Genomic DNA, 53,468 nt, shown 5'->3' on the forward strand with positions numbered 1-53,468 from the left:
CGGGCGCCAGTGGCAGGTCCGTCATAGCGAGTGGTAACCGTCGTGTGCGCAAAAGGAGCACACTCGCAGACGCAACGTGGATGCGCTCGCTCAAACGAGCACGATATTCGTCCACCGTCGAGGGCTGCCCGTTGCCGACAGCGAGCGCGGCGGATCAGGTCCGGAGCTGCGCGTTCGGCATCGCGAAGCCGGCGACGAGATAGATGCCGACGGCCGCGACGAGCGCCGCCGGGATACCGACGAGCGTGTCCAACTCAACGAACCCCGTCGCGAACACCACGATGCCTGCGGCCGAGAGCGCGAACCCCGCGGCGACTCGGTGGAAACCGCGCAGCGGCGCGGCATCGTCGGCGGGCTCCAGTTCCTCGAGGTCGCCGCCCTCACCCGACTGCATAAACACCGGGGGGAAACAGAAGACGCCGAGTCCGACCAGCAAGCCGGCGATGGCGCCGATCGTGATGTTGTCGAACGTAATGTAACCCATTACCGTGAAGGCGATGATGTCCATCATCCCCGCCGCTGCGCCGATCCGCGTCGGCGTCAGCGGTCCGTCTCCAAACGGGTTCGACTCGGTTTCGCGTGCGGGTTCCATACCTGACATGTAACTCTGAATTAGTTTATACCTGACTATGACTTATCGTCGAGAATAGCCCTCCGATGCCGTTCCCGCCGCACGACTAGTCTGACGGAGCGAGCGACGGCATCGTGATCCGCGCGAAACGGCGGCTCTACGCGCTCGCCGGTATCGCCGCCGGGATCGCTGCGTACCTCGGCGTCGTGGTCTGGCTCTCACCGCTCGCGCCGTAGTCACGACTCCATCGCGGGGAAGTCGATGTACTCGGGCGCCACCGCGTCGGTCGTGTACGTTTCCCGGCCGCGTTTGGTGATGCGCTGATCGTCCGCGAGCATCGCCGTAGCGTCGACGACGAGCACGACAGGATCGTTCGCGTGGCGCTGCCCGACGCGGCGGGCCGCCTCGCGGCTTCCAGAGAGGTGGACCTGCTGGCGGGACATCGGTCGGAGTCCGTCCTCGCGGATCGACGCCAAGGTCGCTGGCGCCGTGCCGTGATACAGTTCGTCGGGGACCGGCTCGTCGGTCGGACCAAGATCAACGTCGACGGAGTGACCGTACGACGCCCGGACGAGCCCGTTCCCGGCTCCGTCGTCGGTCCCGCTGGCGTCCGTCCGTTCGAACCGTCCCTTCGGATCCGTCGCGATCACCGCCGCGACGTGGCACGGCTCCGCCCAGTCGTACTTCGCTTCGACCGCGCCGGCGAGGGCCTCGTAGTCGGTCCAGCCGTGTGCGTCGAGCTCGAGACCTACGTCCTCGGGGAAGTGTCGAAGCGCGCCGCTGACGAATTTCGAGAGCCGACGGCGTCGCTCGCCGGAGAGCAGCAGCGCTCCGCGGGCGTCGCAGACCGGACACCGCCCGTCGGTGCTCGAGTACGGTCCGTGTGCCGCGCAGGTTCGGATCGGCTCCGTCACGGGCGCCCGTACTCGCTCGAGCGAAACCAATCGCTCGATCTCCCAGGCGTCAGTCGCCCGTCCGGAACGACAGGTCCAGCGACGGCGCCGAGTGAGTCAGCGACCCCATCGAGATGACGTCGACGCCCGTGGCGGCGTAGTCGGCGACGGTCTCGAGGGTGATGCCGCCGCTGGCCTCGGCGAGCGCGGCGTAGTCGGCGAGCAGGTCGACGGCCTCCCGCGTCTCCGCGGGGCTCATGTTGTCCAGCAGGACGATATCGGCGCCCGCGTCGGCGGCCCGCGGCGCGTCCTCGACGGCCTCGACCTCGACGTCCAGTTTCGTGGCGAACGACGTCCGCGCCTGGAAGTGTTCGATCGCGCCCTCGAGTCCCATCTCGGCAACGTGGTTGTCCTTGACCATGACCATGTGCGAGAGGTCCAGTCGGTGAGTGTCGCCGCCGCCCGCGCCGACGGCGCGCTTCTCTACGCCGCGCAGGCCGGGCGTGGTCTTGCGGGTCGCGGCGACCCGGACGTCGTCGGATTCGGTGCGGGCGCGCTCGACGACCTCGTTCGTTCGCGTGGCGATCCCCGAGGCGTGGCCCGCGAGGTTGACGGCGACGCGCTCGCCCCGCAGGACTTCGCGTGCGCCTCCCTCGACGCGGAGCAGTTCGTCGCCCGAGTCGATGGCCGTGCCGTCCTCGAGCGCTTCGTTGACCGCGACGCCGAGGTACTCGAAGACGGCCGCCGCGGCCTCGAGGCCCGCCGCGACGCCCGATTCCTTGGCGACGAGGCGGCCGGTGGTCTCGCCGGGAACCTGATTAGTCACGTCGTGGTGGCCGACGTCCTCGCGGAGCCAGCGTTCGACCTGTGCGTTCGTAATCATCGGTGGTCAGTCGTCCGCCGGGGATTCGGGTTCTGCCGTCGCCTCGTCGCCGTCGCTCACGACGTAGTGACAGCCTACCGACTCGTCGTTCTCGCCGGCGGCGCGGGCGATCAACAGGGTGACGACGCAGGCGTTTCGGAGTTCGTAGAGATCCCGCGCCGTCCGCGTCCGGATGTACGCGTCGACCTCGCCCTTGAGCCGCCGGAGGACGGCGCTCGCGCGAGCGATCTCCTCGGGGTCGCGCTCGAGGCCGAGATACTCGTCCATCGTCCGCTTCAGCCGGACGGATTTCTCGGCGGCGAACCGCTCGGGCAGGTCGGGATCGCTGTTGCGGAGGTCGGGCGCCTCGACGACCTCGGGTTCGGCACCGGAATCCGCGGCGTCCTCGCCGGCCCGTAGCCCCCAGACCAAGCCCTCGAGCAGGCTCGTACTCGCCAGCCGGTTGGCGCCGTGGACGCCCGTGCGGACGCACTCGCCGACGGCGTAGAGCCGATCGAGCGACGTTCGCCCGTTCTCGTCGACTGCGATCCCGCCACACAGGAAGTGCTCGCAGGGCGCGACCGGAATCTCGTCGCCCTCGATCCCGCGGTCGCGACACTTCTCAGCGATGGCGGGGTACTCCTCGGCGAACTCGCCCTCAAGCGTACTCACGTCCAGCACGACCTCGCCGGTTTCCTCGCGCTCCGTCTCGACGGCGCGGGCGACGATGTCCCGCGGCGCGAGTTCGGCGTCGGGGTGGTAGTCGTCCATGAACCGCTCGCCGTGGCCGTTGCGGAGCACGGCGCCCTCGCCGCGCAGGGCTTCCGAGAGCAGGAACGGATCGTCGCGCTCCGCGGCGTCGCCGCTTCGCCTCGAGGCGCGTTGCGCCTCGCAGTCGTACGCAGTCGGGTGAAACTGCACGTACTCCATGTCTTCGACCTCGGCGCCCGCGAGCGCGGCCATGGCGATCCCGTCGCCGGTCGCGTCGTCGGGGTTAGTCGAGCGCGTGTAGAGCGCGCCGATCCCGCCGGTCGCGAGGACTGTCGTCCCGGCGAAGACGGGGTGGCCGTCGGGTTCCTCGTCGGTCAGGACGCCGTGCACTCGCCCCTCGTGCGTGATCAGGTCGAGCGCGGCGGTGTCTTGCCGGACCTCGATTCGGTCGTGGTCGTCGACGTAGTTGAGGAACGGCCGGAGGATGTGGGTGCCCGTCGCGGCGTCGACGTGGAGGATGCGATGGTTGGAGTGGGCGGCCTCCCGAGTGTAGTCGAACTCGCCCTCGCTCGTCTCGTCGAACTCGATCCCGAGGGTCTCGAGCAGCACGTCTTCGACGGCGTCGTCGGCGTGCTCGACTAACACGTCGATCGCGTCGGGATCCGCGGTCCCGTCACTGGCCTCGAGGATGTCGCGTTTCAGGCTCTCGGGGTCGCCTCGCGTCGTCGAGATGCCGCCCTGGGCCCAGTCGGTGCTGGCGCCGTCGGGTTTCTCGGCTTTCGTCAGTAAGAGAACCTCGGCGCCCTCCCGGGCGGCCGCGAGCGCGGCCGCACAGCCAGCGATCCCGCTGCCGACGACCAGAACGTCCGCAGTCTCCGGCGTTGCATCCTGCGTTGAATTCGGTGTATCGGTCATGGCTTCGAATTAGATCTCGAGCATGCGCTCGAGCGCGACGCCCGCGAGTTCCTTCTCCTCGGGCGCGACCTCGATGACGTTGCGTTCGCGGCCCTCGACGAGTTCCTCGAGCACCCAGGTGAGGTAGTTGGGGTCGATCTGGCGCATGGCGTTGCAGTCCATGCAGGCGTCGCCACAGAGCGGCAGAACGTTCACCTCGGGGTGCCAGCGCTGGAGGTGCTCGGTGAGGTGGATCTCGGTCCCGATGGCCCACGTCTCGTCGGGATCGGCGTTTTCGACGGTCTCGCAGATCGTCGCCGTCGAGCCCGCTTTGTCGGCGGCTTCGACGACCTCGCGTCGGCATTCGGGGTGAACGATAACCTTCGCCTCGGGGTGTTCCGCCCGAATCTCGGCGATGTGGTCCTCGCGGAACCGCTCGTGGACCTGGCAGTAGCCGTCCCAGAGGATGATGTCGCTCTCGGCGACCTCGTCGGCGTCTTTCCCCTCGGGATCCCACGGGTCCCACTCGGCGATCTCGTCTTCCATGTCCAGCCGGTGGGCCGTGTTCTCGCCGAGGTGTTTATCGGGGAGGAAGAGGACCTTGTCGCCCCTCTCGAAGGCGTACTCGAAGGCCTTGTGTGCGTTCGAGGAGGTACAGACGAGCCCGCCCTGGCTCGCACAGAAGGCCTTCAGGTCGGCGTAGGAGTTCATGTAGGTGATCGGGACGATGTCGGCGTCGGGCGCGGCCGCGGTGATCTCGGCCCACGCGCTGTCGACCTGCAGGGCTTCGGCCATCCCGGCCATCGGACACGAGGCCTCCATGCTCGGGAGGATCACCGTCTGCTCGTCGTCGGTGATGATGTCCGCGCTCTCGGCCATGAACGTCACGCCGCCGAAGATCACGTACTCGGCGTCCGCGTTCGCGGCCTCCTTCGAGAGTTGGTAGGAATCGCCGATGAAATCGGCGTGCTCGACGATCTCCCGGCGCTGATAGTTGTGCCCTAAGATCACGACGTCGTCGCCGAGCGCCTCGAGCGCCGCCTCGATACGCTCCGTACGCTCATCTTCTTCGAGATCGCGGTATCGGGGCGGTAGTTGTTCGAGGTTATCGTATTTGAACAGACTCAAATCGGTCTCCAGCTCCGCCGTTTCCATTTTGACCATTTCACGTCACCTGTGGGTACCTCCATGTCACACCGCTCTGTTGAAGAAGTTTTTCCTTCGATACCGCATACCGGCGGAATACCATCGAGGGATACGCGAGTCGAAAACGGATCATCGGTGGTTCGCGCCGACCTATCGGTCGTTTCCGCTGACAGTCTCTTCTCCTTGTAGTGATCCCTTTCCGCTCGCGTCCCTAGAGACCGTATGGCACTCGAGGAGGTCTTTTCACACTTCACCCGGCGGGACTGGGAGGAGGAATCGCCCGAGGGAACGGTTCGCCTCGCCGTCGTCGGCGTCGGGGGCTTCGCCCGGAAGCGCGCGCTCCCGGCGATCGCCGAAGGCCGGTACTGCGAGACGACGGCGCTGGTTTCCGGCTCGCCCGACCGCACGCGGACCGTCGCCGAGTCGTTCGACGTTCCCCACGTTCTCGGCTACGACGCGTTCCTGGCCGGCGACCACGCGGAGACCTACGACGCGGTCTACGTCGCGACGCCGAACGCCACCCACGGCGAGTACGCCGTCGCCGCCGCGGAGCGCGGGAAACACGTCGTCTGCGAGAAGCCCCTCGAGACGACCCGCGAGCGCGCCGCCGGGATCGTCGACGCCTGCGAGTCGGCCGGCGTGACGTTGATGACGGCCTATCGGCTGCAGACCGAGCCGACGATCCGGCGGGCGCGGGAACTCGTCCGCAGCGGCGTCATCGGCGATATCGTGCAGGTTCACGGCGGCTTCTCGCACCCGCTGCTCGAGGGCGCCGACCCCGACACGTGGCGTCTCGATCCCGACCTCGCGGGCGGCGGCGCGCTGGTCGATCTGGGCGTCTACCCGCTCAACACGATCCGGTTCGTCCTCGAGGACGACCCCGCGGACGTCTACGCCACGACCCACTCGAGCGGCCCGCCGTTCGACGCGGTCGACGAGCACGTCGCCTTCCAACTCGAGTTCGCCAGCGGCGCGACGGCCTCGTGTACGGCCAGCTTCGACGCCCACGCCAGCAGCCAGCTCGACCTGATCGGCACCGAGGGGAAGATCCACGTCGAGTCGCCGTTCGGCGGCGTCGTTCCCCAGGAGATGGTCGTCGAGAGCGGCGACGTCTGCATGGAGTACACGGGCCCGCGGGTCGACGAGGTCTGCGAGGAGTTCGACTACTTCGGCTACTGCGTGCTGACGGGGACGGCGCCCGAACCCGACGGACAGGACGGGCTCGCGGATCTCGAGGCAATCGAGGCCGCCTACGAGTCAGCCGAGACGGGGTGTCAGGTGGAACTCGAGTGATCGGCGTCGGGTAGCTCTCGAGTGACGGTTCGGCGGCTGGACCTCGAGATTCGATGTGGGCCGGCGTATCAGCGCGGACGGAAACGGGCCGATGAAACGTCGCGGCAACACACGGTCTCTGGTGCTCGCGCTGGCAACGGGGAGTACCACCCCCTCCCCAGCCGATTCGCTCGTTCGCATTGCTCACTCACTCATCCCTCGCGCGGCGTTATCGATCGTCCTCATGACGTTCGGCCGGCCTCGCTCCTCGCGGTCGCGCCTCGCCGGCAGCGCGCGCCACCGCGGTCGCAGTCACTCAGTGATTCCCACGGAGGTACGTTTGGGAACGACTGTATTTCGAGGAGAAAACGACCCTCAGCCCGTCAGGAGGACGCTTCTTCCCACGGCGTCGACTCGGCGTCGACCAGTTCGAACAGCTCGTCGAATTCGTCGGGGAACTGCGCCTCGAGGCGGGCGATCGGCGCCGCTCGAGCCGATCCGCTCAGAGCCGGTCGGGTGCGAGTTCGTCGATCGTCGTCTCGACGACGTCCCTCGAGGCCGGTTCCGGAACGACGACGATGGGGTGGTCGATCCCCGTCTCGGCGACGAGCGTCCGAAGCTGCTCGCGTGCGTCGTCCGGCGTGCCGGCGACGCCGAGATCCGCCAGCATCGCGTCGGTCACCGCGTCGGCGGCCTCGCCCTTCTCTCCGCTGCGCCACGCGTCAGCGATGCGGTCCGCGCGCTCGGGGTACGCCGTCGCGACGGCTCGGCGATACCCTTCGCCGCTGCCGACGTAGTAGGCGATGTGCCGGCGCAGCGTCTCCCGAGCCTCGTCGGGATCCTCGCTGACCGCCGACGGAACGTAGGGCGCGATCGCGATCTCGCTCGGATCGCGGTCGCGCTCGCGGGCCGCGTCCGCGACTTCCTCGAAGGCCTCCTCGAGGTGCGAAAACGGGATGTTGTGGGGGATCCAGCCGTCGCAGAGCCGGCCGACGACCCGCCGGTTCGCCGGCCCGAGACCGGCGTGGTAGATCGGCACCGAGGTCTCGAGCGACGGGAAGTCGGCGGCCGCGAGCACCTCGCCGTCGTAGTCGACGCGGCCGTCGCCGGCGGTGTACGCGCGGACGAGTTCGATCGTCTCGTGGGCCCGCCGGACGGGGCGATCGAACGCCATCCCGTGGAGGTCCTCGACGGCCTTCGGGGTGCTGGTCCCGACGCCGAGCGTGAAGCGGCCGTCCGAGGCCCGCTGCAGCGACGCGGCGGTCATCGCGAGCACGGCCGGTGACCGCGAGTAGACGTTCAGGATCGCGCTCCCGAGTTCGATCTCGTCCGTTCGACACGCCATTTCGGTTAGCTGGACGACGCCGCTCTCGCCCCAGAGTTCGCCGACCCAGACGGCGTCGTAGGCCAGTTGCTCCGCGCGGACCGCGATGTCCGCGAGATCGAGGTCACCGAACGACGTTACCATGAGTCCGACGTCCATGCTCCCGACAACGGGAGCCAACAAGAAAAAAATCGAGCTACCCGTCGAACGAGAACCCGAGGCCGTCATCGGACCCGGGGTCGCTGCCGTCGTCGTAGACGACGATCTCTCCGCCGGCGGTGACGACCACGTCGAACTCGTCGACGCCGAACTCGAGGCCGAACGACGCCGCGTCCCCCCGTGCGGCCGCGTGCTCGAGCAGCCGCTCGAGCGCCTCCGGATCGATCGTCTCCCACAGCGGGTCGATATCTCGCGGCGAGCGATCCGCGACGGTCGAGACTGCACGGACAACCGCACTCGAGAGCTGGCTGGAATCGGTCGGATCGAAATGGACGCGGTGAGCGGGCGAATCCTCGTGGTCGGACAGAAGGCCGTTCATTGCACGTTGTACGCCCGCCAGCGCGTTGAAGGGGCGGACGGTATATGCCTGGCTTTATAAGGGTCAGCGGATGACCGAGTTCTCGATCAGCGCCTTCAGCCCGCGGCGGAGGCGCCCGCTGACGGCCGACGAGGAGACGCCGAGCGCGGCCGCGAGATCCTCGACCGAGGACTCCCGCGGGTCCTCGAAGTAGCCGCGTTCGTAGGCGGTGACGAGCGTCTCCTGTTGAACGGGCGTCAGCCCGTAGCCCTGTCCCAGGTTCCGGTCGCCGTCCTCGGCGTGGTAGAGCCGGTCGACGGTGAAGGCGACGTCCTTGCTCCGACAGTGATCGCGAAATTCCTGTAACCGGTCAAGCTCGGGCACCTCGAGGGTCGCGATCCAGCCCCCGTGACCGCTCGAGGCATGGAGGACTCGCATTCCGAGTTCGGCAGCGCGGGGCAACACCAGCCGTTCCGCCGAGGTCAGCCGCATCCGGTAGACGCGGAACTCGCCCCCGTCGATGACGACCGTCGGCTCCGAGACCGTGGGATCGTCGGCGACGACGCGGTCGAACGCGTCGAAATCGCCGCCGTAGGTCTCGAAGAAGAGGTAGTACTCCCCCGGCCCGGCGATCGTCTGGTACTCGAGTTCGGTAGTCATCTCCGGAAGCGCCTGGATCGTCGGGGTAAGCACCAGCTCGGGGTGGACGAGCGTGATTTCGGCGATGACCCGCGCCTCGCTCATGCGCTACTATTTGTTACCAGTACTCATGAAGCTTGGAGTCCTGGAGTGTGGTCGATGCGGGCTCTCCCCGCCGCCGTTCGGGACCGCCGACGCGCCGTCAGCAGTCGAACCCGTCGAAGACGATGTCGCCGTCGACCATCGTCATCGCCACGTCGATCTCGTCGATCCAATCCGACTGCTCCCACGGTGACGCCTCGAGGACGACCAGATCGGCCCGCTTCCCGACCTCGACGGTCCCGAGACGGTCCTCGTCGAACCCCGCGTAGGCCGCGCCGCGCGTATAGGCCCGCAGCGCGTCGGTAACCGACAGTCGCTGTGCCTCGGTCGGCGCGTTGACGGCGTAGTGGATTCCGAGCAGCGGATTCAGCGGCATACAGTCTGAGCCGAAGGCGAGCGGGACGCCGGCCTCGAGCACCCGCCGGAATCGATTGGTCCGATCCCGCCGCTCGCGACCCAACCGCCTGTCGTAGAGGCCGCCCTCGTCCGCCCAGCGGTGGAAGTTCGGCTGCATCGACGCGACGATACCGGCCTCGGCCATGCGTTCTATCTGGTCGTCGGTCGCCAGTTCCGCGTGTTCGATCCGGTGGCGCCGTCCGCCGGGGTCGGCCGTCGACTCGAGGGCCGACAGCGTCTCCTCGATCGCCGCGTCGCCGATGGCGTGGACACAGACCTGATACCCGGCGCCGTCGGCGCGCTCGATCAGTCCGGCGAGATCCTCGGGGTCGACGACCCACTGGCCGCGGTCGTCGCCTTCTTCCGTCTCGCGTGCTGTGTCCGCACCGTCCGCTTCGTTCGCACTGACGTCCGCCTCGCCCGTACTGGCGTCGACGTACGGCTCCCGGAGCCGCGCCGTTCGACTCCCGAAGCTCCCGTCGGAGAAGGACTTGATCGCGCCCGTCCGGACGCGGTCGCCGCCCGCGTTCGTCGCCAGCCCGACCTCCTCGAGGGCCTCGAGATGGTCGCTCCAGTAGTCGATCCGAACGCGAAGGGGCAGGTCGCCGTCGGCGGCCATGTCGCGGTAGACCCGGGGCGCGACCGAGCCGCGGACCTTGTCGTGAACGCCGGTAACGCCTAACTCGACCGCGCGTTCGGTCGCCGCGGCGAGGACCTCGCGCATTTTCTCGCGGCCGGCGGTCAGTTTCCGGCGGACGGCCTCGGCGGCGTCTTCGACGGCGACGCCGGTCGGCTCGCCGCCCGACCGCCGCAGATCGGAGGCGGGGAGGTCGTCCGCGAGCCGCTCGAGGGCGATCGAGTTCAGCGAGGCGGTGTGCAGATCGACGCGCATCGCGACGACGGGGCGGTCCTCGCTGACGCGGTCGAGTTCCGCGCTCGTGAGCGGTCGCGTCCGCGACTCCGCCCACTCGCTCTCGTCGTAGCCGAAGCCGAGGACCCACTCGCGGTCCGGTTCAGTATCGGCGTGGGCCGACAGCGTCTCGAGGCAGTCTTCGAGACTCGTCGCGGCCGAGAGATCGGCGTGGACGAGGTGCTGTCCGAGCTGTTCCATGTGCGTGTGGGCGTCGACAAAGCCCGGCAGGACGGTCCGGCCCTCGCAGTCGATCACGTCGGTCTCGACGCCTGCGAGGAACGATACCTCGTCGCTGTCCCCGAGACGGACGATCTCGCCGTCGCGGACGGCGACCGCCTCGTGGACGACGTCGGGCTCGTCGAGGGTGTGGACCGCCGCGTTCACGAGCAGGCGGTCGGCGGCGTCGGTCATGCTCGAGAGCGTGTCGGCGAGGGCCAAAACGGTTCGGGAGAAAGTCCCTGCCGGGCTCGGCCAGAAAGGCCGACCGCGGCAGCCCCTTTCAGTCCCACCCGAAAGCCCCGACTCGCTGGGCGTGGGCGCCCAGCGAGTCGCCCCTTTCAGTCCCGCCCGGGATCGGTTGATCAACCGGCCGACACCCGTGGCAGCCCCATCCTTTTCGGACTTTTTCCGGATCGCCTGCCCAGGTGGCGAAGCCGGCCGGCCGATGTTCGCGATCGGGCCAATCATCGAAACTGCGGTAGCGGGTTCGATCTTCGGTGGTGGATTCAATCGGCCGCCTCGGGCCGACCGGAACACGGCCGGCTCGAGCGAAATCGTCGGTCCCGTACCGCTGAGCGTGCAATCGGGCACAAGCTTAACCTACCGGCTCGTGGACCGGCCGGTATGATCGATCGTGACGGCCGCATCGTCTTCGGCTCGCTCCTGGCGTTGGTCCTCGTGCTCACCGTGTCGATCGTCGTCGAGGAGCAGTTCGGCGTCGGCTTGCGGGAGTATCCGGTCCTGTCGTTTCTGGTCTTCGCCGGTCTCGCACTGGCCGCCCCCCAGCTGTATCTCGCCGCGACCGACGACGAGACCGCGGACGACGACCCGACGCGGAGCCGCGTCCAGTTCGCCGCCGTCGCGACGGCGGTCTTCGCGCTCGCCTTCGCCGACGACACGTCGGGAATCAGCTATCTCGTGATCGCGGGCATCGGCTCCTGTGCGGTCCTCGCGCTCGTCTGCTACGAGGCACTGCGCTGGCACCGCGGCTCGAGCGAGGGGAGCCTCTCGCAGGCGCGGTGATCGGCCTCGCGTGCGAAATCAGCAATCCTTAGGACCGACCGCCGTTTTGGGCAACGCATGACAGACCCCGAGGACCTCGTCGAGCGAGTACGCGAGGGCGAGTTGCGCCTGCACGAACTCGAGGACCACGCCGACCACGACACCGCGGCCGAAGCGCGCCGGCTGTTCCTCGAGCGCGAGACGGCAACGGAACTCGAGGCGATCGGCGACTACGCGTTCCCCGCCGAGGCCGCGGAGCCGAACATCGAGAACATGATCGGCGCCGCGCAGGTGCCGATGGGCGTCGTCGGTCCCGTCCCCGTAGATGGCGGCGCGGCCACCGGCGATCACTACCTGCCGCTGGCGACCACCGAGGGTGCCCTGCTGGCGTCGGTCAACCGCGGGCTGGGCGTGATTCGCTCCGCGGGCGGCGCGGACGCCCGTGTGACGAAAAACGGGATGACCCGCGCGCCGGTGTTTCGGGTGGCCGGCGTCGCCGAGGCCGCCGAGACCGTCGAGTGGGTCAACGAGAACACCGAGGCGCTGGCCGAGGCCGCCGAGTCCACGACGAGCCACGGCGAACTGATCGACGTCGAACCGTACGTCGTCGGCGACTCCGTCTACCTGCGCTTCGCCTACGACACCAAGGACGCGATGGGGATGAACATGGCCACCATCGCGACCGGCGAGGCCTGCGAGATCGTCGAACGCGAGACCCCGGCCGATCTCGTCGCGCTCTCGGGCAACCTCTGCTCGGACAAGAAGCCCGCCGCGATCAACGCCGTCGAGGGCCGCGGGCGCTCGGTGACGGCCGACGCCGTGATCCCCGGCGAACTCGTCGAGGACCGCCTGCACACCACGCCGGAGGCTATCGCCGAGGCGAACACGCGCAAGAACCTTACCGGCAGCGCCAAGGCCGGCAGCCTCGGGTTCAACGCCCACGCGGCCAACGTCGTCGCCGCGGCCTTCCTCGCGACCGGCCAGGACGAGGCCCAGGTCGTCGAGGCCGCGAACGCGATCACGACCATGGACGCCCGCGAGCGCGAGGACGGCACCACCGACCTCTACGCCAGCGTCTCGCTGGCCTCCCTCGAGGTCGGCACCGTCGGCGGCGGGACGAAGCTGCCGACCCAGTCCGAAGCGCTCGAGGTGCTGGGACTGCGCGGCGGCGGCGACCCGCCGGGCTCGAACGCCGACGCCTTGGCCGAGATCATCGCCGTCGGCGCGCTGGCCGGCGAACTCTCCCTGCTCGGGGCGCTCTCCTCGCGACACCTCGCGAGCGCCCACGAGGACCTCGGGCGCTGAGTTCCGACCCTCGACGCGTTTTTACTTCGGATAGAAGATTCGACCGCCGAGACGGTCCGACTACGCGTTCTCCGGGGCGGCCTCGCGCTCTTCCGTCGCTTCGTTCCGAGCGCGAATCGTCGTTCGCGCGGTGTAACTGCCGGCGCCGATGAGCAGCACGAGACCGACGAGCATCGGGAGCACGCTCGAGGCCAGCACGACCAGCCCCAGCCCGACGGCCGAAACCGCGTGCGAGACCGCGAAATCCCGCCGCCCGTACGCGCCGTGGAGGAGGGCGACGGCGGCGAACGTCGCGGCGAAGGCGCCCAGCCCCAGCGTCGTCGCGTCGACGCCGAACAGCGTCTCGTCGATGAACCGCCCGTACGCGACGAGCGCGAGCGCCGCTATCGATCCGGCGCCGATCGCCTGCTCCTGTACGTCTACCGTCTCGTCCATGTTCCCGGGTTGTCGGTCGCAGTGCAAAGCCCTGCCGTTCGCTGTCGGTCGGCTACAGCCGTCGGTACCGGCCGCGGCTCTCGCTGACCTCGCCGCGTCCGACGAGTTTCTCGAGCGCGTCCTGTGCGTACTCCGCCGAGACGCCGCGTTCGCCGGCGTAGTCGATGATTTCGTCTTCGGTCGGTCGCTCGAGGTCCTCGAGTGCCCGTTCGACGATCTCCTTCTTGCTGCCGCTGCGGGTCGGTCCGCGCGGGTCGCGCTCGCCGGCGGCCGAGACCTCCTCGACGTCGAGACCGGATTCCTCGAGGTACTCGTCGTCGTCGACGACGCCGTCGGCGACCTCGTCCTCGAGGGCGTTAAAGGAGTCCAGCTCGGCGAATGCCTCGCCCTCGCCCTGCCGGTTCGCGAGCATCGACGCGCGGACGTCGCGGGCGTGGCCGGCGTCGTCGGTTTCGACGAACTTCTTGCGCTTCTCGTAGGCCTTCCGCGCGCCACACCGTGGACACTGGGTCGTCTCGGAGCGACCCTCGATGATCCAGAGGTTCGAACACTCGCTACAGCCGACGACGGCGTACATGACTCGCAGTGGGGCCGCCGGTCAGTTCAAGGTTCGGCAAGCGCGGCGGAAGTGGAAGACGAGGCGGTCCGCGATCGTCTCGAGCCGACGGCTCGAACGACGGGCGAGCGCGCCTCGAGTCCGCGACTGTGGTCGACCGGTCGGCAGTCGGCGATAAGCGGCCGATCGCCGGGACCGGCGGATCTATGTGGATCGTCACCGGTGCTCTTCGTATGGAACGCGTTTCGATCGACGACTGCGAGCCGTCGGAAGCGGCCGACGGCGTCCACCTGGCGCTGCTGGCAGGCACCGACTCGATGAACGTCCAACACTTCGAGATCGAACCCGGCGCGACCGTCGACGAGCACAGCCACCCCCACGACCAGACGGGCTACATCGTGCAGGGCGAACTGACGTTTCTCACCGACGGCGAGGAGATCGTCTGTGGGTCCGGCGACTCCTACGCGATTCCGGGCGACCAGCCCCACGCGGCCGAGAACCGCGGCGACGAGACCGTCCGCGGCGTCGACATCTTCAGCCCGCCGCGGGAAAATCCGAGCTGGCAGGAGGACTGATTCGCTCGAGGGGGTACGCTTCGCGACCGCGAAGTCAGGCGATTACCACGGTGCTCGCCCGCCAGATCGCGTCGTCGAATCGCAACCGGAGGACGGCGCGCAGAGGTAGCCGACCCCCAGCGGTAGCTCCGCGAGCGGCGCGACGGTCTCCGCGAGCCGCCGCCGTCGGCTCTCGAGATCCTGTCCGAGCCCGATGCTACGATCAGATTGTTTCGCTGCCATTTGAGTGACGCACTCGAACCGAACGGCCATAGGAGTAACAGGCCGAGTCCGCTCACCGACTGTACTCTCTCCCCCGCCGATGATTCACTGCAGAATACCACGGAGTTATACAGTTGAAATCGCAAGGTGAGGCAATGGCAACCGAGTCGAAGTCATCGAACTCTCGGGGTATCGGACGCATCGGGGCATATCTCGGGCGATTGGGCCCGACGTGGCTCGCCGGCGCGATCGCGGCGGGACCGGCGACGATGGGCAGCCTGCTGGTCGCGGGGGCGAGTTTCGAGTACGCGCTGCTGTGGGTCGTCGTCCTCTCGGCGATCCTCGGCACCGTCGGCCAGTACCTCGCGATGCGGCTAGGGCTGCTCACCGAGGCGGGGATCGTCTCGGTCGCCGAGCGACACCTCGGCTCGTTCTGGGCGTGGGTGCTCGTGATCGACGCCGTGCTCGCCGCGGGGTTGGCCCAGATCGTGATCATGAAGACGCTCGCGTCGGTCAGCGCGACGATAGCCGCCGAGGCGGGCGTCGGCGTCGCCGCGCTGACCGATCCGCGCCTCTGGGGGATCGCGTGGGCCGTCCTCCTCGCGCTGGGGCTCGCGGGCGGCGGCTACCGCTTCGCAGAGGTCGGGGCCAAGGTGCTCGTCTCGATCGTCGTCGTCGCGTTCCTCGCGGCCGCATTCGTCGCGCCGATCGATCCCGCCGCGGCGGCGGGCGGCCTGGTCCCCGGGATTCCGGCCGGCGTCGACGGAGCCCTCGTCGCCGCGGGCATCCTCGGCGGCGCGGTCCACATCACGCTGCTGACGATGCAGAGCTACACGATGCGCGCCCGCGGCTGGACGGTCCGCGACGCGGACACCGCACTCGTCGACATCGCGAGTTCGATGCTCCTCGCGTTCGGCGCCTTCAGCCTCGCGGTCTTTCTCGTCGCGGCGAGCGTCCTTCCGTCGGCCGGCGTCGACCCCGCGACGATCGACGGCGTGGGCGCCGCGCAGACGCTGGGCCCGGTCGCCGGGGAGTACGCCACCTGGGTGTTCCTCGCCGGTCTCCTCGGGGCCGCGGTATCGACCCTCGGCGGGAACACGATCGTCCCGCCGTACCTACTCGCCGATAAACTCGGCTGGGAGCGCTCCACCGACGACGGCCGCTATCGGGCCGCGATCGCCGGCTTCGCGCTCGTCTCCGCCGTCGGCGCGTTCCTCGGCGGAACGTTCTTCCAGCTGCTCGTGCTCACGCTGGCGTTCGGGCTCGTCGGGACGCCCTTCGCCATCGCCGTGCTCCTCGTGCTCCTGAACGACCCCGACGTCGTCCCCGAAACGAACTCGCTGCCCGCCAACGTCGGCGGGATCGCCCTGTTCGCCGTCGCCGCCGTCCTCGCGGGCGAGTTCGTCCAGGGCGAACTCGAGACGATTACCGAACCGGCCTCGGCCTTCGTCGTCGTCTTCGCCGTCGCGATGGCGCTGGCGATCGTCGGCCTCGCCGGCAAATACGGTCGCGAGCGACTTGCGGCGTAGGACGGATTCCCGTTCGCGTTCCGCGGACCAATTTTCAAGCCGTTCGGGATCGACACTCAGCGCATGCCAGCGTTAGCAGACGACGTCATCGTCGTCACGGGCGCGAGCCGCGGCCTCGGCCGCGCGATGGTCGAACGCTTTTCCGACGAGGGCGCACGCGTCGTCCTCACCGCCCGCGACGAGGAACGGATGGACGAGATCGCTACCGACCTGCCCGGCGAGTCGCTCGTCGTCCCCGCGGACGTTCGGGACGCCGACGCCGTCGAGCGGGTCGTCGCCCGCACGATCGAGGAATTCGACCGCGTCGACACGCTGGTCAACAACGCCGGCGTCAGTTTGCTCGGGATGTACGACGGGCGAAACCGGCTCGAGGAGATCAGCGAAGAGGACTGGGACACCGTCCTCGAGGTCAACTTAAAGGGCGTCTTTCTCTTCACCCGCGCGGTCCTTCCGCACATGTACGAGCGGGAGAGCGGCAATATCGTCAACGTCTCCTCGGGACTCGGCCGCCATGCCATCGCCGGCGCGGGCCCCTACGTTAGTTCGAAGTGGGGCCTCGAGGGACTCACGCGGACGACGGCACTCGAGGCCGAGGATCGCGGCGTCAACGCCAACGCCGTCGATCCGGGCGGTCGGGTCGACACCGCTATCTGGGATCACCTGCCCGACGACGAGCGCGAGGAGATCCTCGATCCCGACGTGATGAACGACGCCGCCGTGCTCCTCGCGGCGCAGGGGCCCGACGGCGTCAGCGGCGAGTCGATGCCCGCCGAGGAGTGGGAGCAGCGGCTCGGCTAGCGCGTTCGAGTCTCACTTCCGTCGATTCTGTCGGCGGTCCCACAACTACTATATCGACGGTCGATTTCTTTCCGCGCGATGAGCCGGGAATTAGACGCGCTCGCTCGAGAGCTATCGATTCCGTACTACGAAGCCGCCCTCCCCGCACACGACAGTTTCCACGCCAACCGCGTCCGCGACATGGCGCTCCGATTGGCGAACGAGTGCGAGGAAACCGTCGACCGAGACGTGCTGTCGGCGGCCGCGTGGTTGCACGACATCGGACGCCCCGCGGAGCGAACGGGCGAGATCGACGATCACGACGAATGGGGTGCGGGCGAAGCGGCGAAGCTTCTCGCGGCCGAAGACGTGTCCGCCGGCCGAATCGCTGCGATCGAACACTGCATTCGGACACACAGTATTCGGTCCAGTTCTCCGGAGCCCGAGACGCTCGAGGCGACGTTGCTCTTCGACGCGGACAAGTTGGACGCGACCGGTGCGGTCGGAATCGTCCGGCTGGCCTGTATCGTCGGCGAGCGATCGGGCCGAACGGGCGAGAAACACGCGGTGATCGACGACCCATCGGTACAGCGGGCGGCGACGGCGGACGGCCCGGACGTCGCGCTCCTTCGCGAGTGGGCGAGAGAGCGCCTGGACGAGTTGTACACGGACCCTGCCCGTCGTCTCGGGGCGTCCCGATGGGAGTTCATGGAGTCGTTTTTCGCCCGCTTCGCCGACGAACTCGGGGTCGAGGGAGAGCGGTAACGGACTCGGGCGAGACGGTGGCTACTCCGACTCCCCGAGCAATTTCCGCATCTTGACGTGGGGAATCCCGGCCTCCTCGAACTCCTCGCCGTGGCGTTCGTAGCCCAGACTGCGGTAGAAGCCGGCCGCTCGCGTTTGCGAGTGCAGTTTCAGCGACTCGAGTCCCTCCTCCCGAGCCCGCACCTCGACGGCGTCCATCACCGCGCGGCCGACGCCGTCCTCCCGGTGGGACTCGAGCACGGCGACGCGCTCGACCTTGCCGACGCCGTCTTCGTACTCCCGCAGGCGGGCGGCGCCCACCGGCTCGTCGCCGTCGTAGGCGACGAAGTGGGTCGCGGTCTCGTCGTGTGCGTCATACTCGAGTTCCTCGTCGACGCCCTGTTCCTCGACGAAGACGGTCTGCCGGACCGCGAAGGCGTCCTCGCGCGCTCGCTCCGCGTCGGCGACGCGTACCTCGGTCATCGGCCGCGAGTACGCGCGGCCGCGACGAGAACGTTACGGCGGACGACTTCCGTTCCGGCCCGCGGCGCCGATTCAGTACCTGGTCTGGAACTGTCGCACCGCGTCGAAGAATTCCCGGCGCTTGCAATCGATATCCGGACCAACCCTCGATGGCGTCGTCCGCCGTCGAGGCGTCACTCCACCGATCGCTCGAGGACTGCCTCAATGTCGGCCGCGATCGCGCCGGACGCGTCCTCGGGGACGCGGTCGAGCCAGATGACGTCCGTCACGTCCTCGCCTGTGACCGTCGGCTCGTCGGCGATCGGCCGACCCGGAACCGACGCCGTCCGGACGAGCACGTCGTAGGTCGTCCGCTGTTGATCCGCGTCATCGTCCCGTTCGAACTCGACCCGCCGGACGCGCACCGGCTCGGCGATACCGGCGTCGACGCCGGTCAGCGACTCGAGAGAGCGGCGGGCGATGGTGTCCCAGTTGTCGTCCGGGCCGACCGGCGCACCGGGGAGCGTCCAGCCGCGGACGCCGTCGGCAACCAGCAGCACCTCGCCGGCATCGTTCGCGACGCCGAGGGTCAGGTGGTCTTCGAGGTCGCGGGCGGTCTCGAACTCGGTTCGGGTGAGCGTCTGCGTCTCGGTCTGCACGTCGACGTCGTCGCGCTCACAGAGGGATTCGGGCTCGAGGGTTGGACTCATGGGTAACACGCGTCGACACCGCCCCGAAAAGCTACTGATCCCGTTCGGAACGGTCGCTTCCGGTCCGCCCCGTTCCGATTGTCTCGTGTTCGTCCGAGCGACCCCCATTGACCGTTGTCAGCATAGTGAGTGGTAGGCCAGTGTGTCTTTACGGCAGCGCCGTTTCCGGACGTACGAAGCAATGAGCGCCGAGCCACACGCCGACGTCTCCGATCGCTCGACCGGCGAGTCGGAACGCGGATCGAGCGCGCCGTTTCGATTGGGGCCGCGCCAGTTCCGCTGGGCGTGGATCGTCGCGGGACTGTTCGTCCTCGCGTCGGCTGGCTGGCTGCGCTTTTCGATCGGCGGCACCCGGGGAACGCTCCTCTACTCGAACGTCGTCCTCACCGCCAGCGCGGCCGCGGCCGCCGTCGCACTGGGACTGCTGGCCCGCCGGAGCGAGCCGCCGGACGCGCTCGGCTGGGGGCTCGTCGCGGTCGGTACCGGCCTGTTCGCGGCCGGCGAGTTCGCGTGGATGTACTACGAACTATGGCTGGGCGGCGTTCCGTTCCCCGGTGTGCCGGACCTCTTCTATCTCAGCGACTACCTCTTCCTCGCGGCCGGATTGCTGGTGATCGCCGTGTCCCAGCACCGGCTGGGATCGCTCCTCCGGATCATCCTCGACGGGCTCCTCGTCGCGCTCGCCCTGCTCGCGATCAGTTGGCAGTTCGTGCTCGAGCCGATCCTGGCGAGCGGGGCCGCCGGCGGTGCGACGCTCTGGGTGTCCGCGGCGTACCCGTCGCTCGACATCGTCCTCGCCGCGGTCGCGTTCGTCGTCGCGGCCCACGCCCGCGGGCCGCGGCGCGTCCCGATCACGCTCCTCGCCGCGGGCAACGTCGTCTGGGCGTTCGGCGACAGCGCGTTCGCGTATCTGTCGATCACGGGCGGGTACGTCTACGGCGAGTTCGACGCGATCTGGCTCGCCGGCAATCTGATCGTCGCACTCGCCGCGCTCCATCCGTCGGCGGCGACGCCCCCGCTCGAGGGCGATCGACGACGGTACGCGTTCCGGGAGACGGTCGCCCCCTACGCGCCGTTCCTGCTCGCGATGGCCGTGACGGGCTACGCCGCCTCGACCGGCACTCTCGGTCCGGTCGAACTCGCGCTCGGCGCGCTCGTGTTGCTCGCGCTCGTCGCCCGGCAGACGTACGTCTTCTTCGACGCGGCGGCGCTCTCCCGGTGCCTCGAGCGCAACGAGGAGACGCTCTCCCGGCGCAACGAGGAGTTGCTGCTCCTGAACCGGATCGTTCGCCACGACATCCGCAACGACATGGCGGTCGTCCTCGGCTGGGGCGAGGAACTGAACGACCGCCTCGACGACGATGACGAGCGCGCGATGCTCGAGCGAATGCTGGATACGACGCAACATACGATCGAACTCACCGAGACGCTCCAGGCGTTCACCGAACTCTGGGATGACGACGGCGATCGGGCCACGAACCCGGTCTCGCTCGAGGCGATGCTCGCCGAGACGCTCGAGCGGCGGCGCGAGGCGTACGCCGACGTCGAGTTCGTCGTCGACGGATCGATTCCGGCGGTGACCGTCAGCGCCGGGCCGCTCCTGTCGACCGTGTTCAGAAACCTCCTGAACAACGCGGTCCAGCACAACGACGCGGCCGACCCACGCGTCGTCATCGCTGCCGACACCGGACCGGAGACGGCGACCGTCCGCATCGCCGATAACGGTCCGGGCGTTCCGGCCGACCGGCGCGACGCCGTCTTCGGCCGCGGCGAGATGGGCCTCGAGAGCGAGGGATCGGGCGTCGGACTCTACCTCGTCGACACGCTCGTCTCGCAGTACGGCGGCGACGTGTGGATCGAATCGAGCGAACTGGGTGGGGCCGCCGTCGTCGTCGAACTGCAGCGTTATCGGGAGTGATCCCGAGGGCGGGGAGACGACGGACTCGCTATCGGACTCGAGTCCGGTAGCGATCGACTCGTCGCTATCGAACGCCGTGATACAACGAAAGAAGCGGGCGAAACAGATTTCGAGAGCGTCTCAGAGCGTCAGAGCGCCGGATGTTCGGCGGGTTGGCCGTCTTACGACAGCCGTTCGATGTTCTCGCGGCTTCGCCGCGAGAGGACGAGAAGGTCTCTACGAGAGCTTCTCGATGGTGTCGACGATCTCGTCGGTGTACTCGCTGGTGCCGAGCTTCTCGGCGTCCTCGAGCTGGCGCTCTAAGTCGTAGGTGACCTTGCCCGAGGAGATGGTCTCCTCGACGGCGTCGCGGATCAGGTCGGCGGCGTCGTCCCAGCCGAGGTAGTCGAACATGAGACGGCCCGAGAGGATCATCGCGGTCGGGTTGGCCATGTCCTGGCCGGCGCGCTTGGGCGCGGAGCCGTGGACGGGTTCCGCGAGCATGCGGCCCTTGCCGAAGTTGCCACCCGGAGCGATCCCGAGGCCGCCGATCTGGGCGCCGGCGGCGTCGGAGAGGTAGTCGCCGTTGAGGTTGGGCATCGCGAGGATGTCGAACTCGTCGGTGCGCAGCTGCATCCACTGGAGCATTGCGTCGGCGAGGCGCTCCTCGACCATGACGGCGTCCTCCGGAATGTCGACCTCGTCCTGGGTCTCCCACAGCGAGTCGGGCGCGGCGAAGACTTCATCGTCGGGGTACTCCTCGTCGGCGACTTCCATGCCCCAGTCGCCGAACTGACCCTCGGTGAACTTCATGATGTTGCCCTTGTGGACGAGCGTGACCTTGTCGCGGTCGTGCTCTAAGGCGTAGTCGATGGCCTCGCGGACGAGTCGCTTCGAGCCCTTCTCGGTGATCGGCTTGAGGCCGATACCGATGGGGCCGTCGTGCATCGTCTCGTCGAAGCCCATCTCGTCCTCGACGAACTCGCGGACCTGCTCGACCTCGTCGGTGCCGGCCTCCCACTCGATGCCGGCGTAGACGTCCTCGGTGTTCTCCCGGAAGGTGACCATGTCCATCTCCTCGGGCGCCTTCATCGGCGACGGGACGCCGTCGAGGTAGTAGGTCGGGCGAACGTTGGCGTACAGATCCAGCGTCTGTCGCAGCGCGACGTTCAGCGAGCGGAAACCGGCGCCGACGGGGGTCGTCAGCGGGCCCTTGATCGCGACGCGGTGTTCCCGGATCGCGTCGACGGTCTCGTCGGGCAGGTTAACGTCCTCGCCGTACTCCTCCCGGGCGGACTCGCCGGCGTAGACGCGCATCCAGCTGATATCGCGGCCGGTCGCCTCGGCGGCGGCCTCGAGGACCTTCTGTGCGGCGGGGCCGACGTCTTTCCCGATTCCGTCGCCGTGGATGATCGGGATGATCGGGTTGTCGGGCACCTCGATCTCGTCCTCGGAACCCTCTTTCAGCGTGATCTTCTCCCCCGCGTCGGGGACCTCGATCTTGTCGTAGCTCATCTCGTCTGTACGGTTACTCGATGGGGGTAAAAGGCCTACCATTTCCATCGACGGCCGGCAAAAATTGAACGATTCCCGACAAGCCTGCACGAGATATCGGAGTCGAGAGGCTCTGAAACGCCGGTATGTTTCCGAATCTGGAAATTCGGCGTATATAAACATTCGTCTTATGACGGGTCTATGAGTGGACAAAACGCAACTTTGTCTCGACGGCAGGTGTGACGGGTATCGACGAATGTGGAACTCTCGAGACGTGGACACCGCGACGTAGCGCGCGTCACTCGCGGGCGGAAAATCGAGCCGTGAACGCCCTCGAGATCGACGGGTCCACCCGCCGGGTCGTTCGCCGCCGACTCGAGGGCGGTTCACGACGCTCGTCGACCGTCCGAGCCGACTCGCTCGGCAGTGGCGTCTCTCACGCCGGCGGCATCGACGCGAGCGATCGACAAAACGTCAGTGACTGTTTCTGACAACGCTCTAATGTTATCGATGATTTCCGCTCGAGACGATGGCCGAAACGGCTCGAGTCGACGACCGGCAATCGGTCGCCGGCCAGCGATCGGCGCCGGGAGTTCGACAATCGACGTCGAGTAGTTTTATCATCGTCGTTGCCGTGGTCGAACCTATGCTGGAAACACCACACTACGCGGCGCGACACTGCCCCCACTGTGCGACGACGCTGTCGAACGTGCAGGGCGTCGCCGCCTGTCCGGAGTGTCAGTGGATCGATAGCGACTGACGCTCAGCGACGGCGTCGGTCCGGCCGTCCCCGCCGCCCGGTCGCGTTCCCGAGCCCCGCCGCCGAGGCGGAACCTCTTTTTGTCGACCGGTACAACCCCGGTGCATGGCCGAATCCGAGGTGGACTTAGAGTCCGAGAAGTACGAGAAGCACCGCGAGGCGGGGGAAATCCTCGCGCAGGTGCGCGAAGAGGCAGCCGAGCGCGTCGAGGTCGGCACGAGCCACCTCAAGATCGCCGAGTTCGCCGAGGATCGCATTCGGGAACTCGGCGGCGAACCCGCCTTCCCGGTCAACATCTCGATCGACGAGGAGGCGGCCCACGCGACGCCCTCGATCGACGATGACACCACGTTCGGCGAGGAGATGGTTAACTTAGACATCGGCGTCCACGTCGACGGCTGGCTGGCCGACACCGCCATCACCGTCGACCTCTCGGGTAACCCGGAGCTCGCCGAGGCCTCCGAGCAGGCCCTCGAGGCCGCTCTGGACATCATCGAACCGGGCGTCGACACCGGCGATATCGGCGCCGAGATCGAGGACGTCATCGACGGCTACGGCTACAACCCCGTCGTCAACCTGACCGGGCACGGACTGGGCCACTGGGAGCAACACACCAGCCCGAACATACCCAACCGTGCGGTCTCGCAGGGGACGACCCTCGAGGTCGGCGACGTCGTCGCTATCGAACCGTTCGCGACCGACGGCGGCGGCAAGGTCAGCGAGGGCGCCAGCGAGGAAATTTTCGCCTTAGAGCGCGAGGGCTCGGTACGCAACCGGCAGGCCCGCGAAGCGCTGGAGCAGATCACCGAGGAGTTCCGCACGCTGCCCTTCGCGACGCGGTGGCTCGAGACCGACCGACCGGAGATGGCGCTGCGCCGTCTCAAGCGCAACGACATCGTCCACGGCTACCCCGTGTTGAAGGAGGACGACGGCTACCTCGTCAGCCAGAAGGAGCACACGATCATTATCACCGAGGACGGCTGCGAAGTCACGACGGCGTCGGACTGACCGTCACAGCCTCGACTCGAGCGGTTCGCTAACTCACTGACGAGCGGTCGCGTCGAAAAGAGGGATGTAGGGGGGTTCGCGGGAGACCGGCAACGAGGGCGGTTCGTAGCGCGGTCGTCAGTCGATCGTTCTCAGGCGTTGTTCATCCGCTGGCTCGAGCGGTTGCCACACCGCTGGCACTCGGCCACGCGGTAGGGTTCGCGCGAGAACTGCGCGTTCTCTTTCTTCAGGCTCTCGGTTCGGATCTGGACGGACACTTCGTGGAGTGTCTCGAGGTCGCAGTCGGGGCAGTGCTCGGTCATCCCGTTGAAGGAGTCGTCAGTCGTTGCCATTACCGGGACCTTTCCGTAGTACAAGCTTAAATCCCTGTTTCATTTCGAGAACTGAGTCGAAAAATCGCAAGACGGCGTTATGGTGCTGATAAAACGCTCCGAGAGCGTTCTATATCGTTTATCGACCTCTCTCGTACGGTCGTACTGTTCACCGATCCCTCTTGAAACCGACACGAAGTATTAGATTTGCAGATAATCCTGAATAATTGTCGGAGTGAAACTCTTTAGGCTCTCCCTCTCTTGTGTCAGGTATGGATCAGGTGTTTGCACCCTGGCGGATCGACTGGATCAAGCGCGACGAGGGAAACCCCGACGTCGAGGACTGCGTCTTCTGTGAACTGCCCGCCCTTGAAACTGACAGGGAGAACCTGATCGTCGCCCGGAGCGAGCACGCGTTCGTGATGTTCAATAATTACCCGTACAACCCGGGTCACGCGATGGTTATTCCTCACACTCATACCGGCGACTACACCGAACTCGACGGCGAGCAACTGCTCGACCACGCCCGCTTGAAACAGCGCACCTTCGATGCGCTCGAGGTCGGCCTCGAGCCGGATGGCTTCAACGCTGGCTTGAACTTAGGTGACGGGGCCGGCGGCTCCATCGACGACCACCTCCACACCCACGTCGTGCCCCGCTGGGAGGGCGACACCAACTTCATGCCCGTCATCAGCGACACCACGGTGATCGTCGAGGCGCTCGAGGAAACCTACGAGCGCGTTCGCGAGGCGTTCGCCGAGCAGGCGGGTGCCACCGCTCCCGACGAGGACAGCGCCGTCGTCTTCGAGTTCGAGTAGCGCCGTCCGGCTCGTTTTGCGACCCTCCGGTGCGACTGCCGGCCGAATCCTTGTGCGCGTCTCCGTCGAACGCCGAACGCGTGTACGTCCTGGCCCGACTCGAGGAACTGATCGCGGCGTATCTCTCCCTGCTGGACAACGTCGCGACCTTCCTGCTGACGTTCGCGCTGGTGTACGCGTTCGGTCGCGTCGTCGTCCGACCGCTCGTGAGCGCCGCGCTGGACTATCGAGACACGGAACGGACCCTCCAGCGGGGCCTCGAGCGCGTCGTGGCATTCGGCGTGATCACCGCGGCGATCGTGGTCGGTCTCTCGATCGCCGGTCTCAGCTTCGTCCTCGATCGCGCGGCGATCCTCGTCGCGGCGCTGACGGTCGCGCTCGGTTTCGCCGCGCAGAACGTCGTTGGCAACTTCGTCAGCGGCGCGTTCATCGTCACCGATCCGAGCTTCAACATCGGCGATTGGATCCGGTGGTCGGATCAGGAAGGGATCATCGAGGACATCAGCTTCCGGTCGACGCGGGTCCGAACGCTCGACAACGAGACCATCACGGTGCCGAATTCGGAACTGACCGCGAACGCGGTTACCAACGCCGTCCTCAACGACCGACTCCGGCTGACCTTCCCGATCGCGGTCAGTTACGACGACGATCTCGACGCCGTCACCCGGATTTTGACCGACGCGGCTGTCGACCACCCCGATATCCTCGCGGACCCGCAGCCAACCGCTCGAATTGCAGCCCTCGACGACGCGGTGCAGGTCGTCGCCTCGTTCTGGATCGCCGATCCCGACAGCAGTACCTACGCTCGCGTTCGCTCGGAGTACGCCCGCGAAATCGTCGATCGGCTCGAGCGCGAGGGGATCGATCTCGCCGCCGCGACCCCGCAGGCGCTCGAGCAGTCTGTCGCCGCGGGGCCGCGATCGGCGATTCACGCGAGGACGGACGATATCGGCAGCGGAACCGACGAGTAACGGCTCGCACGGCGGGCGGACCGGACACTTTTAGTGGTCGTTGTCGTGCGGTTCGGTAGCATGGAATACGAAGTGATCCACACCGACGACGTTCCGATGACGGATCTCTCCGAGAACGACGAGATCCCGCCTGACCTGCGGATCCGCGCGCTCGACGAGGTTCTGGGAACCGACCACGTCCACCTCAAACTCTGGTACTTCGACCCCGGCGAGGAAATTCGATACCACGCCCACGCCGAGCAGGAGGAGCTCTACTACGTCCTCGAGGGCGAGTTCTCGCTGAAACTCGGTCGCTCGGGCGAGGAGGAGTACGTCGAGGCCGGCCCGGGAACGTTCTGGATCGCCAAACCCGAAATCGGCCACGGCCACCGCAACGTCGGCGACGAGGAGGGCGTCGTGCTCGCTATCGGCGCCCCGGCCGTCGAGGATCCGGGGCTGGATCCCCACGGACTCGACGAGGGTGACGGATAACGGACCCTACGCCGCGCCAGTTCAGGCGTACGTCTGCTCGAGGTAGTCGACGATCCGCTCGGATTCGGCCATCGTGACGCCGTACTCGTCGTCGACGATGACCGGCACCTGCCGCTGGCCGGAGATCCGCTTGACCTCGTCGCGCTTGGAGTGCAGTCCCTCGACCCAGACGCTGTCGTAGTCGATATCGAGTTCGTCCAAGCGGTCGGCGACGAGTTCGCAGTACGGACAGCCCTCGAGTTGGTACAGCGTAACCATATCCGTGTATTCGGCGCGGATCGCCAAAAGGGTGGGTGGCGCTCGCTTGCGGTCGCCCCAGGGCCGCTCGTCGTCGCCGTTCTGCCGGGGCACGGGGACTTTTGTCGCTGCCCGAAGCAGTCCGGGTATGCCACCGACCGAGGGTGACGAACTCCCCGACTTCGAGGCACTGCTGTGCGACGGCGAGACGTTCCGTTCGACGGCGCTGTCCGCGGCGCTCGGCGAGCGCGGCGGCGTCGTGATCTGTACCGGGTTCGCGTTCAGCGCGATCGCGCAGAACTGGTGGAAACAGTTCGTCCGGGCCGGTTGGGGAGCGTTCGAGGACGTCGCGGTGCTGGGCGTGAGTCGAGACGGTCCGTACGCGCAAAACGAGTTCTTACGCTGGCTGGACGAGCCCGCGTTTCGCTTCTTCGCGGACGTCAACGGTGAGGTGAGCGAGTCGCTCGATCTGCTGGCCGACCGCGATCACATGGCGAACGTCTCGACCCCGTGGCGCTCGGCGTTCGTCGCTGACGCCGACCGCGAGGTACGGTATGCGTTCGTCGCCGACGACTGGATCTCGCCGCTGCCGCTCGAGGAGATCGAAGACGCAGTCGCGACTCTATGAGATCGGCGGTCGTCGGTTCCGGTCACCGAGTCAGCGCTTCGGGCTCGCAGTACAGCGTCGTCCCGTTTTTCGCACACTCGATGCGCAGTGGATCGCCGTACGTGACCGACACGTGCTCGAGCGCCCGAACGTAGTGGGCGGGAACGTCGCCCCCGGTCTGGCCCTCGAGCTCCGTGAGCAGCCCGGCGTCGCACAGCGCTTCGACCTTCCGGTAGGTCGTCGACAGCGGGAGGTCGAGCGCCTCGGAGACCTCCCGCACCGGCGCCGGCTCGTCGAGGTACCGGTAGATCGCCCGCGCGTCGTCGTCGGTGAGCAACTCGACGATCCGGCGCGGGGTACAACCGAGCGGTCCGTCCCGCTCGGCGCGGGCGCACGCGGTCGTCTCGGTGGTTGTGTCGCTCATATCCGGTCGTTCGATCGCCCGGCTCTTCAGACGGGTGTCCGATTCTCGACGACTGGGAGTCGGATCGCGCTCCGTCCCCTCGAGCGGCTCGTAATCGACGGATCGACGCCCGCGTCGCCTCAGACCGGCTCGCCGAACGCGTACATCGTCTCGTGGGCCGCCACCTCGAGGTCGACGAAGTCGCCGGGTTCTATGCCGTACTCGCTCGCGTTTTGCACGATGACCTGTCGGTACGCGGAGTCGCGACACTTCACGGAGTCGGCGGTCCCCTCCTCGACGACGAGACAGTCCTCGCGGACCTCGCCGACCATGTCGGCGTAGGCCTCGCGGACGATCTCGCGCTTGACCTCGCTCATCTCCTTCGAGCGCTCCTTCTTGACCGTGCCGCCCAGCCCCTTCATCTCGGCGGCGTCCGTCCCGGGGCGCTTCGAGAAGCGGGTGACGTTGATCTTTTCGGGCCGGGTCTCGCGCAGCAGCGCCATCGACTGGGCGTGATCGCGGTCGGTCTCGGTGGGGAAGCCGACGATGAAGTCCGTCGAGAGCGTCCAGTAGTCCAGGGCGTCGTCGAAGGTCTCGACGACCTCGACGTACTCGTCGACCTGGTGCTGGCGGCGCATGTCCCCGAGCACGTCGTTCGAACCGGACTGGACGGGCGCGTGCAGGAAGTCGTAGAGCTCCTCGTTTTCGGCGAAAACCGCGGCGAGTTCCTCGCGGATGCCGTGGACGCCCTTCGGGTTGGCCATCCCGACGCGCACCCGGAAGTCGCCCTCGATCGCACAGATCTCGGAGAGCAGTCGGTGGAGCTTCCGCTCGCCCTCGTCCCAGCCGTAGACGCCGGTGTCCTGCCCCGTGATCCGGATCTCCTTGGCGCCGGCGTGGATCAGCGCGCGGGCTTTCTCGACGTTTTCCTCGATCGGGGGCGAGTCGATCTTACCCGTCGCTTGCTTCGTGATGCAGTACGAACAGTCGGACATGCAGCCGCGGGCGATGGGGAGGATGCCGACGACCCCGTCTAAGATCGGTTCGGCGTCGGGCGTCGTCGTCGGACACTCGCCGTTGGTGACCGCCTCCGGGACCTCGTCCCAGTGGAGCACCTGTCCGTCGACGTCGGCCGCGCGGAACTCCTCACCCTGTGCGAGGGCCATACAGCCGGTGATGAAGAGGTCCGCGGTCTCCTCCGAGAGCTCTTCGGCCCGCCGGAGCATGTTCCGCTCGGTCTTCTCGACGACGGTGCAGGTGTTGAGGATGGCGACGTCGGCTTCGTCCGGTCCGTCGACCCGGTAGTGGCCCGCATCGCGGAGCCGGCGCTCGATCTCGCGGCTTTCCCCGCGGTTGGACGTACAGCCGTAGGTTTCGATGTGGTACCGGGCCATTCGCTTGCACGTGTTTCGGGCCCGGGACGGCAAAAGCGCGACGAATCCGGCCCGTCCCGTTCGTGACATTCCCTCTCGAGGTCCAGTCACGAACGGCGTCCACCGATAGCGCGCGGCGAATCGTGCGGGTTACGAGGAGTGAGTCACCTGCCGGTTATCGCCCGTCAGCGGCGCAGACTGTCGATCGCGAGTTCGACGTACTCGGTGAACGAGACGGTGGGCGTCCCGGGCAGGTAGACCGGGAGGTCGGGGTCCTCGAGTCGGACGTTCGTAATCGGATCTCTGGGTTCGGTTGCGTCCATGTCTCCGTTTCGAGCCGGAGGGGTTTAACGAATTCGAAAATATTGTTTCCGAATCCGTGCATAACGATCGTTATTGAGCAACCATCGCACGGTAGCGAGCGCCACGGGGGTTCTCAGGGCTCGTCCTCGGCGAGCGCCTCGAGGGCCTCTCGGCCGACGTGAATCGTCCGTCGGCCGGTCGACTCCGCCGTGATGAGGACGCCGGCCGAGAAGTCGGGTTCACCGCTGTCGTCGTAGAGTTCGTCGGGGGTCGTTCCGATCCGGACCGACTCGCGGATCGCGAACATCGCCTCCCGGACGGCGTCGCTGCGATCGTCCGCGCTGGCGACGTCCAGAGACTCGAACTCCTCGTCGCGGGTCGCGAGTCGCTCGCGGACGCGGTCGACGTGGTCGGCGGGAGCCGCGGAATCGTAGATGTAGGTCCGGACGCGCATGGTCGCGGTACGGATCGAACGGTCTTGAACGCTGGTACCGAGCAGCCTCGAACGGTGGCGAACGCCGAGGTCGCCCAATGGGGATCGGAACCCGATCGAACGGGCCGACTCAGCCGCCGAACTTCTCTCTCTCGAGGCGGTCGTAATTGTCGTGGAAGACGGTCAGCGTCGCCCGGAGCGCGCCGAGGATGACCGGTCCGAAGAACAGCCCCATGAAGCCGAAGGCGTAGGCGCCGCCGAGGACGCCGACGATGATGACCGCGGGGTTCAGTTCGGCGTAGCGGTCGACGACGAGCGGCCGCAGGTAGTCGTCCGAGAGGCCGACGATGACGGTGCTGTAGACGAACAGTCCCACGGCAAACAGCGGTTCGCCGGTCGCCAGCAGGAAGACGACGGCGGGCCCCCAGACGAGGAAGGTGCCGATGATCGGAATCAGCGCGAGAACGACCATGATGACGGTCCAGAACGCGGCGTTCGGGATTCCGGTGACGATCAGCCCGATCCCCGCGAGCAGTCCCTGAACGAGGGCGATGAGGACGTGGCCGATGAGGACGGCATGCATGACCTCGTCGAGTTCGGTGTAGAGGTCGTCCTGGACGTCGTCCGGTAGCGGCGTCCGCTTGCGAATCCAGCCGATGAGTTTGTCGCCGTCCTTGAGCAGGTAGTAGAGCATGAACAGCGCCAGCCCGAAGCCGATCAGCGCGTGGGTGAACGCGCTCAGCCACGCGGTCGACTGCTCGAGGACCAGCTGCCCGCCCTGTCGAGCCGCGTCCGTCAGCGACGACATCAGATCGACGCTCATCCCCGTCTGCTCCTGGATGAGCGATTCGACTTCCGTGACGCTGACCGAGTCGGCGTCGAGGTTTTCCACGATCCTCGTGGCGTCCTGGATGACGACGGTGAGGATGATCGCGAGCGGAATCACGAAGCCGGTGATCGTCAATAAGACGAGCGCCATCGCGGCGATCATCGACGACGTCCGCCGCTCGAGGCGACGCTGGACCGGGCGGAGAACGTACGCGAGGAGTACGGCGATGAGGGCGTACTGGAGGAACGGCGCGATGAGCAGCCACGAGAGGAAGGCCAAAACCGCGACGAGTGCCAGGAGAAACCCCTTGCTGATGTTCACACGAATAGTTTTCGCGAACGCCGAAATAAAGGTGGGGGCAAATCACTGACACGCGCGACGGAAAATAACCGGCACGCGCGACGGATTCGGCCGTTCGCGCGAGGGAAGCGAACCGACCTATTCGCGCCGCGGACAGTCGCGCTCGCTCGCACACGGCTTCAAGGTGCTGGTTCACTTACGTCGGAGGGAATGTCGACCCAGCTCGATCCCCTCTCCCTCTCGGCCGATCTGCTCTACGCGGTCAAGACCGAGGGCGATACCGACTGGTTGCGAGACCACCTCGCGACGCTCGAGCGATCGCGGCTCGACCGGGCCCTCGAGCGCCGGACCGCGAAACTGGCCTTCTGGCTCAACTGTTACAACGCCTACACCCAGTTGCTCCTCGAGGACGGCTCCGAACTCGACGGCGAGGCGGGCCGCCTCGAGCGCTGGAAGTTCGTCTCCCGGGATCGGATCCCGATCAGCGGCGTTCGCCTCAGCCTCGCCGACATCGAACACGGCATGCTGCGGCGGTCGAAACACCCCTGGGGGTTCGGCTACGTCCCTCGGCCCCTTCCCTCGTCGTTCGAACGGCGGTATCGCCTCCCCGAGTGCGATCCGCGGATCCACTTCGCCATCAGCCACTGCGCCGATCCCTCGCCGCCGATCACGACCTACTCGCCGCCCGACGTGGACACGGAACTGGACGTCGCCGTCGAGTGGTTCATAGAGGAGACGGTCACGTACGACGCCGACGCTGGTGTCGCCACCGTTCCCCGGCTCTTTCATCGGTACCGGGGCGATTTCGGCGGGAAACGCGGCGTCATCTCGTTTCTCCGGACGTACGACGCGATCCCGTCGGGACACAGACCGTCGCTCGAGTACGAATCGATGACCCGGACGCCGGACGTCGATTTCGACGCCGACATAGCGGAGTTCCATCCGTAGCCGCGACGCGACGATCGGTCGAACTCAGTCCTCCCGATTCTCGATACTCGCGGTCGGTGCCGACCGCATGACGCTTCGGGCTGCCCGCTTCGCATTCGACCGCGAGGTGTACCCTTCGCCGCTGTCGGCGATGATGTTTCCGTTCCAGTGGACGAGCCGCCAGCGCCACTCGCCGCCGCGGTCCTCGTAAACTTCGAACCGACTGGTTCGGCCCCCTTCCGTCGTCGATTCGTCCGCCTTCGGACCGCCGGGAACCGCTTCCGGCGGCATCGTCGCGGTCTCGGAATCGGTTTCGGGGTCTCCCGTGGCCGCGGTTCCGCTTCCAGTTCCGGTTTCGGCCGCTGATTCGGCCTCGGCGCCTACGACGCCGGGCGTCCCGCGCTCGCTGTCTCCGAGTCGTATCGTCGACCCGCCCGGATCGTCCCACTCGAGTTCGAGTTCCAGTTCGGCGACGGGCGGCTCGTCGTCCTCGCGTTCGGCCTCGAACTCGGCGACGACCCGCTCCGGAATCGACACCGTTGCGGTCCGCTCGCCGTCGTCGATTTTCAGGGGCCGGTCGCCGGCCAGCGCGTCCCCGAACTCCCGGAAGACGGCGGCGAGTTCCTCGCGGTCGTACGCGCGCTCGAGTTCGAACTCGACTTCGGTCGGTGAGTCGTCCATACCTCCCGTACGTCGCCCAGCGAGTTAGGAGTTGGTCGGATTCCGACTGAAATCCGGCGGGCCGGTGCGTTTTTGTCGCCGCGATGTCTTCGCTCGCCCGTGACTTCCCGCGACTGGCAGGCCGACCGGCGCGCCGTCTTCGACCGCGACGACCACGCGTGTCGCCACTGCGAAGAATCCGGCGACGCCGCCGACCCGACCGCCCTCCGAACGTACCCCGTCGGCGCCGTCCCCCTCGAGGGAACGGTCCACGAGAGTTCGCTGGCGACCGTCTGTACCGACTGTTTCGAGACGCTGCAGTCCGCTTCCGACTCCCCCGCCTCGAGCGCCGAGTCGGTCTCGAGCGAGGCGCTGTTCCGACTCGTCCGCGAGACGACCCGCGTTCAGGGCGGCGCCATCGCCGACGTCGCCTCCTTCGCCTCGCTCGCGACGTCGCTGCCGACGACGCTCGCCGACGCTCGAGCCGAGGCCGACGCTGCGGCCGACTCCGACTCGACGTTCGACGCTGCGGTCGACGAAACGGCCGCGGCGTACCGCGACGGCCGCCGAGAGGCCCTGCTTGCGCTCGACGTCGCCGATGCGCGCCTCGAGCGCGTCCGGTCGGTCGACGGAGCGGCGTTCGACGCCGACGTCCGCTCGTCGCTGTCGACGGTCACCGAGACCGCGACCGACCTGCAGTCGACGCTGCGCGAGGCCGTCGCGCGCTCCGAGATCGTTCCCGTCTGTCTCGAGCGCTGTCACGGCTGTTTCGAGCCGCTCGAGGGTGACGCCTGTTCGACCTGCGGCCTCGAGGTCCTCGAGACGGCCGACTGGCGCGGCGAGGAGGGCGTCGCGTTCGAACGGCTGTTCTCGTCGATCAACGACAGCCTCCAGGGCGCCTCGACGACGACGGAGACGCTGACCGAGCGGACGATGACGCTGGCGACCCAGTTGACGGAGTCCTGACTTACTCCGCCGCGTCGTCGGTGCGGAACACGTCGATCGTCTCGTCGGTCACGCCGTCGCGGGAGAACAGCGTGACGATGTCGTCCGGTCGGATCACGGTGTCGCCGTGTGGCGTCACGACGGCATCGTCTCGCTCGATCGCGACGACGAGGGAATCGTCGTCGAGCACCTCGCGCTGGGCCGCCTCCTGAAGACTCATGCCGGCGATCCGGGCATCTCGGTCGACCGTCACCTCGGCGACCTCGGCGTCGCCGGAGAGGCTGATGAAGTCCGTCAGCATGGCTTCGTGAGTCTCGTCGGTGGGACCGAACGGCGCGTACGGGCACCCGATCTCGTTCTGGACGAGCACTTCGTCTTCGATTTCGATGCCGAGATCCGAGAGCGCACGTGCGATCCGCCGCAGATCCGCGGTATCTTCCCCCACCGCGAGCACGTGCAGGTTCCGCCGGCCGGTCAGCAACTCGCGGACGTTGGTGACACCGGGAATCACCTGCGCCCGCTGCGCCATCGATTCGCGCTCCGAAACCGGCGCGTTGCACATGAAGAGATTCGCGAGGTGTCCCGCCGCCCGTTCGAAGTCCACGTTCGCGTGATAGCCGGTGATGATTCCCCGCTCCTCGAGTTGCTCGATCCGATTTCGAATCGTCCCGGGAGAGACGCTCACGTCCGCGGCGATCGTCGGAGCCGAAGTGTTCCGCGCGTCGTCCATCAGCGCGTAGATGATTCGACGATCGATCTCGTCGAGCCGGTGGTCCATGCGGCCCAGTACTGCGCCAGCGTTATATGCGGTTCCGATCTGCTTTGCAGGACACTCATAATAAAAGTGCTACTTCTATCGATACGCCAATATCGACCGGATCAAAATAAGCAATCAGCAATATAACCGGATGATTTATCGTCTAGCCGGGGAAAGGCGCGAGATAATGACCGATCGCACGTTCGAGGTGGGGACGCACAGTTCTGACGAGCGACCGCCGGTACGCGCGAGTCAGCGGTCGCCGACGGAGGGGTCGGCCGATGACTGACGCCCTCCTCGAGACGATGCTCGTTCCGATCGCGAGCGAGGACGACGCCAAGCGGACCTGCGAGGCGATCCTGTCAGAGCTCAACGACCGCGCGACGGTTCACGTCGTTCACGTCATCGAGAAGGCGGGCGGCGCGCCCGACAAGGCCGGCGTCGCCCAGCGCGAGGAGCGCGCCGAGCGGATCTTCGAGATCGTCGAGTCGACGCTCGCCGGGACGAACACCGCCCTCGAGACGGAGATCCTGTACGGGACCGACGTCGCAGCGACGATCCTCGAACACGCTCGCGACCTCGAGGCGACGGCGATCGTCTTCACGCCTCGCGGTGCGAGCCGGTGGATGCGGCTCCTGACCGGTGACGTCGCACAGAAACTGCTCACGAACACCGATCGACCGCTGGTAATCTTGCCAAGATCCGACCATGAGTGACGAAGAACTCGCCAAGGACCTCGGACTGCTCTCGGCGCTGGCGATCGGGATGGGGACGATGATCGGCGCCGGCATCTTCGTGTTGCCCGGCGTCGCGGCCCAGGAGGCCGGGCCGATCGTCGTCGTCTCGTTCGTGGTCGGCGGCATGATCGCGATGGTCAACGCCTTGGCGGTGAGCGAACTCGGGACGGCGATGCCGAAGGCCGGCGGCGGCTACTACTACATCAACCGCGGACTCGGGCCGCTGTTCGGCTCGATATCCGGAATGGGTGACTGGATGGGGCTGGCCTTCGCCTCGGCGTTTTACTGCATCGGGTTCGGCGGCTACCTCACCGATCTGCTGGCCGGAACGATGCTCGCCCTGCCGACCCTTGAGCTCGGTCTCGTTGCCCTGTCGGACATCCAGCTCGGCGCGCTGATCGCCGGCCTGCTGTTCGTCGGCGTCAACTACATGGGCGCCAAGGAGACCGGGGGCGTCCAGACAGTGATCGTTACGGTCCTGCTGGGGATCCTCACCGTCTTCGCTGCCTCCGGCTTCTTCCATTTCGATTGGGCGACGCTCACGACAGACGGACTCGCGCCGACCGATCGGGGGTACGGTGCGATCCTGCCGGGGACCGCCCTCGTCTTCGTCTCCTTCCTCGGCTACGCGAAGATCGCGACGGTCGCCGAGGAACTGCAAAACCCCGGCCGAAACCTCCCGATCGCGGTCATCGGCAGCGTCGCCGTCGTGACGGCGATCTACGCGATCCTCGTCGCCACGATGGTCGGCATCGTTCCGTGGCACTCGCTGGACGACAGCGTCCCCGTCTCCCAGGTCGCCGAGATCACCTTCGCCGGGGTCCCCGTCCTCGACGCCGTCGGCGTGACGCTGATCTCGCTGGCCGCAATGCTGGCGACCGCCTCGAGCGCCAACGCCTCGATTCTCTCGTCGGCTCGAATCAACTTCGCGATGGGCCGCGATAAGATCGTCACGGACAAACTCAACGAGATCCACCCGCGGTACGCGACGCCGTACCGGTCGATCCTGCTTACCGGGGGCGTCATCATCGTCTTCATCGCCGCGCTGGGCCAGGACCTCGAGATCCTCGCGAAGGCCGCCAGCGTGCTCCACCTGATCGTCTACGGGCTCATGAACCTCGCGCTGATCGCCTTCCGCGAGGCGGACGTCCCCGAGTACGACCCCGACTTCCGGGTCCCGTTCTACCCGGTGACGCCGATCCTCGGTGCGCTGCTCTCCTTCGGTCTCGTCGCCTTCATGGACACGATCGAGATCGCGTTAAGCCTCGCGTTCGTCGCCGTCGCGGTGCTGTGGTACGCGTTCTACGCTCGCGCGAAGACGCCCCGACAGGGCGTCCTCGGCGAGTACATCCTCGATCGCTCCGAGGAGCTGCCCGACGTCGCGGTCTCGGCGGCCAGCGCTGCTCGACCGGACGGCTCGGGCCAGTATCGCGTCATGGTGCCGCTGGCCAACCCGCGCACCGAGCGCCACCTGATCGAACTGGCCAGCACGCTCGCCGCCGAAAACGACGGCGTCGTCCACGCGGTCCACATCGTGCAGGTCCCCGACCAGACGCCACTGGATCGCGGTGCCGAGCACATCGAGCGGATCGACGCCGAGTCCGAAGCGCTACTCGAGCTGGCCCGCGAACACGCCGAAGACCGCGGCGCCGAGATCGAGACGACGACGATCGTCTCCCACCGCTCGTTCGAGGAGGTGTTCGACGCGGCCCGCCAGCACGACGTCGATCAGGTCGTGATGGGCTGGGGCGACGATCGGCCGTGGTCCGCGGGGCGGGCCGAGCGCCCGCTCGACGAACTCGCCGCTGACCTGCCGTGTGACTTCCTCGTGTTGAAGGATCGCGGCTACGATCCGTCTCGAATTCTCCTGCCGACCGCCGGCGGTCCAGATTCGGATCTCAGCGCCGAGGTCGCGAAGACGCTGCGCTCGGCGACGGGATCGACGATTCAGTTGCTCCACGTCGTCGACGACGAGCGCGAGCGCGAATCGGGCGAGCAGTTCCTCGCGAACTGGGCGGCCGAACACGGGTTCGGCGACGCCGTGTTGACCGTCGACGACTCCGGCGATGTCGAGGGCGCGATCGCCCGCGAGGCCGAAGACAGGACGCTCGTCGTCATCGGCGCGACCGAGCGCGGTCTGCTCTCGCGGCTCGTCCGCGGCTCGCTCGTCTTCGACGTCGTCGACGAAGTCGACTGTTCGGTCCTGCTCGCCGAACGGCCGGCGGAGCGCTCGCTCCGGGAACGGCTCTTCGGACGCTCAGAATAGCGCGGACCGGACGCGACCGGCGGCTAGAGCCGGGTCGCAGCCTCGAGCGAGATGTCGATCGCACGACCGACGTTGTTCTTCGCTTTCTCCGGCAGTTCGTCGTCCTCGGTGTCGGTGCCCTTCTGGGTGCCCTCAACGAGGTTGCCGTCGACGGTACAGATCGCGCCGGCGCGCAGGCCCTTGCGGCGAGCCAGCGAGAAGATCGCGGCGGCTTCCATCTCGACGGCGAGGAGACCGGCGGCCTCCCAGTCGACGACGTGCTCGTCGGTCTCCGCGTAGTAGGCGTCGTCGGAGACGATCGGGCCGACGTGGACGTCCTCGCCGTTCGCTTCGGCCGAGTCGACCAGCGCCGACAGCACGTCGTAGTCCGGCACGGCGGGGTATTCGGCGGCCTCGTACCGCTTTGACGTTCCCTCCTCTTTCGCGGCGCCGGTCGCGACGACCATGTCGCCGATCTCGATACCCGACTGGAGAGCGCCGGTCGTGCCGACGCGGATGATCGTCTCGACGCCGACGTTGGCCAGTTCCTCGACGGCGATCGCCGCCGACGGACAGCCGATACCGGTCGAGCAGATCGTCAGCTCCTGTCCCTCGTAGGTCGCGTTGACGACCTTGTACTCGCGATTCTGGGCGACGGTTTCGGATTCGTCGCAGTGGTCGGCGATGCGATCGACGCGACCGGGATCGCCCGGTACGAGCACGCGATCGGTCAGGTCGCCGTCGTCGACCAACAGATGTGGCTGCGTTGCCATACCCGTCGATTCCAGTGGCGGTGAGAAAAAAGATTCGAGGACGGGTCCCGATCGTCCGTCGGTTCGGCGACCTGCGACCGTCCCCCGTCCCCACCCCACCGCCGAGTGTGACCGGCCGCGGGGTGTGTTCGACCCGGCCGTTCAGTCAGCAGTCAGGGGAGACCTCCACCCGTTCGGGCGTGACCGTCACCGTCGCATTCTCGACGCTGAATTCGACGGTTCCGTCGGCCCGACTCGCCCCTCGGTGCGTGTCCGCAAAGAGGGAGTCGAGTGCGTCCGGGTTGATGTAGTCGTATAGTCGGGTGTTGGTGGAACCGATATCGTCGTCGAAGTACTGCGCTAGCGCGGTTGCAGTGGCTATACTCGGCGGTTCGTTCGCGTCTCGCTCGTATTGAATGCGGCGTTTAAACTCGCATCCAGAGGACTCTCTGATCCTTCGTTCCGTCATGTCTCTCCGTCACGTCTCCGTGACCGTCTAGCTGAGTGAGCAACGTCTCCGCCCATATACTTACCGTCAGACAACACGGGGTGAAAACCGCTCGCCGGCGGCCGGATCGTGTGGTCTCGAGTCATCCCGCTCGCTCTTCCAGAAACCGTTCGACCTCGGACGCCGTCGGCGCGCTGCGGGCGCCCTCCCGACTCGCCGTCAGCGCGCCGCAGGCGTTCGCGTACTCGAGGGCGTCCTCGATCGACGCGCCCTCGAGTCGGCTCGTGAGAAAGCCCGCCGCAAAGGAGTCGCCGGCACCGGCCGTGTCGACCGAGTCGACGTCGAACCCGGGATGTGCGTAGCTGTCGTCGGGAGTCCGGATCTCTGCGCCGTCGCCGCCGGACGTGATCGCGACGATCCGATCGGTCGGCTCAGAATCGACGCCGGCCGCGTCGACCAGCGCCGCGGCTTCGTGCTCGGTGACGAACAGAATGTCGGCCGCGGCGACGGTCTCGTCGTACGTGCGGTCGCCGAACCGGCGACCGGGGTCGAAACTGACGGTGACGTCGGCCGCCGCGGCGATTGAAGCGATCCGCGCCGCGGTCTCCGGGCGCTGGCTCGTGAGGTGGACGTGATCGGCCGCCCGAACCCGATCAGCGTCGATGTCCGCCGGCCGAACGGCCTCGTTGACGCCGTCGTTGCCCAGGATCGAGACCGCACCGTCGTCGTCGACGAGCAGGTACTTGACCGCCGTCTCGGCGCCCTCGACGACGCGGATCCCCGACAGCGAGACGCCGGCCTCCTCGAGGCCGCGCCTGGCCAGCAGGCCGTTGTCGTCGTCGCCGACGCTGCCGATCAACCCGGCGTCGACCTCGAGGCCGGCGAGCGCGGCGGCGACGTTGGCGGCGCTGCCGCCGCCGGACTGGCGCTGTGAGCGGATCGTCGCCTCGCCGTCGGCGGCGGGGAGTCGGTCGACGCGCAGCGTCACGTCCCAGTTGACGTGACCGGCGGTGAGTACGGTGGGTGGCATTCGATACGACCGGGAAGAAGGCGCCGTCGGAAAAAAATCTAGGTGGCGATGAAGAGCAAGACGTTGTGGACGCCGGGGCCGAGCCCGACCGCGGCGATCCCGGAGAGGACGATCCGCGCCTGCTGGGGCGCGTCCTCGACGTACTCCTTGAACAGTCCGAGGATCACCAGCGCCAGCGCGGCCTTCACCAGGACGAACAGCCAGCCGGCGCCGACGTACTCGGCGATCGGCAGTGACCCGCCGGCCTCGAGGAGCAGCGCCGACAGGGGGACCGACTCCTCGACGCCGATGACGTCGTAGCCGATGGCCGTCGAGACGCCGTCCAAGGTGTGCCCGAAGACGACCAGCGCGCCGGTGTAACTCGTCGTCTTCGCGACGTCGGTAAACCACAGGCTCAGCGCGACCCACGCGATCGCGGTGACGATCCCGGCGGCGATGACGGCGATGACCGGCCAGAAGAGGTTGAACGTCTCTTCGGCCCAACTCACGTTGAGGATGATCGACGCGAAGACGGCGAAAAAGGCGGTCCCGGCGATACCGAAGAACCGCGGAATCGTCGGCTGGAGCCCCCCGGCGTACAGGAAGATCGCGACGATCCAAGCGGCGCCCGCGACGGCCGCGGCGACCAGATAGACGGTCGGCGTCGCGAACAGCGTCTCGACGTTCTCCGGATAGGCGCCGAGTTGATAGAGGACGTGGAGGGCCGAGCCGAACATCATCCACGGCGCGAACGCCAGCACGGTCCGATCGGTTACCGGCGGCTCGAGAACCCACAGCAATGCGACGATCCCCGCCAGTATCACCAGCAGCGGGACGAGGAGGTACCACGGTGGGAGCACGAACCCCTCGGGTAATACCATATCCGTACTCCCACACACCAGCGACAAACACTTTCCGATTGCTAACTATTCACGATAGTGAATAGTTTCCGTCGCTGTAACGTTCGGTGAGCCATCCCGCGGCGCTATGCCGGTGATTTCCTACAGCTCCCAGGGTTCGTCGACCGTCTCTCCGAACAGCTCCCGCATCAGCGTGACGACGGTTTCCGGTGGGAACTGGCCGTGTTCGGTGACGATCGCGTCGACGTACCGCGGCGGGGTGACGTCGAAGGCGGGATTTTCGACGGTCAGTCCGTCGTCGGCGCCGTCGGCGGTGTCGGTGATCGCGGCCCGCTCGTCGTCGTCGAGCACCTCCCGCTCGTCGCGGCGTTCGATCTCGACGGTGTGGCCCGTCATAGTATCGGGGTGGAGTTTGATCGTCTGGGCGGCGACGGTCACCGGCACGCCGCGCTCGCGGGCGATGACCGCCAGTCCGCTGGTGCCGATCTTGTTGATCACGCTCCCGTCGGCCGCGATGCTGTCGGCCCCGACCAGGACGTGATCCGCCTGGTCGAGGTAGCGACGGGCCGCCCCGTCGACGATCACCGTCACCGGCACGTCCCACTCGCGTAACTGTCGGGCCGTGATGTGGCCCTGCAGCCTGGGCCGAGTCTCCTTGACGATCGCCTCGATCTCGGTGCCGTCCTCGACGGCGGCCTCGAGACAGGCCAGCGCGTCCGTCGAGTGGCAGTGGGTCATCACGACGTCGCCGTCGCGCAACCGGTTCGCGCCGACCGATCCCAGTTTCGACTGCGCCTGCGCCAGATCGCGCTGGAACTCCTCGGCGCGAGCGATAGTCGAGGCGCGCAGTTCCGCGACGGTCTCGCCGTCCATCCCGGCGAGGACGTACCGGAGCGCGTTGGGCAGGCTCACCGCCGTCGGGCGGGTCTCGTAGAGCGTCTTCGCGGCCGCTCGCAGTTGCCGCTCGAACGCGTCGGGCCGCTCCGCGTCGGATCGCTCGGCCTGGATCGCCAGCGCCTCGGCCGCCGCGTCGGCGATCGTCGCGGCCCCGCGGATCTCCATCGCGGCGATCTCGTCGGCGGTCGTCACGACGGCCGGCGCGACGTCGGGTCCACGGTCGTCCATGCCGTCACGTTGCGCGCCGGACGGCAAAAGTGATCGGGCGGGGTTTTTGCCCGTCGGGCGATTCCCTCCCCGTATGGACCGCAGCGAACTCGCCCCGCTGATCGATCACACCGTGCTCGGCCCCGAGACGTCGATCGCCGATGTCCGCCGCGTTCTCGACGAGGCCCGGGAGTACGGCATGAACGCCTGTGTCCCGCCCTACGCCGTCGAGACGGCCGCCGACTACGCGCCCGAGGTGACCCTCGCGACGGTCGTCGGCTTCCCCCACGGCCAACACGCCGCCGCGGCGAAGCGACGGGAGGGCGTTCTCGCCTGGAAGGCCGGCGCCGACGAACTCGACGTCGTGCTCAACGTCGGCCGGCTGAAGGCCGGCGAGGACGACGTCGTCCGGGCCGAACTCGCGGAGATCACGGCCGCGGTACCGATCCCCGTCAAGGTGATCATCGAGACGGCTCTCCTGACCGACGAGGAGAAACACCGCGCCTGCGAGGCCGCGGACGCGGCCGACGCGGCGATGGTGAAGACGTCTACCGGCTTTTCCGAGGCCGGTGCGACCGTCGCTGACGTCGAACTCATGCGCGAGTACCTCCCCGTCAAGGCCAGCGGCGGCGTCGGCAGCTACGACGAGGCGATGGCGATGCTCGCGGCCGGCGCCGAGCGGATCGGCGCCTCGAGCGGCGTCGAGATTCTCGAGGGCGCGCCGGAGTAGCGCGCCCGCCCACGACGCGACGATCCATCGGGCCCGGCGATTACCGTCACGAACGCGAACACTTTTCGTCGGGGGTCGTCCAACGGAGTCTATGCTCGAGTCGGTGCTGGCGCGGCTTCGCGCGACCCGACGGCGACTGCGGCGGCTGGAGCGACGCGAACTCGACGCGTTCGTGCGCTGGATCGAACACACCGGAAATCTGATCCACCTCTCCGTGTTGCTCTTCGTCCCGCTGCTTATCGCCGCGGTGACCTGGCTGGCGAACGCGACGGCCGTCGTCTCCTTCCTCCTGTTTCCACCGCTGGCCTCCGGCACGTACACGCTCTTTGCCGATCCCGAGGGACGATACTCGACGCCGACGAAGTTCGTCGGCGGGATGACCGCGGGGGCGCTCTGCGGCTGGCTCGCGATCGCGCTCGTCGACGCCGCGGGCATCGGCGGCGTCGCCGGCGTCAGCGCGACCGGCGCGGCGCTCGGTATCTTCCTCACCGGCGCCGTCACCTGGGCACTCGACTTGGAGGAGCCTACCGCGTTCTCGACCGCCCTGCTCGTGTTGGTCTCCGGCAACGCGCAGGTCGTCTACGTGCTCGGAATCGTCGTCTCGAGTTCGTTCGTCGCGGCCGTCTTCGTCGTCTGGCGGGACCGATTCTACGAGCGCCGAGCCCAGTACCTCTACCGGACGACCGACGGCGACGACCACGTCCTCGTTCCGCTGGACGAGGACTGGGCCGAAGACCCCGGCGACGGCGAGACGGCCCCGGTCGCCCGCTTCGCCGCCGAACTCGCCAGCGCGCACGACGCCGGCAAACTCGTCCTCTTCGACACCGTCGACGACGGCGACGAGATCGCCGAGACCGAACCGGGACCCGCGGCTCGTCGCCTCGAGTCCTTCGCGGCCGATCTCTCCGCGGAGTACGGCATCCCCTGCGAGGTCGTCGTCGCGGCCGGCGACCGCACGTCGGCGCTGGCGCTCCGAACGGCCAGAGAGCACAACTGCGATCTGATCGTCACGCCGTACGCCGAGCGCGAGGGCGGCGGCCTCTCGCCGTTCATCGTCGGGCTGTTCGACAGCGAGATCGACGTCATCGCCTTCCGGTCCGCCGAGAACCGCCAGCGCTGGGAGCACGCGCTGGTCCCGGTTCGGGGCGCCGGCGACACCGCTCGCGCGATGGTCGACTTCGCCCAGCGGATCACCGGCTCCTGGCACCCGACCAGCGTCTGTACCTGCATTGACCGCGAGTCCGAGCGCCGCGACGCGGAGACCACCGTCGCGGACCTCGTCGACGCCTTCGAGGGCCGCTTCGAGACCCACGTCGTCACCGAACCCGTCGAGTCCTACCTCGAGCGCCTCTCGCCCCGGTACGACGTGATCTTCGTCGGCTCGAGCACCGATCGTTCCGCCGCCTCGCGGTTCGTCTCCCCGCCGACGTTCGAGCGACTCAGCGACCTCGAGACGGACGTGGCGATCGTCCACCGGGGTCGCCACCGATAACGATACCGCCCGCAGTTTTCCTGGTCGATTCAGATCCGGCCGCGGACCAGCACTACCGTCCCGATCCCTGCGAGCAGCGCCAGTGGCAGGCTCTCCGTCTTCCGGACGACGACGGCGACCGCGGCCGCCCCGAGCCACGCTGCAGGGCCGCCCTCGGCCAGTTCACCGGCGACGAGCGAGACGACGATGACCCCCGGCAGGACCTCGAGCGCGGTTTCGGCCCGGTCGGTGAGTTCGAGCCGACCGACCAGCCACAGCCCGCCGGCCTTCGTCGTGTAGGTGACGACGGCCATCGCGAGGACGACGCCGACGGTCGTCGGATCGAGCGCCGTCGCGGCGCTCGAACTCATCCGCCCACCCCGCTCGAGTCGGCCTCGACGTCGGCGTGACGGACGCCGACCGAACAGCCCACCAGCGCGCCGGCGAGCAGATACCAGCGCCCAGGAACGGCGACGGCGGTCGCTAGTGCGGCGACGAAGGCGGCCGTCCACGGCGGCAGGTCGGTCCGCCCGTCCCAGAGATCGACTGCGACCGCGACGAAGACGATGAGGAACGCGGCGTCGAGCCCGTACCGCGCCGGATCGGTGACGCCGTCGCCCACGAGGGCGCCGACGACCGTCGCGGCGACCCACAGGACCCAGATCGCGAGGCCGCTGCCGAGGAGGTACGCGGCGTCAGCCGATTCCGATCCGTTCCCGACCGCGTCACCTCCGTCGGCGAACGCGCGCATCGTCAGCGCCCAGTTCTCGTCGGCGGTGAAGAAGGCGCTCCCGTAGGTCTCGAGCACGGATCGATCGGCGAACCACGGCCGGAGCGTCGCACCCAGTAGCAGGTATCGGAGGTTGACCGCCGCCGTCGCGAGAACGATCGTCGCGACCGACGCGGACGCCGCCCAGAGATCGACCGCGAGCAACTGCGCGGCCCCGGCCAGCACCGTCGCGCTCATCAGCGTGGCCTCCGCGGCGCTCAGCCCCGCCTGCGACGCGAGCACGCCGAAGGCGACGCCGTAGCCGGCCACGCCGACCGCGACCGGGAGGCAGTCGCGAAAGCCACGCAGCATCCCCGCTCGAGAGAAGGCTACCAGACGCGGGGACGGCTCGTCTCTGGCTGTCGTCTCGTCGGTCGCACTCTCGTCATCGTCTGTAACCGCTGTGCTCTGGCCGCGGTCTCCACTCGAGTCAGCCATTGCCGACTCGAGAGAGCGGCCGCGAGGACCCTAAAATCTCGGAGAACGCGCGTTCTCTACGATATCGGACAGGACGGAACTGCGGCGCGACTCACGGGAGTCGCTCGACCAGCCGCCGACCCCGCGGCGTCAGCTCGTAGCCCTCGTCGCGGTTCGAGACGACCGCCTCGAGCCGCCGGAGGTGATAATTGAGTTTACCGTTGTCGTCGATCGACGTCGCCGCCCGGAGGTCGGTGTAGCGCAGCGGCGTCTCGCGATCGGCCAGCGCCGACAGGATCTCGAGTCGAATCGGACTCGCGAGCAGTTCGAACTCGTCGGCGGTCCGCGATAGATCCGCAGCGGTCTCGCGGTCGCCCGTCGCCTCGCCGCCGTCGGGACCCGCCGGCGTCTGCGCTCCCGTGCGTTCGCCCCACGTCCACGTCGGAATCGCCATCGCTCTCGGCTTCACGTCGGCGATCCAAAACGATTCCCCCGCTCGCTCAGTCGCCGTCCATGATGTACTCGATCAGCTCGCTCTCGTCCGCGCCCAGCGCCGACTGGACCAGCAGGTGCCCGCCCAACACCGACGGGCTGATCACCGCGTCCGCGCCGGCGTGCTCGAGCTTCCGCGTGTTTTCGCGGTCGGTCGCGGCCGAGACGATGCGGGTCTCGGGGGCGAGTTGGCGCGCGGTGAGGATCGACAGCGCGTCCTCCGCGTCGTGGTTCGTGGCGACGAGGATCGCACTCGCGCGGTCGATCTTCGCTCGCTGGAGCGGTTCCTCGTCGCTGGGATCGCCCCGTATCACCGCCAGGCCGCGATCCGTGAGGGTCTCGGCGGCCTCGCGGTCGCCGGTCACGACGACGAACTCCCGGTTGTTAGTCGCGAGTTCGTCGACGATCGGTTCCGTCAGTTCGCCGTAGCCGAGCACGAGGACGTGGTCCTCGAGCAGCTCGAGTTGTGAGTCGGTCATCTTTCCGAGTGTCTTCGTGATCCGGGCCTGGATCGCCGGTCCGACGAGCGCCCCGATGGCGATACCGAAACTGGCCACGCCGAGCACGAGCACGGACATCGTGAACAGCATCGCCTGCGTCGACCCCTGATCAGGCGTCACGTCGCCGTAGCCGACCGTGCTTGAGGTGATCAGCGTGAAGTAGAAGGCGTCGAGGATGGTGTTGATCCCCTCGAAGTCCTCGCGGAGCGCGTACGCGCCGAACGTCCCGTAGGCCTGCACGCCTAGCAGCGCGAAGCCGGCGGCGATCTGGGTCGTGCTCAGCGAGAGGGACTTATCGAAGCGCTTGTGACTGACCAGCAGCATCGGAATCGAGAGCAGCGAGAGCACGACCAGCGGCACCGAGTACGGACTCGACTGGAGCAGCCCCTGTGCGGCGGTCAGCGGGAGCAACAGTAGCGTCGCCCACCAACCCACTCGCAGCCCCCGTCGGAGTGCGAGCGCGCTGCCGACCATCAGGAATCCCGTGAGCGCCCCGGTGAACGCGGCGGCGCTCTGGATCGCCTCGGGGACGTAGTCGCTGAGCGGCCCGCCAACGGCGTTCGTGCCGATGTTGACGATCGCCGTCGCGACCGAGAGTCCGGCGACGATCAGCGCCAGCGCGACGGCTGCCCGCATCGAGAGGACCCGATGCCAGTTGTCGGGCAGCCGCGATCGAAGCGACCGGTCGTCGGCCATATGCCTCGATCCGCGTTGGGGTCAGTTAAACGCCTCTGTTGACGGACGTTCACAGCTACCTAGCGCTTGTCAGCTCGTCAATTAGTCGTGACCCGATCGTCCCGTCCGCCCGTCGATTACTGGCCGTCCGCCCGTCGCGACTCGAGGCAGTTAGCGGCCCCTCGCTACCCGTAGGGACCGATCGCGCGCCGGCGAACGCACCGCCGCTGTCGGTGGAGATTTAACGATCCCGTCCCACTCGCCCACAATGGCGCTCCCGGTCGAAGTCCTGCTTGGCATCTATCTCGGTCTTCTGACGGGTATCGTTCCCGCGTTCGTCGCCGGCTCGCTCGGCTTTCTCGTCCGCTACTTCACGGGAGTGACGCTGCCCGGCTTCGGTGTCGTCGTCCTCGCGCTCTCGATCGCCAGCGTGCAGGGCGGCCTGCTCGGCCTCGTCGAACCGACCATCGCCCAGTCGCCGCGGCTGCTGGTCGCCGTCCTCGTCGTCCTCATGCTCGCGCTCTACGCCCACAATCAGGGCGACAAGCTCGGCGCTGAACTCCCCCGTCGGCTCTCCCTCACCTCGATCCGCCAGCGGACACTGTCGGCCGACGTCGTCGAACTCGTCGGCAACGTTGGACAGGTCACGGTCCGTCCCACCGGCGAGATCCACGACATGGAGGGTTACCCGCCGCTGTCGCCGGACCTCCGCCGATCGCTGAAGAACGGTTCGTGGCGACTCCCCGCGGATCTGCCGCTGTCGGAACTCGAGTCCCGCCTCGAGGAGCGACTGCGGACCGACCACGATCTGGCCGACGTCACCGTGACGATCGACGAACGGGCCCGCGCGACGATCACCGCGGCCCCGCCCTCGGGCGGCCTCTCGAAGCGAATCCCCGACGGCCGCCGCGCCGTCTCGATCGCGACGTTGGTCCCGACCGGCCTCGCGAGAGGCGACGAGGTGTCGATCCGCGCTGGCGAGCGAACGGTTGCCGGCACGGTGCTGGGCGCTCGGACTGAGATTGACGACGAACACGCGGCTGCGGCCGACGAGCCGTCGGCCGGCGACGAAACGGCCGTCCCCGACGGCGGCGATTCGGCGGTCGACGCCGCCCCCGCGCCTAAACCGAACGCGGCCAGCGCCGGCGGCGTCGGCCGCGTCACCGTCGCCGTCGCCCGTCGAGACGTCAAGGCGCTGCTCGAGACCGAGACGCCGCGGCTGGTCGTCCGCTCCCGGGGGACCAGCCGGGAGTTCGAGGCCTTCGCGCTGGTCAGACGGGCCGGGCACGCGATTCGGCGGTTCACCGTGGGCCCGAGCGCGGACGCCGATGTTCGCGCCGCGGCGGACGTGACGGTGCTGGCCGCCCGCCGACAGGGCAGCGAGACCGGCGGCCGTCGCAGCGGCTGGGTGTTCGCCCCCGGTATCGAACGATCGCTCGAGCCCGGCGACGAGGTGTTCGTCGCGGGCCCGGAGGCGGCGACCGACGAGTTCGTGGAGGCGGTCGCCAGATGACGGCCGCCGCCGGACTCGAGCCGATCCTCGCGCAGGCGGTCTCCACCGAAGTGCTGCTCGACGCGCTCGTCGAGATTCTCGGTTTCTCGCTGCTGGCGGGAGGCACCGCCGCGGCTGTCGCCTTCGTCTTCCGCTGGTACAGCGCCGACGGGATCCCCGACGGGGTCGCGATCCTGCTCGGCGTGTCGATGGTCGCGATCTGGCTGAACACCAAGTCGGCCCTCCAGCAGGCGATCATCGGCGACACGGGGATGCTCGAACTGGAAACGGCCGTCTACACGGTCGTCGCGTTCGTCGCGAGCGCGATCGCCGCCGACGGCGGCCGGCGGCTGGGCGACCACCTTGCGACGGACGTCTTCTCGCTCGCGACGCCGCGGACGATCACCGAGGTCGGACAGCTGGTTCGGTCGGCCGGCCGCGTCGTCGCCGTCGAACTCCCCGACGAGATCGAGGACGTCGACGGCTACGACCCGGTCGAGGAGTCGACCAAGACCGAACTGGCCGGCCACACCCTGCTGTTCCCGCGTCGGCTCTCGGTCGACGAACTCCGCGAGCGGCTGACCGACCGCCTCGAGCGCGACTACGGGATCGGCCACGTCGACGTCGAGTTCGGGGCCGATCGGACGATCGACTACCTGGCCCTCGGGAGCCGTCCGGCGGGCATCGGGTCGACGCTCGCGCCGGGCACTGTCGCCGTCGCGGTCCGCGGCGATCCGGCGCCCGACGCCAGCCCCGGCGACGCCGTCCGGATCTGGCGCCGCGACGGCGACTCGCTCCGGCGGGTCACCGGCGGTGAACTCCGCGGGGTCGCCGACGACGTAGCCACCGTCGCCGTCGACGCCGACGACGCCGACTCGCTCTCGACCGAGGAGGAGTACCGCCTCGTCACGCTCCCCCGCGACCCCGGCGCCGAGCGGGACCTCGTCTCGCTGCTCCGGGCGGTCGACGAGACCGTGACCACCCTCCCCGTCGACGCGGGCGATCCGCTCGAGGGCGCAGTCGTCGGCTCGCTGCCGGTGTTCGTCCTCGCCGTCGACCGCGACGCGGCCGCCGACCCGCTCGCGCTGCCGTCGGGCGAGACGCGACTCGAGGCCGGCGACGTCGCCTACGTCCTCGGTCGCCCGGACGCTCTGCGGCGGATCGGCGACCTCGAGCGGCCCGGAGAGGGGCTACTCGAGGGGGCAAAATCGGACGCGTCAGAAGGGACTTCGGAACCCGCAGACGCGCCGGCCGACCCCGCACAGGAGCGGTAGCTACTTGCCGTCGGCACCGATACCGCCACGTATGGCCACCGAGTGGAAGCTCTTCGCCGACCTCGCCGAACGCGCGGGCGACAAACACGTTACCGTCGACGCCGACGCCGGCGACACCGTCGGGGACGCCTTAGAGCAACTCGTCACCGACCGGCCCGCCCTCGAGGAGCGGGTCCTCGAGGACGGCGACCTGCGCTCCCAGATCAACGTGCTCCGCAACGGGACGAACGTCTTAGTCGAGGAGGAGGGCTTAGAGACGGTCCTCGAGGAGGGCGACGAACTGGCGCTGTTCCCACCGGTCAGCGGCGGCTAACGGACCGTCACGCGCTGCTCGGTGTTCTGCGATCCCGCTCGATGGGATCCCGGCGCTCGTCGACGACGCGATACCGGTGGGCGACGGCCGCGCCTTCCGGGTGAATCAGCACGGTATCGTCGTCGCAGTAGGGTTCCTGGAACCAATCCGCGGCGACCGGATAGCACTCGAGCAGCGACGTGTCTCCGGTGACCGCGTCTGCGGGCGTTACGTGGCGGCGGACGTCCGGAGCGACGACGACGAGGGTGTCCTCAAAGCCGACGTATCGCTCGGGCGTCTCCAGACCGTCGTCGATGAACGCGAGGTCGCCGTCGTCGACGATCTCACCGGATTCGTACGGAGGATGGTACATGAGTTTTCCACCTGATTATTCTCCTATACGAATATGAACGCCCGGGAGGATGTTCCGATCCAGAAAACGCGCCGTCACTCGCCCCTCAGGTCGATCCCGAGCACGAAGTCCGGTTCCTCGGAGATGCCGGCACCGGCGTAGGGCGCGTCGGTGACGTGACGGGGCGTCTCGGGGATCAGCACGCGCGTCTCGTCGGCGCCGCGATCGGCGGCGTCGCGGGCGATGGCCGCGAACAGCGCGCGGGCGGCGTCGACGTCGTCCCACGCGCCGACGCCGTATTCGGCCCACGTCTCTCTCTCCGTCTCGGATTCCGTTTCGTTCTCGTCTTCGCTCGAGTCGCCGTCGACTTCGCGCTCGTACGTCCGCGACCGATACGCCATTCCGGCCAGCCCGTCGGGCCCCGTCACCGCGAAGACGGCCGTTTCGTCGGCGAGTCGCTCGAGGTCTGTGCGGGTCAGTTCCCGGACGGCCCACGACTCCTCGGGGGCCATCGCGAGGCCGTCGAGGTGCTCGCGCGCGTCACTGTGGGTCCAGTAGCGCCACGCCGCAGTGGGGTCGCTCGAGACGCGGTAGGAGTCGTCGCCGTCGGCCTCGAGGTTCGCGACGGCGTCGGGATCAGGATCTGGATGCGCGAAGCGGAACTCCGTAATCGGTTCGAAGCCATTGGCCCGTGCGGCGCCGAGCGACGGCGCGTTCCACGAGAAGATCATCACGCGACCGACCGTCGCGCCCTGCTCGCGGGCCCACTCGAAGGTCGCCTCGTTGAGTCGCCGGCTGACGCCTCGTCGCCGATAGTCAGCCGCGACGCGCAGGCTCTGGAACCAGGCTTCGTCGTCGGTGAGCATGACGCCCTGCACGATGCCCGCCGGTTCGCCGTCGACCTCCGCGAGGAAGGTCTTCTTTCCCTGTCCGGGTTCGTCCTCGAGCCACTCGTGGTAGACCCGCGGGATGTAGTCGCCGCCGCGGTCCGGCCAGATATCGCCCGTGAAGTCGGCCACGGCCGCGTAGTCGTCGTGGGTCGCCCGTCGGATCTCGAGGCCGAAATCGGAGACTGAGTCGAGTACCATCGTCGATCGAACAGGGCTATCTCACGCGGTGGCGGGGGAAAGCGTTTCGCAGACGCGGTCGCCCCCGCAGTGGCGTCCAGACTCGAGTCTGCGTAGGGAGTCGCTTCCGAAAGACGAGTTCGGCACTACCGTCCGTAGTACCAGTACGAAATCGCGAGGAACCCGAGCAGCGCGCCGCCGACCGTCCCGATCCCGCCGCCGTACGGAACCTCGAGCATCTGTAACGTCATCGCGCCGACCGTCCCCGCCAGCGAGAGGACGAAAAGCAGGGCGAGGCCGAGCTGCCACTGCTGAAAGCTATCGAGCATGGGGTCGTCGGTCCGTTCGTTAGCCATACAATCCAATCGGACAGCTATCTGATAAGTGCTCGGTCGAACTAATCGGCGCGCTATCGAACGGTCGAGCGCGTCGTGGCCTTATTCCCAGGGAACCGACCGCTCCTGGATCTCGCCGGCCAGCGACGTGCCCATCGCCTCCTCGACGTCCTCGCTGTTCTCGAGGGCCCACATCAGTTTCACCTTCGCCGTTCCCGGCAGCGTGTCGCCGGCCTCGACGACGCCGGCCTCGAGCAGGTCCCGGCCCGTATCGTAGACCCGGTCGCAGACCCGGCCCTCGAGACACTGGCTGGTCATGACGACCGTCGTCCCGTCCTCGATGAGTTCCTCGATCCGCGGAATGAGGTCAGTGTGGACGTGGCCGAGCCCGGTGCCCTCGAGGATCAGCCCCTCGCTGCCCTCGACGACGTCGAGGAACGCGGGATCCATCCCCGGCGTGAACTTGAGCAGTTCGACGTCGTCTGCGAGGCCCTCGCGGAGCTCGAGGTCGGCCTCGCCGCGCTGCTGGTAGTCGCGGCGGAACTCGATCTCCTCGGTGTCGTAGTCGATCTCGCCCAGCGGCTCTGCACCGACCGTCTCGAAGGCGTCCCGGCGCGAGGTGTGGTTCTTCCGGACGCGGGTGCCCCGATGGAGCGCGCAGACGTCGTCCGATTCGGAGCCGTGCATGCAGACCATGACTTCCGCGCAGTCGCTCTTGGCGGCCTCGACGGCCGAAACGGCGTTCATCACGTTATCGGAGGATGGCCGATCCGCCGAGCGCTGCGAGCCGGTGAAGACGATCGGCACGGGCGTCTCGAGCATGAAGGATAGCGCCGACGCGGAGTACTGCATCGTGTCGGTGCCGTGCATGACGACGACGCCGTCGGCGCCGGCCTCGATCTCCTCCGCCACGGCACGGGCGAGGTCCTGCCACAGCGGCGGTTCCATATTCTCCGAGAGGATGTTCGCGACGACGCGGCCGCGGTAGTTCGCCCGGCCCGCCAGGTCGGGCACCGCGCGCAGGACGTCCTCGGCGTCGAACTGCGCCGTCACCGCGCCCGTGCGGTAGTCGACCGTCGAGGCGATCGTCCCGCCGGTCGAGAGCAGCGAGATCGTCGGCAGGTCGTCGTCGAACTCGATCTCGGAGTCGGCGCCCTCGTCGCTGGCGTCGTCATCTTCCGGCCCCGTCGCGTCGGTGCCGTCGATCTCGTAGACGTCCTCCTCGAGCGTCTCGATCTCGGCTTCCGCTCGGTCGACGCCGACGTTGTAGCCGCCCTCGAGTTTCACTACGAGGTGGTCGTCCGTACTCGAGGGGAGCAACACGCCTTCGTACGTGCGATCCGCGCGGTCGACGCGAACGCGATCGCCTGGATTCATGCGTGGGCGTTGCGCGGCGGCGGACTTGAAGGCACGCTTTCCGGGATCGATCCTCGCGGGATCGCGTTCCACATTCGAGTCGCCGACTCGAGAACGGGGAACAGCGGCTACGTTTCCACCCGCCACGACACAGCGCGCGCTACCGTACTCTGGATTATCGGACCTCGAGGCTCAGGTAAACAGTCCGACCAGAACCAGTCCCAGCCCGGTCAGCAACAGCACGCCCGCGATCATCGCGGTCAGCAACTGCAGCGTCGACTCGGCGTCTTCGGGAACGTCGAGTCGCGGATAGAGCCGTCGGCCGGCCATCAGCACCCCGATCCCCAGGGCGAGCGCGCTGACGCCGAACGCGACTAACTCGGTGCTCATCCATCGGAGGTACCGCGGCCAGCGTAAAAAGGGAGGGCCCCGCGACTCGAGGGTCGAGAACGTCCGCGACCGGCCCGAGAAGCGCGTCGATCGCCCGACTCAGGCGATGTACGCGCTCGCAGCGGCCCGCAGGAAGATGGCACCGATCGCGAGTCCGCAGAGCGCGATTCCCAGCCCGAGCAGTCGGGCCAGATCGGTCATTAGCTCCGGATACTCCGGCTGGGGCTCTATGTTCGCGACGAGGACGTAACAGAAGACGCCACCGCCGGCCGCGATGAGGCCGAACGTCGCGGGCGCGAGCCAGCTCATACCCCCGGTGGGTGGCCTGCGGTCGTATATCCTGTGGCCGGTGACATCCTCGAGGTCGCCTCGCCGTGTACCGATGGGAAAGACCCATGCTGTCGGCTGCCCAACGAGAACGTATGAGCGATCGCTCGGACGA

Annotated in this window: 63 protein-coding genes (2 of these 63 only partly in view); 23 read left to right on the top strand and 40 right to left on the bottom strand. The window is 67.8% G+C overall.

The window, feature by feature from the left end:
- The 6 genes from HTUR_RS02640 to nadA form a co-directional block, all read right to left on the bottom strand.
- Positions 1-25, bottom strand: the beginning of a protein-coding gene (locus tag HTUR_RS02640; RefSeq protein WP_012941744.1) for an aldehyde dehydrogenase family protein. Its footprint begins 1,448 nt before the window's first position; only the first 25 of its 1,473 coding nucleotides appear in the window; the start codon lies at positions 23-25; the stop codon falls past the left edge of the window.
- A 129-nt stretch (positions 26-154) separates the two neighbouring features.
- Positions 155-592, bottom strand: coding sequence for a hypothetical protein (locus HTUR_RS02645; RefSeq protein ID WP_012941745.1), 438 nt, complete (start codon positions 590-592; stop codon positions 155-157).
- A 215-nt stretch (positions 593-807) separates the two neighbouring features.
- Positions 808-1,485, bottom strand: coding sequence for an RNA 2'-phosphotransferase (locus tag HTUR_RS02650; RefSeq protein ID WP_012941746.1), 678 nt, complete (start codon positions 1,483-1,485; stop codon positions 808-810).
- 49 nt (positions 1,486-1,534) lie between these two features.
- Complete coding sequence (nadC, locus tag HTUR_RS02655) at positions 1,535-2,347, bottom strand: carboxylating nicotinate-nucleotide diphosphorylase (RefSeq protein WP_012941747.1); 813 nt, start codon at positions 2,345-2,347, stop codon at positions 1,535-1,537.
- 6 nt (positions 2,348-2,353) lie between these two features.
- The gene (locus HTUR_RS02660; RefSeq protein WP_012941748.1) at positions 2,354-3,952 is read right to left on the bottom strand and encodes an L-aspartate oxidase; all 1,599 of its coding nucleotides are present in this window, start codon (positions 3,950-3,952) and stop codon (positions 2,354-2,356) included.
- Positions 3,953-3,961: 9 nt separating this feature from the next.
- Entirely contained in the window at positions 3,962-5,095 is a 1,134-nt protein-coding gene (nadA, locus tag HTUR_RS02665; RefSeq protein WP_012941749.1) for a quinolinate synthase NadA, read from the bottom strand.
- A gap of 204 nt (positions 5,096-5,299) precedes the next feature.
- Between nadA and gfo6 the strand changes: the two genes are divergently transcribed.
- Positions 5,300-6,370, top strand: coding sequence for a D-xylose 1-dehydrogenase Gfo6 (gene gfo6, locus HTUR_RS02670; protein WP_012941750.1), 1,071 nt, complete (start codon positions 5,300-5,302; stop codon positions 6,368-6,370).
- Positions 6,371-6,851: 481 nt separating this feature from the next.
- Here gfo6 and HTUR_RS02675 read toward each other — a convergent pair whose 3' ends face one another.
- The 4 genes from HTUR_RS02675 to HTUR_RS02690 all read right to left on the bottom strand — a co-directional run bounded on the left by HTUR_RS02675 (position 6,852) and on the right by HTUR_RS02690 (position 10,651).
- Positions 6,852-7,832, bottom strand: coding sequence for an LLM class flavin-dependent oxidoreductase (locus HTUR_RS02675; protein ID WP_012941751.1), 981 nt, complete (start codon positions 7,830-7,832; stop codon positions 6,852-6,854).
- A gap of 37 nt (positions 7,833-7,869) precedes the next feature.
- The gene (locus HTUR_RS02680; protein WP_012941752.1) at positions 7,870-8,211 is read right to left on the bottom strand and encodes a HalOD1 output domain-containing protein; all 342 of its coding nucleotides are present in this window, start codon (positions 8,209-8,211) and stop codon (positions 7,870-7,872) included.
- Positions 8,212-8,274: 63 nt separating this feature from the next.
- Positions 8,275-8,934 (bottom strand): helix-turn-helix domain-containing protein, encoded by a 660-nt coding sequence (locus HTUR_RS02685; RefSeq protein ID WP_012941753.1) that lies wholly within the window; start codon positions 8,932-8,934, stop codon positions 8,275-8,277.
- 97 nt (positions 8,935-9,031) lie between these two features.
- A complete protein-coding gene (locus HTUR_RS02690) occupies positions 9,032-10,651 on the bottom strand; it encodes an amidohydrolase (RefSeq protein ID WP_012941754.1) in 1,620 nt (539 codons plus the stop codon).
- 432 nt (positions 10,652-11,083) lie between these two features.
- Here HTUR_RS02690 and HTUR_RS02695 point away from each other — a divergent pair, with 432 nt between their 5' ends.
- Both HTUR_RS02695 and hmgA read left to right on the top strand, forming a co-directional pair.
- The gene (locus HTUR_RS02695) at positions 11,084-11,482 is read left to right on the top strand and encodes a hypothetical protein (protein ID WP_012941755.1); all 399 of its coding nucleotides are present in this window, start codon (positions 11,084-11,086) and stop codon (positions 11,480-11,482) included.
- A 57-nt stretch (positions 11,483-11,539) separates the two neighbouring features.
- The gene (hmgA, locus tag HTUR_RS02700) at positions 11,540-12,766 is read left to right on the top strand and encodes a hydroxymethylglutaryl-CoA reductase (NADPH) (protein ID WP_012941756.1); all 1,227 of its coding nucleotides are present in this window, start codon (positions 11,540-11,542) and stop codon (positions 12,764-12,766) included.
- 60 nt (positions 12,767-12,826) lie between these two features.
- On the opposite strand, the gene HTUR_RS02705 is transcribed toward hmgA, so the two are convergent.
- Together HTUR_RS02705 and HTUR_RS02710 are read right to left on the bottom strand one after the other, a co-directional pair.
- Positions 12,827-13,201, bottom strand: a complete 375-nt coding sequence (locus tag HTUR_RS02705; RefSeq protein WP_012941757.1) for a hypothetical protein — start codon at positions 13,199-13,201, stop codon at positions 12,827-12,829.
- 52 nt (positions 13,202-13,253) lie between these two features.
- Positions 13,254-13,778 carry a DUF5817 domain-containing protein gene (locus HTUR_RS02710; RefSeq protein ID WP_012941758.1) on the bottom strand — a complete coding sequence of 175 codons (525 nt, stop codon included), beginning with the start codon at positions 13,776-13,778 and terminating at the stop codon, positions 13,254-13,256.
- A 212-nt stretch (positions 13,779-13,990) separates the two neighbouring features.
- On the opposite strand from HTUR_RS02710, the gene HTUR_RS02715 reads away from it, so the two are divergent.
- Complete coding sequence (locus tag HTUR_RS02715; RefSeq protein WP_012941759.1) at positions 13,991-14,332, top strand: cupin domain-containing protein; 342 nt, start codon at positions 13,991-13,993, stop codon at positions 14,330-14,332.
- Positions 14,333-14,374: 42 nt separating this feature from the next.
- Here the strand turns inward: HTUR_RS02715 and HTUR_RS26630 are convergent, their stop codons facing one another.
- Positions 14,375-14,554 (bottom strand): hypothetical protein, encoded by a 180-nt coding sequence (locus HTUR_RS26630; protein ID WP_148225317.1) that lies wholly within the window; start codon positions 14,552-14,554, stop codon positions 14,375-14,377.
- Positions 14,555-14,688: 134 nt separating this feature from the next.
- On the opposite strand from HTUR_RS26630, the gene HTUR_RS02720 reads away from it, so the two are divergent.
- The 3 genes from HTUR_RS02720 to HTUR_RS02730 all read left to right on the top strand — a co-directional run bounded on the left by HTUR_RS02720 (position 14,689) and on the right by HTUR_RS02730 (position 17,604).
- Positions 14,689-16,062: an NRAMP family divalent metal transporter gene (locus HTUR_RS02720; protein WP_012941760.1), complete on the top strand. Its 1,374-nt coding sequence runs from the start codon at positions 14,689-14,691 to the stop codon at positions 16,060-16,062.
- A 63-nt stretch (positions 16,063-16,125) separates the two neighbouring features.
- The gene (locus HTUR_RS02725; RefSeq protein ID WP_012941761.1) at positions 16,126-16,860 is read left to right on the top strand and encodes an SDR family oxidoreductase; all 735 of its coding nucleotides are present in this window, start codon (positions 16,126-16,128) and stop codon (positions 16,858-16,860) included.
- Between the two features lie 78 nt (positions 16,861-16,938).
- Positions 16,939-17,604 (top strand): HD domain-containing protein, encoded by a 666-nt coding sequence (locus HTUR_RS02730; protein WP_012941762.1) that lies wholly within the window; start codon positions 16,939-16,941, stop codon positions 17,602-17,604.
- A gap of 21 nt (positions 17,605-17,625) precedes the next feature.
- Here the strand turns inward: HTUR_RS02730 and HTUR_RS02735 are convergent, their stop codons facing one another.
- Together HTUR_RS02735 and HTUR_RS02740 are read right to left on the bottom strand one after the other, a co-directional pair.
- Positions 17,626-18,066, bottom strand: coding sequence for a GNAT family N-acetyltransferase (locus tag HTUR_RS02735; RefSeq protein WP_012941763.1), 441 nt, complete (start codon positions 18,064-18,066; stop codon positions 17,626-17,628).
- Between the two features lie 173 nt (positions 18,067-18,239).
- Entirely contained in the window at positions 18,240-18,755 is a 516-nt protein-coding gene (locus HTUR_RS02740; RefSeq protein ID WP_012941764.1) for a hypothetical protein, read from the bottom strand.
- A gap of 181 nt (positions 18,756-18,936) precedes the next feature.
- Between HTUR_RS02740 and HTUR_RS02745 the strand changes: the two genes are divergently transcribed.
- Positions 18,937-20,673, top strand: coding sequence for a sensor histidine kinase (locus tag HTUR_RS02745; RefSeq protein ID WP_012941765.1), 1,737 nt, complete (start codon positions 18,937-18,939; stop codon positions 20,671-20,673).
- 216 nt (positions 20,674-20,889) lie between these two features.
- Here the strand turns inward: HTUR_RS02745 and icd are convergent, their stop codons facing one another.
- Entirely contained in the window at positions 20,890-22,167 is a 1,278-nt protein-coding gene (gene icd, locus HTUR_RS02750) for an isocitrate dehydrogenase (NADP(+)) (RefSeq protein WP_012941766.1), read from the bottom strand.
- A gap of 844 nt (positions 22,168-23,011) precedes the next feature.
- On the opposite strand from icd, the gene map reads away from it, so the two are divergent.
- The gene (gene map / locus HTUR_RS02760) at positions 23,012-23,914 is read left to right on the top strand and encodes a type II methionyl aminopeptidase (protein WP_012941768.1); all 903 of its coding nucleotides are present in this window, start codon (positions 23,012-23,014) and stop codon (positions 23,912-23,914) included.
- A 131-nt stretch (positions 23,915-24,045) separates the two neighbouring features.
- Here the strand turns inward: map and HTUR_RS02765 are convergent, their stop codons facing one another.
- Positions 24,046-24,246, bottom strand: coding sequence for a DUF7835 family putative zinc beta-ribbon protein (locus tag HTUR_RS02765; RefSeq protein ID WP_012941769.1), 201 nt, complete (start codon positions 24,244-24,246; stop codon positions 24,046-24,048).
- A gap of 251 nt (positions 24,247-24,497) precedes the next feature.
- Here HTUR_RS02765 and HTUR_RS02770 point away from each other — a divergent pair, with 251 nt between their 5' ends.
- The 3 genes from HTUR_RS02770 to HTUR_RS02780 all read left to right on the top strand — a co-directional run bounded on the left by HTUR_RS02770 (position 24,498) and on the right by HTUR_RS02780 (position 26,485).
- Entirely contained in the window at positions 24,498-25,043 is a 546-nt protein-coding gene (locus HTUR_RS02770) for an HIT family protein (protein WP_012941770.1), read from the top strand.
- 80 nt (positions 25,044-25,123) lie between these two features.
- On the top strand, positions 25,124-26,014 hold the full coding sequence (locus tag HTUR_RS02775; RefSeq protein ID WP_012941771.1) for a mechanosensitive ion channel family protein: 891 nt from the start codon (positions 25,124-25,126) through the stop codon (positions 26,012-26,014).
- Positions 26,015-26,074: 60 nt separating this feature from the next.
- The gene (locus HTUR_RS02780; protein ID WP_012941772.1) at positions 26,075-26,485 is read left to right on the top strand and encodes a cupin domain-containing protein; all 411 of its coding nucleotides are present in this window, start codon (positions 26,075-26,077) and stop codon (positions 26,483-26,485) included.
- 21 nt (positions 26,486-26,506) lie between these two features.
- On the opposite strand, the gene HTUR_RS02785 is transcribed toward HTUR_RS02780, so the two are convergent.
- Positions 26,507-26,743, bottom strand: a complete 237-nt coding sequence (locus HTUR_RS02785; protein ID WP_012941773.1) for a glutathione S-transferase N-terminal domain-containing protein — start codon at positions 26,741-26,743, stop codon at positions 26,507-26,509.
- Positions 26,744-26,870: 127 nt separating this feature from the next.
- Between HTUR_RS02785 and HTUR_RS02790 the strand changes: the two genes are divergently transcribed.
- The gene (locus tag HTUR_RS02790) at positions 26,871-27,350 is read left to right on the top strand and encodes a redoxin domain-containing protein (RefSeq protein WP_012941774.1); all 480 of its coding nucleotides are present in this window, start codon (positions 26,871-26,873) and stop codon (positions 27,348-27,350) included.
- 22 nt (positions 27,351-27,372) lie between these two features.
- Here the strand turns inward: HTUR_RS02790 and HTUR_RS02795 are convergent, their stop codons facing one another.
- From HTUR_RS02795 to HTUR_RS02810, 5 genes are all read right to left on the bottom strand, one after another.
- Positions 27,373-27,753 (bottom strand): winged helix-turn-helix domain-containing protein, encoded by a 381-nt coding sequence (locus HTUR_RS02795; RefSeq protein ID WP_012941775.1) that lies wholly within the window; start codon positions 27,751-27,753, stop codon positions 27,373-27,375.
- A gap of 119 nt (positions 27,754-27,872) precedes the next feature.
- On the bottom strand, positions 27,873-29,126 hold the full coding sequence (locus HTUR_RS02800; RefSeq protein ID WP_012941776.1) for a tRNA (N(6)-L-threonylcarbamoyladenosine(37)-C(2))-methylthiotransferase: 1,254 nt from the start codon (positions 29,124-29,126) through the stop codon (positions 27,873-27,875).
- A 164-nt stretch (positions 29,127-29,290) separates the two neighbouring features.
- Positions 29,291-29,428: a hypothetical protein gene (locus tag HTUR_RS27195; RefSeq protein WP_012941777.1), complete on the bottom strand. Its 138-nt coding sequence runs from the start codon at positions 29,426-29,428 to the stop codon at positions 29,291-29,293.
- Positions 29,429-29,541: 113 nt separating this feature from the next.
- Entirely contained in the window at positions 29,542-29,862 is a 321-nt protein-coding gene (locus HTUR_RS02805) for a hypothetical protein (RefSeq protein WP_012941778.1), read from the bottom strand.
- 109 nt (positions 29,863-29,971) lie between these two features.
- A complete protein-coding gene (locus HTUR_RS02810; protein ID WP_012941779.1) occupies positions 29,972-30,991 on the bottom strand; it encodes an AI-2E family transporter in 1,020 nt (339 codons plus the stop codon).
- Positions 30,992-31,180: 189 nt separating this feature from the next.
- On the opposite strand from HTUR_RS02810, the gene HTUR_RS02815 reads away from it, so the two are divergent.
- Entirely contained in the window at positions 31,181-31,918 is a 738-nt protein-coding gene (locus HTUR_RS02815) for a DUF547 domain-containing protein (protein ID WP_012941780.1), read from the top strand.
- Positions 31,919-31,942: 24 nt separating this feature from the next.
- Here the strand turns inward: HTUR_RS02815 and HTUR_RS02820 are convergent, their stop codons facing one another.
- Complete coding sequence (locus HTUR_RS02820; protein WP_012941781.1) at positions 31,943-32,578, bottom strand: amphi-Trp domain-containing protein; 636 nt, start codon at positions 32,576-32,578, stop codon at positions 31,943-31,945.
- Between the two features lie 99 nt (positions 32,579-32,677).
- Between HTUR_RS02820 and HTUR_RS02825 the strand changes: the two genes are divergently transcribed.
- Positions 32,678-33,523: an HNH endonuclease gene (locus HTUR_RS02825; protein WP_012941782.1), complete on the top strand. Its 846-nt coding sequence runs from the start codon at positions 32,678-32,680 to the stop codon at positions 33,521-33,523.
- Position 33,524: 1 nt separating this feature from the next.
- On the opposite strand, the gene HTUR_RS02830 is transcribed toward HTUR_RS02825, so the two are convergent.
- The gene (locus tag HTUR_RS02830) at positions 33,525-34,280 is read right to left on the bottom strand and encodes an Lrp/AsnC family transcriptional regulator (protein WP_012941783.1); all 756 of its coding nucleotides are present in this window, start codon (positions 34,278-34,280) and stop codon (positions 33,525-33,527) included.
- Positions 34,281-34,540: 260 nt separating this feature from the next.
- On the opposite strand from HTUR_RS02830, the gene HTUR_RS02835 reads away from it, so the two are divergent.
- Complete coding sequence (locus HTUR_RS02835) at positions 34,541-34,975, top strand: universal stress protein (protein ID WP_012941784.1); 435 nt, start codon at positions 34,541-34,543, stop codon at positions 34,973-34,975.
- Entirely contained in the window at positions 34,968-37,262 is a 2,295-nt protein-coding gene (locus tag HTUR_RS02840; protein ID WP_012941785.1) for an amino acid permease, read from the top strand. Before HTUR_RS02835 ends, HTUR_RS02840 begins: the two co-directional genes overlap by 8 nt.
- A gap of 23 nt (positions 37,263-37,285) precedes the next feature.
- Here the strand turns inward: HTUR_RS02840 and HTUR_RS02845 are convergent, their stop codons facing one another.
- The 5 genes from HTUR_RS02845 to HTUR_RS02865 all read right to left on the bottom strand — a co-directional run bounded on the left by HTUR_RS02845 (position 37,286) and on the right by HTUR_RS02865 (position 41,435).
- A complete protein-coding gene (locus HTUR_RS02845; RefSeq protein ID WP_012941786.1) occupies positions 37,286-38,014 on the bottom strand; it encodes a nucleoside phosphorylase in 729 nt (242 codons plus the stop codon).
- Positions 38,015-38,159: 145 nt separating this feature from the next.
- Positions 38,160-38,462 (bottom strand): HalOD1 output domain-containing protein, encoded by a 303-nt coding sequence (locus tag HTUR_RS02850; RefSeq protein ID WP_012941787.1) that lies wholly within the window; start codon positions 38,460-38,462, stop codon positions 38,160-38,162.
- A 121-nt stretch (positions 38,463-38,583) separates the two neighbouring features.
- Positions 38,584-39,471, bottom strand: a complete 888-nt coding sequence (locus HTUR_RS02855) for a carbohydrate kinase family protein (protein WP_012941788.1) — start codon at positions 39,469-39,471, stop codon at positions 38,584-38,586.
- A 38-nt stretch (positions 39,472-39,509) separates the two neighbouring features.
- Complete coding sequence (locus tag HTUR_RS02860; RefSeq protein ID WP_012941789.1) at positions 39,510-40,331, bottom strand: DUF63 family protein; 822 nt, start codon at positions 40,329-40,331, stop codon at positions 39,510-39,512.
- Between the two features lie 120 nt (positions 40,332-40,451).
- Positions 40,452-41,435, bottom strand: coding sequence for a ribose 1,5-bisphosphate isomerase (locus tag HTUR_RS02865; RefSeq protein ID WP_012941790.1), 984 nt, complete (start codon positions 41,433-41,435; stop codon positions 40,452-40,454).
- Positions 41,436-41,508: 73 nt separating this feature from the next.
- On the opposite strand from HTUR_RS02865, the gene deoC reads away from it, so the two are divergent.
- Together deoC and HTUR_RS02875 are read left to right on the top strand one after the other, a co-directional pair.
- Positions 41,509-42,144: a deoxyribose-phosphate aldolase gene (deoC, locus tag HTUR_RS02870; RefSeq protein WP_012941791.1), complete on the top strand. Its 636-nt coding sequence runs from the start codon at positions 41,509-41,511 to the stop codon at positions 42,142-42,144.
- A gap of 91 nt (positions 42,145-42,235) precedes the next feature.
- Complete coding sequence (locus HTUR_RS02875; RefSeq protein WP_012941792.1) at positions 42,236-43,636, top strand: HPP family protein; 1,401 nt, start codon at positions 42,236-42,238, stop codon at positions 43,634-43,636.
- Positions 43,637-43,665: 29 nt separating this feature from the next.
- On the opposite strand, the gene HTUR_RS02880 is transcribed toward HTUR_RS02875, so the two are convergent.
- From HTUR_RS02880 to HTUR_RS02895, 4 genes are all read right to left on the bottom strand, one after another.
- Positions 43,666-43,986, bottom strand: coding sequence for an AzlD family protein (locus HTUR_RS02880; RefSeq protein ID WP_012941793.1), 321 nt, complete (start codon positions 43,984-43,986; stop codon positions 43,666-43,668).
- Complete coding sequence (locus tag HTUR_RS02885; RefSeq protein WP_049941573.1) at positions 43,983-44,822, bottom strand: AzlC family ABC transporter permease; 840 nt, start codon at positions 44,820-44,822, stop codon at positions 43,983-43,985. Before HTUR_RS02885 ends, HTUR_RS02880 begins: the two co-directional genes overlap by 4 nt.
- Positions 44,823-44,913: 91 nt before the next feature.
- A complete protein-coding gene (locus HTUR_RS02890; RefSeq protein ID WP_012941795.1) occupies positions 44,914-45,255 on the bottom strand; it encodes a DUF7347 domain-containing protein in 342 nt (113 codons plus the stop codon).
- A 46-nt stretch (positions 45,256-45,301) separates the two neighbouring features.
- Complete coding sequence (locus HTUR_RS02895; RefSeq protein ID WP_012941796.1) at positions 45,302-46,489, bottom strand: NAD-binding protein; 1,188 nt, start codon at positions 46,487-46,489, stop codon at positions 45,302-45,304.
- 247 nt (positions 46,490-46,736) lie between these two features.
- Between HTUR_RS02895 and HTUR_RS02900 the strand changes: the two genes are divergently transcribed.
- Genes HTUR_RS02900 through HTUR_RS02910 form a run of 3 tightly spaced genes read left to right on the top strand, consistent with a single transcriptional unit; the run spans position 46,737 to position 49,547 of the window.
- Entirely contained in the window at positions 46,737-47,981 is a 1,245-nt protein-coding gene (locus tag HTUR_RS02900) for a hypothetical protein (protein ID WP_012941797.1), read from the top strand.
- Positions 47,978-49,234 (top strand): TrkA C-terminal domain-containing protein, encoded by a 1,257-nt coding sequence (locus HTUR_RS02905; protein WP_012941798.1) that lies wholly within the window; start codon positions 47,978-47,980, stop codon positions 49,232-49,234. The genes HTUR_RS02900 and HTUR_RS02905 overlap by 4 nt, the downstream gene beginning before the upstream one ends.
- A 31-nt stretch (positions 49,235-49,265) precedes the next feature.
- Positions 49,266-49,547, top strand: a complete 282-nt coding sequence (locus HTUR_RS02910; RefSeq protein WP_012941799.1) for a ubiquitin-like small modifier protein 1 — start codon at positions 49,266-49,268, stop codon at positions 49,545-49,547.
- Positions 49,548-49,554: 7 nt separating this feature from the next.
- Here HTUR_RS02910 and HTUR_RS02915 read toward each other — a convergent pair whose 3' ends face one another.
- The 6 genes from HTUR_RS02915 to HTUR_RS02940 all read right to left on the bottom strand — a co-directional run bounded on the left by HTUR_RS02915 (position 49,555) and on the right by HTUR_RS02940 (position 53,335).
- Positions 49,555-49,899: a hypothetical protein gene (locus HTUR_RS02915; RefSeq protein WP_012941800.1), complete on the bottom strand. Its 345-nt coding sequence runs from the start codon at positions 49,897-49,899 to the stop codon at positions 49,555-49,557.
- Between the two features lie 74 nt (positions 49,900-49,973).
- Entirely contained in the window at positions 49,974-50,966 is a 993-nt protein-coding gene (locus HTUR_RS02920; protein WP_012941801.1) for a GNAT family N-acetyltransferase, read from the bottom strand.
- 125 nt (positions 50,967-51,091) lie between these two features.
- On the bottom strand, positions 51,092-51,301 hold the full coding sequence (locus tag HTUR_RS02925; protein WP_012941802.1) for a hypothetical protein: 210 nt from the start codon (positions 51,299-51,301) through the stop codon (positions 51,092-51,094).
- Between the two features lie 81 nt (positions 51,302-51,382).
- A complete protein-coding gene (gene gatD, locus HTUR_RS02930) occupies positions 51,383-52,657 on the bottom strand; it encodes a Glu-tRNA(Gln) amidotransferase subunit GatD (protein ID WP_012941803.1) in 1,275 nt (424 codons plus the stop codon).
- A gap of 171 nt (positions 52,658-52,828) precedes the next feature.
- On the bottom strand, positions 52,829-53,026 hold the full coding sequence (locus HTUR_RS02935; RefSeq protein ID WP_012941804.1) for a hypothetical protein: 198 nt from the start codon (positions 53,024-53,026) through the stop codon (positions 52,829-52,831).
- 99 nt (positions 53,027-53,125) lie between these two features.
- Positions 53,126-53,335 (bottom strand): hypothetical protein, encoded by a 210-nt coding sequence (locus HTUR_RS02940; RefSeq protein ID WP_012941805.1) that lies wholly within the window; start codon positions 53,333-53,335, stop codon positions 53,126-53,128.
- Positions 53,336-53,448: 113 nt separating this feature from the next.
- Here HTUR_RS02940 and HTUR_RS02945 point away from each other — a divergent pair, with 113 nt between their 5' ends.
- Positions 53,449-53,468 carry the 5' end (the start) of a hypothetical protein gene (locus tag HTUR_RS02945; RefSeq protein ID WP_012941806.1) on the top strand. 619 nt of this gene lie beyond the right edge of the window, so 20 of the gene's 639 nt are visible here — the first part of the coding sequence; its start codon is at positions 53,449-53,451; the stop codon falls past the right edge of the window.

Origin of the sequence: Haloterrigena turkmenica DSM 5511 (genome assembly GCF_000025325.1) — an archaeon.
Lineage (GTDB): Archaea > Halobacteriota > Halobacteria > Halobacteriales > Natrialbaceae > Haloterrigena > Haloterrigena turkmenica.

Coding starts and splice junctions, on each gene's coding strand:
- HTUR_RS02925 (WP_012941802.1), bottom strand. CDS start 51,301: ATGGCTAACGAACGGACCGACGACCCCATGCTCGATAGCTTTCAGCAG.
- HTUR_RS02835 (WP_012941784.1), top strand. CDS start 34,541: ATGACTGACGCCCTCCTCGAGACGATGCTCGTTCCGATCGCGAGCGAG.
- HTUR_RS02740 (WP_012941764.1), bottom strand. CDS start 18,755: ATGAGTCCAACCCTCGAGCCCGAATCCCTCTGTGAGCGCGACGACGTC.
- HTUR_RS02710 (WP_012941758.1), bottom strand. CDS start 13,778: ATGTACGCCGTCGTCGGCTGTAGCGAGTGTTCGAACCTCTGGATCATC.
- HTUR_RS02820 (WP_012941781.1), bottom strand. CDS start 32,578: ATGGACGACTCACCGACCGAAGTCGAGTTCGAACTCGAGCGCGCGTAC.
- HTUR_RS02895 (WP_012941796.1), bottom strand. CDS start 46,489: ATGGCCGACGACCGGTCGCTTCGATCGCGGCTGCCCGACAACTGGCAT.
- HTUR_RS02905 (WP_012941798.1), top strand. CDS start 47,978: ATGACGGCCGCCGCCGGACTCGAGCCGATCCTCGCGCAGGCGGTCTCC.
- HTUR_RS02720 (WP_012941760.1), top strand. CDS start 14,689: ATGGCAACCGAGTCGAAGTCATCGAACTCTCGGGGTATCGGACGCATC.
- hmgA (WP_012941756.1), top strand. CDS start 11,540: ATGACAGACCCCGAGGACCTCGTCGAGCGAGTACGCGAGGGCGAGTTG.
- HTUR_RS02885 (WP_049941573.1), bottom strand. CDS start 44,822: ATGGCTGACTCGAGTGGAGACCGCGGCCAGAGCACAGCGGTTACAGAC.
- HTUR_RS02910 (WP_012941799.1), top strand. CDS start 49,266: ATGGCCACCGAGTGGAAGCTCTTCGCCGACCTCGCCGAACGCGCGGGC.
- HTUR_RS02705 (WP_012941757.1), bottom strand. CDS start 13,201: ATGGACGAGACGGTAGACGTACAGGAGCAGGCGATCGGCGCCGGATCG.
- HTUR_RS02690 (WP_012941754.1), bottom strand. CDS start 10,651: ATGACCGACGCCGCCGACCGCCTGCTCGTGAACGCGGCGGTCCACACC.
- HTUR_RS02660 (WP_012941748.1), bottom strand. CDS start 3,952: ATGACCGATACACCGAATTCAACGCAGGATGCAACGCCGGAGACTGCG.
- HTUR_RS02790 (WP_012941774.1), top strand. CDS start 26,871: ATGCCACCGACCGAGGGTGACGAACTCCCCGACTTCGAGGCACTGCTG.
- HTUR_RS02850 (WP_012941787.1), bottom strand. CDS start 38,462: ATGACGGAACGAAGGATCAGAGAGTCCTCTGGATGCGAGTTTAAACGC.
- nadC (WP_012941747.1), bottom strand. CDS start 2,347: ATGATTACGAACGCACAGGTCGAACGCTGGCTCCGCGAGGACGTCGGC.
- HTUR_RS02880 (WP_012941793.1), bottom strand. CDS start 43,986: ATGAGTTCGAGCGCCGCGACGGCGCTCGATCCGACGACCGTCGGCGTC.
- HTUR_RS02800 (WP_012941776.1), bottom strand. CDS start 29,126: ATGGCCCGGTACCACATCGAAACCTACGGCTGTACGTCCAACCGCGGG.
- nadA (WP_012941749.1), bottom strand. CDS start 5,095: ATGGTCAAAATGGAAACGGCGGAGCTGGAGACCGATTTGAGTCTGTTC.
- HTUR_RS02770 (WP_012941770.1), top strand. CDS start 24,498: ATGGATCAGGTGTTTGCACCCTGGCGGATCGACTGGATCAAGCGCGAC.
- HTUR_RS02890 (WP_012941795.1), bottom strand. CDS start 45,255: ATGGCGATTCCGACGTGGACGTGGGGCGAACGCACGGGAGCGCAGACG.
- HTUR_RS02830 (WP_012941783.1), bottom strand. CDS start 34,280: ATGGACCACCGGCTCGACGAGATCGATCGTCGAATCATCTACGCGCTG.
- deoC (WP_012941791.1), top strand. CDS start 41,509: ATGGACCGCAGCGAACTCGCCCCGCTGATCGATCACACCGTGCTCGGC.
- HTUR_RS02860 (WP_012941789.1), bottom strand. CDS start 40,331: ATGGTATTACCCGAGGGGTTCGTGCTCCCACCGTGGTACCTCCTCGTC.
- gfo6 (WP_012941750.1), top strand. CDS start 5,300: ATGGCACTCGAGGAGGTCTTTTCACACTTCACCCGGCGGGACTGGGAG.
- HTUR_RS02765 (WP_012941769.1), bottom strand. CDS start 24,246: ATGGCAACGACTGACGACTCCTTCAACGGGATGACCGAGCACTGCCCC.
- HTUR_RS02685 (WP_012941753.1), bottom strand. CDS start 8,934: ATGAGCGAGGCGCGGGTCATCGCCGAAATCACGCTCGTCCACCCCGAG.
- HTUR_RS02680 (WP_012941752.1), bottom strand. CDS start 8,211: ATGAACGGCCTTCTGTCCGACCACGAGGATTCGCCCGCTCACCGCGTC.
- HTUR_RS02725 (WP_012941761.1), top strand. CDS start 16,126: ATGCCAGCGTTAGCAGACGACGTCATCGTCGTCACGGGCGCGAGCCGC.
- HTUR_RS02805 (WP_012941778.1), bottom strand. CDS start 29,862: ATGCGCGTCCGGACCTACATCTACGATTCCGCGGCTCCCGCCGACCAC.
- HTUR_RS02730 (WP_012941762.1), top strand. CDS start 16,939: ATGAGCCGGGAATTAGACGCGCTCGCTCGAGAGCTATCGATTCCGTAC.
- HTUR_RS02875 (WP_012941792.1), top strand. CDS start 42,236: ATGCTCGAGTCGGTGCTGGCGCGGCTTCGCGCGACCCGACGGCGACTG.
- icd (WP_012941766.1), bottom strand. CDS start 22,167: ATGAGCTACGACAAGATCGAGGTCCCCGACGCGGGGGAGAAGATCACG.
- HTUR_RS02735 (WP_012941763.1), bottom strand. CDS start 18,066: ATGACCGAGGTACGCGTCGCCGACGCGGAGCGAGCGCGCGAGGACGCC.
- HTUR_RS02940 (WP_012941805.1), bottom strand. CDS start 53,335: ATGAGCTGGCTCGCGCCCGCGACGTTCGGCCTCATCGCGGCCGGCGGT.
- HTUR_RS02840 (WP_012941785.1), top strand. CDS start 34,968: ATGAGTGACGAAGAACTCGCCAAGGACCTCGGACTGCTCTCGGCGCTG.
- HTUR_RS02695 (WP_012941755.1), top strand. CDS start 11,084: ATGATCGATCGTGACGGCCGCATCGTCTTCGGCTCGCTCCTGGCGTTG.
- HTUR_RS02900 (WP_012941797.1), top strand. CDS start 46,737: ATGGCGCTCCCGGTCGAAGTCCTGCTTGGCATCTATCTCGGTCTTCTG.
- HTUR_RS02780 (WP_012941772.1), top strand. CDS start 26,075: ATGGAATACGAAGTGATCCACACCGACGACGTTCCGATGACGGATCTC.
- HTUR_RS02745 (WP_012941765.1), top strand. CDS start 18,937: ATGAGCGCCGAGCCACACGCCGACGTCTCCGATCGCTCGACCGGCGAG.
- HTUR_RS02845 (WP_012941786.1), bottom strand. CDS start 38,014: ATGGCAACGCAGCCACATCTGTTGGTCGACGACGGCGACCTGACCGAT.
- gatD (WP_012941803.1), bottom strand. CDS start 52,657: ATGAATCCAGGCGATCGCGTTCGCGTCGACCGCGCGGATCGCACGTAC.
- HTUR_RS02935 (WP_012941804.1), bottom strand. CDS start 53,026: ATGAGCACCGAGTTAGTCGCGTTCGGCGTCAGCGCGCTCGCCCTGGGG.
- HTUR_RS02675 (WP_012941751.1), bottom strand. CDS start 7,832: ATGGACGTCGGACTCATGGTAACGTCGTTCGGTGACCTCGATCTCGCG.
- HTUR_RS27195 (WP_012941777.1), bottom strand. CDS start 29,428: ATGGACGCAACCGAACCCAGAGATCCGATTACGAACGTCCGACTCGAG.
- map (WP_012941768.1), top strand. CDS start 23,012: ATGGCCGAATCCGAGGTGGACTTAGAGTCCGAGAAGTACGAGAAGCAC.
- HTUR_RS02865 (WP_012941790.1), bottom strand. CDS start 41,435: ATGGACGACCGTGGACCCGACGTCGCGCCGGCCGTCGTGACGACCGCC.
- HTUR_RS02920 (WP_012941801.1), bottom strand. CDS start 50,966: ATGGTACTCGACTCAGTCTCCGATTTCGGCCTCGAGATCCGACGGGCG.
- HTUR_RS02795 (WP_012941775.1), bottom strand. CDS start 27,753: ATGAGCGACACAACCACCGAGACGACCGCGTGCGCCCGCGCCGAGCGG.
- HTUR_RS02915 (WP_012941800.1), bottom strand. CDS start 49,899: ATGTACCATCCTCCGTACGAATCCGGTGAGATCGTCGACGACGGCGAC.
- HTUR_RS26630 (WP_148225317.1), bottom strand. CDS start 14,554: ATGGCAGCGAAACAATCTGATCGTAGCATCGGGCTCGGACAGGATCTC.
- HTUR_RS02785 (WP_012941773.1), bottom strand. CDS start 26,743: ATGGTTACGCTGTACCAACTCGAGGGCTGTCCGTACTGCGAACTCGTC.
- HTUR_RS02645 (WP_012941745.1), bottom strand. CDS start 592: ATGGAACCCGCACGCGAAACCGAGTCGAACCCGTTTGGAGACGGACCG.
- HTUR_RS02855 (WP_012941788.1), bottom strand. CDS start 39,471: ATGCCACCCACCGTACTCACCGCCGGTCACGTCAACTGGGACGTGACG.
- HTUR_RS02715 (WP_012941759.1), top strand. CDS start 13,991: ATGGAACGCGTTTCGATCGACGACTGCGAGCCGTCGGAAGCGGCCGAC.
- HTUR_RS02815 (WP_012941780.1), top strand. CDS start 31,181: ATGTCGACCCAGCTCGATCCCCTCTCCCTCTCGGCCGATCTGCTCTAC.